Annotated in this window: 42 protein-coding genes, 1 tRNA gene and 3 pseudogenes (1 of these 46 running past the window's edge); 22 read left to right on the top strand and 24 right to left on the bottom strand. The window is 73.3% G+C overall.

Annotated elements, in window-relative coordinates; genetic code table 11:
* Positions 1-362: pseudogene (locus ABQ292_RS06040) on the top strand (hypothetical protein); the annotation flags it as partial.
* A gap of 61 nt (positions 363-423) precedes the next feature.
* Here ABQ292_RS06040 and ABQ292_RS06045 read toward each other — a convergent pair.
* The 4 genes from ABQ292_RS06045 to ABQ292_RS06060 all read right to left on the bottom strand — a co-directional run bounded on the left by ABQ292_RS06045 (position 424) and on the right by ABQ292_RS06060 (position 4,715).
* Positions 424-1,149 carry a phosphocholine cytidylyltransferase family protein gene (locus ABQ292_RS06045; RefSeq protein ID WP_369204273.1) on the bottom strand — a complete coding sequence of 242 codons (726 nt, stop codon included), beginning with the start codon at positions 1,147-1,149 and terminating at the stop codon, positions 424-426.
* Between the two features lie 79 nt (positions 1,150-1,228).
* Complete coding sequence (locus tag ABQ292_RS06050) at positions 1,229-2,359, bottom strand: CDP-glycerol glycerophosphotransferase family protein (RefSeq protein WP_369204275.1); 1,131 nt, start codon at positions 2,357-2,359, stop codon at positions 1,229-1,231.
* On the bottom strand, positions 2,356-3,153 hold the full coding sequence (locus ABQ292_RS06055; RefSeq protein WP_369204277.1) for an HAD family hydrolase: 798 nt from the start codon (positions 3,151-3,153) through the stop codon (positions 2,356-2,358). The genes ABQ292_RS06050 and ABQ292_RS06055 overlap by 4 nt, the downstream gene beginning before the upstream one ends.
* Positions 3,150-4,715, bottom strand: a complete 1,566-nt coding sequence (locus ABQ292_RS06060; protein ID WP_369204279.1) for a mannitol dehydrogenase family protein — start codon at positions 4,713-4,715, stop codon at positions 3,150-3,152. Before ABQ292_RS06060 ends, ABQ292_RS06055 begins: the two co-directional genes overlap by 4 nt.
* A 527-nt stretch (positions 4,716-5,242) precedes the next feature.
* Between ABQ292_RS06060 and ABQ292_RS06065 the strand changes: the two genes are divergently transcribed.
* Both ABQ292_RS06065 and ABQ292_RS06070 read left to right on the top strand, forming a co-directional pair.
* Positions 5,243-6,277 carry a M23 family metallopeptidase gene (locus tag ABQ292_RS06065; protein ID WP_369204281.1) on the top strand — a complete coding sequence of 345 codons (1,035 nt, stop codon included), beginning with the start codon at positions 5,243-5,245 and terminating at the stop codon, positions 6,275-6,277.
* 102 nt (positions 6,278-6,379) lie between these two features.
* Positions 6,380-6,452, top strand: a tRNA-Ala gene (locus ABQ292_RS06070).
* A gap of 206 nt (positions 6,453-6,658) precedes the next feature.
* Here the strand turns inward: ABQ292_RS06070 and ABQ292_RS06075 are convergent.
* The 3 genes and pseudogenes from ABQ292_RS06075 to ABQ292_RS06085 all read right to left on the bottom strand — a co-directional run.
* Positions 6,659-7,420 (bottom strand): annotated as a pseudogene (locus tag ABQ292_RS06075) (tyrosine-type recombinase/integrase); the annotation flags it as partial.
* 539 nt (positions 7,421-7,959) lie between these two features.
* Positions 7,960-8,775, bottom strand: a complete 816-nt coding sequence (locus ABQ292_RS06080) for an alpha/beta fold hydrolase (RefSeq protein ID WP_369204283.1) — start codon at positions 8,773-8,775, stop codon at positions 7,960-7,962.
* A gap of 1,537 nt (positions 8,776-10,312) precedes the next feature.
* Positions 10,313-11,569, bottom strand: a complete 1,257-nt coding sequence (locus tag ABQ292_RS06085) for an FAD-dependent oxidoreductase (protein WP_369204285.1) — start codon at positions 11,567-11,569, stop codon at positions 10,313-10,315.
* Positions 11,570-11,678: 109 nt separating this feature from the next.
* On the opposite strand from ABQ292_RS06085, the gene ABQ292_RS06090 reads away from it, so the two are divergent.
* Positions 11,679-14,384, top strand: a complete 2,706-nt coding sequence (locus ABQ292_RS06090; protein WP_369204287.1) for an ATP-binding protein — start codon at positions 11,679-11,681, stop codon at positions 14,382-14,384.
* Here ABQ292_RS06090 and ABQ292_RS06095 read toward each other — a convergent pair.
* Positions 14,329-14,745, bottom strand: coding sequence for a helix-turn-helix domain-containing protein (locus ABQ292_RS06095; RefSeq protein WP_369204289.1), 417 nt, complete (start codon positions 14,743-14,745; stop codon positions 14,329-14,331). The two genes, ABQ292_RS06090 and ABQ292_RS06095, sit on opposite strands and share 56 nt — an antisense overlap.
* A 584-nt stretch (positions 14,746-15,329) precedes the next feature.
* On the opposite strand from ABQ292_RS06095, the pseudogene ABQ292_RS06100 reads away from it, so the two are divergent.
* Positions 15,330-15,616 (top strand): annotated as a pseudogene (locus ABQ292_RS06100) (transposase); the annotation flags it as partial.
* Positions 15,617-15,650: 34 nt separating this feature from the next.
* Here the strand turns inward: ABQ292_RS06100 and ABQ292_RS06105 are convergent.
* Entirely contained in the window at positions 15,651-16,931 is a 1,281-nt protein-coding gene (locus ABQ292_RS06105) for a serine hydrolase domain-containing protein (RefSeq protein ID WP_369204291.1), read from the bottom strand.
* 1,553 nt (positions 16,932-18,484) lie between these two features.
* Between ABQ292_RS06105 and ABQ292_RS06110 the strand changes: the two genes are divergently transcribed.
* Both ABQ292_RS06110 and ABQ292_RS06115 read left to right on the top strand, forming a co-directional pair.
* Complete coding sequence (locus tag ABQ292_RS06110; RefSeq protein ID WP_369204293.1) at positions 18,485-19,582, top strand: TerC family protein; 1,098 nt, start codon at positions 18,485-18,487, stop codon at positions 19,580-19,582.
* A gap of 446 nt (positions 19,583-20,028) precedes the next feature.
* Positions 20,029-21,738 (top strand): NAD-dependent malic enzyme, encoded by a 1,710-nt coding sequence (locus ABQ292_RS06115; RefSeq protein ID WP_369204295.1) that lies wholly within the window; start codon positions 20,029-20,031, stop codon positions 21,736-21,738.
* 64 nt (positions 21,739-21,802) lie between these two features.
* Here the strand turns inward: ABQ292_RS06115 and lpdA are convergent, their stop codons facing one another.
* Genes lpdA through aceE form a run of 3 tightly spaced genes read right to left on the bottom strand, consistent with a single transcriptional unit; the run spans position 21,803 to position 27,950 of the window.
* Positions 21,803-23,851, bottom strand: a complete 2,049-nt coding sequence (lpdA, locus tag ABQ292_RS06120) for a dihydrolipoyl dehydrogenase (RefSeq protein ID WP_369204391.1) — start codon at positions 23,849-23,851, stop codon at positions 21,803-21,805.
* Positions 23,852-23,894: 43 nt separating this feature from the next.
* Positions 23,895-25,226, bottom strand: a complete 1,332-nt coding sequence (gene aceF / locus ABQ292_RS06125; protein ID WP_369204297.1) for a dihydrolipoyllysine-residue acetyltransferase — start codon at positions 25,224-25,226, stop codon at positions 23,895-23,897.
* Between the two features lie 27 nt (positions 25,227-25,253).
* On the bottom strand, positions 25,254-27,950 hold the full coding sequence (gene aceE, locus ABQ292_RS06130) for a pyruvate dehydrogenase (acetyl-transferring), homodimeric type (RefSeq protein ID WP_369204299.1): 2,697 nt from the start codon (positions 27,948-27,950) through the stop codon (positions 25,254-25,256).
* Between the two features lie 373 nt (positions 27,951-28,323).
* On the opposite strand from aceE, the gene ABQ292_RS06135 reads away from it, so the two are divergent.
* Complete coding sequence (locus ABQ292_RS06135) at positions 28,324-29,667, top strand: GntP family permease (protein ID WP_369204301.1); 1,344 nt, start codon at positions 28,324-28,326, stop codon at positions 29,665-29,667.
* Positions 29,668-30,114: 447 nt separating this feature from the next.
* On the opposite strand, the gene ABQ292_RS06140 is transcribed toward ABQ292_RS06135, so the two are convergent.
* Entirely contained in the window at positions 30,115-30,318 is a 204-nt protein-coding gene (locus ABQ292_RS06140; RefSeq protein WP_369204303.1) for a hypothetical protein, read from the bottom strand.
* Positions 30,319-31,532: 1,214 nt separating this feature from the next.
* Here ABQ292_RS06140 and ABQ292_RS06145 point away from each other — a divergent pair.
* A complete protein-coding gene (locus tag ABQ292_RS06145) occupies positions 31,533-33,182 on the top strand; it encodes a glycoside hydrolase family 26 protein (RefSeq protein WP_369204305.1) in 1,650 nt (549 codons plus the stop codon).
* A 98-nt stretch (positions 33,183-33,280) separates the two neighbouring features.
* On the opposite strand, the gene ABQ292_RS06150 is transcribed toward ABQ292_RS06145, so the two are convergent.
* Both ABQ292_RS06150 and ABQ292_RS06155 read right to left on the bottom strand, forming a co-directional pair.
* Complete coding sequence (locus ABQ292_RS06150) at positions 33,281-34,123, bottom strand: ABC transporter permease (protein ID WP_369204307.1); 843 nt, start codon at positions 34,121-34,123, stop codon at positions 33,281-33,283.
* On the bottom strand, positions 34,120-35,103 hold the full coding sequence (locus ABQ292_RS06155) for an ATP-binding cassette domain-containing protein (RefSeq protein WP_369204309.1): 984 nt from the start codon (positions 35,101-35,103) through the stop codon (positions 34,120-34,122). The genes ABQ292_RS06150 and ABQ292_RS06155 overlap by 4 nt, the downstream gene beginning before the upstream one ends.
* 244 nt (positions 35,104-35,347) lie before the next feature.
* On the opposite strand from ABQ292_RS06155, the gene ABQ292_RS06160 reads away from it, so the two are divergent.
* Positions 35,348-36,118, top strand: a complete 771-nt coding sequence (locus ABQ292_RS06160; protein ID WP_369204311.1) for an alpha/beta fold hydrolase — start codon at positions 35,348-35,350, stop codon at positions 36,116-36,118.
* Positions 36,119-36,148: 30 nt separating this feature from the next.
* Here the strand turns inward: ABQ292_RS06160 and ABQ292_RS06165 are convergent, their stop codons facing one another.
* The 5 genes from ABQ292_RS06165 to ABQ292_RS06185 form a co-directional block, all read right to left on the bottom strand.
* Positions 36,149-37,387: an FAD-dependent oxidoreductase gene (locus ABQ292_RS06165; RefSeq protein ID WP_369204313.1), complete on the bottom strand. Its 1,239-nt coding sequence runs from the start codon at positions 37,385-37,387 to the stop codon at positions 36,149-36,151.
* Between the two features lie 115 nt (positions 37,388-37,502).
* Positions 37,503-37,892, bottom strand: a complete 390-nt coding sequence (locus ABQ292_RS06170; protein ID WP_369204315.1) for a universal stress protein — start codon at positions 37,890-37,892, stop codon at positions 37,503-37,505.
* A complete protein-coding gene (locus tag ABQ292_RS06175; protein ID WP_369204317.1) occupies positions 37,889-39,418 on the bottom strand; it encodes a tripartite tricarboxylate transporter permease in 1,530 nt (509 codons plus the stop codon). Before ABQ292_RS06175 ends, ABQ292_RS06170 begins: the two co-directional genes overlap by 4 nt.
* 8 nt (positions 39,419-39,426) lie before the next feature.
* Positions 39,427-40,041, bottom strand: coding sequence for a tripartite tricarboxylate transporter TctB family protein (locus ABQ292_RS06180; protein ID WP_369204319.1), 615 nt, complete (start codon positions 40,039-40,041; stop codon positions 39,427-39,429).
* Positions 40,038-41,054 carry a Bug family tripartite tricarboxylate transporter substrate binding protein gene (locus ABQ292_RS06185; protein ID WP_369204321.1) on the bottom strand — a complete coding sequence of 339 codons (1,017 nt, stop codon included), beginning with the start codon at positions 41,052-41,054 and terminating at the stop codon, positions 40,038-40,040. Before ABQ292_RS06185 ends, ABQ292_RS06180 begins: the two co-directional genes overlap by 4 nt.
* A 141-nt stretch (positions 41,055-41,195) precedes the next feature.
* Here ABQ292_RS06185 and ABQ292_RS06190 point away from each other — a divergent pair, with 141 nt between their 5' ends.
* The 9 genes from ABQ292_RS06190 (at position 41,196) to ABQ292_RS06230 (ending at position 52,058) form a co-directional block, all read left to right on the top strand.
* The gene (locus tag ABQ292_RS06190) at positions 41,196-42,089 is read left to right on the top strand and encodes a LysR substrate-binding domain-containing protein (protein WP_369204323.1); all 894 of its coding nucleotides are present in this window, start codon (positions 41,196-41,198) and stop codon (positions 42,087-42,089) included.
* 130 nt (positions 42,090-42,219) lie between these two features.
* A complete protein-coding gene (kdgD, locus tag ABQ292_RS06195) occupies positions 42,220-43,134 on the top strand; it encodes a 5-dehydro-4-deoxyglucarate dehydratase (protein WP_369204325.1) in 915 nt (304 codons plus the stop codon).
* Between the two features lie 37 nt (positions 43,135-43,171).
* Entirely contained in the window at positions 43,172-44,506 is a 1,335-nt protein-coding gene (locus ABQ292_RS06200) for an enolase C-terminal domain-like protein (RefSeq protein ID WP_369204327.1), read from the top strand.
* Positions 44,507-44,523: 17 nt separating this feature from the next.
* Entirely contained in the window at positions 44,524-45,696 is a 1,173-nt protein-coding gene (locus ABQ292_RS06205) for an L-talarate/galactarate dehydratase (RefSeq protein WP_369204329.1), read from the top strand.
* Positions 45,697-45,727: 31 nt separating this feature from the next.
* On the top strand, positions 45,728-47,242 hold the full coding sequence (locus ABQ292_RS06210; RefSeq protein WP_369204331.1) for an aldehyde dehydrogenase (NADP(+)): 1,515 nt from the start codon (positions 45,728-45,730) through the stop codon (positions 47,240-47,242).
* On the top strand, positions 47,239-48,105 hold the full coding sequence (locus ABQ292_RS06215) for an ATP-grasp domain-containing protein (RefSeq protein ID WP_369204333.1): 867 nt from the start codon (positions 47,239-47,241) through the stop codon (positions 48,103-48,105). Before ABQ292_RS06210 ends, ABQ292_RS06215 begins: the two co-directional genes overlap by 4 nt.
* On the top strand, positions 48,102-49,022 hold the full coding sequence (locus ABQ292_RS06220) for an AEC family transporter (protein WP_369204335.1): 921 nt from the start codon (positions 48,102-48,104) through the stop codon (positions 49,020-49,022). Before ABQ292_RS06215 ends, ABQ292_RS06220 begins: the two co-directional genes overlap by 4 nt.
* Before the next feature lie 103 nt (positions 49,023-49,125).
* Positions 49,126-50,646, top strand: a complete 1,521-nt coding sequence (gene mqo / locus ABQ292_RS06225) for a malate dehydrogenase (quinone) (RefSeq protein ID WP_369204337.1) — start codon at positions 49,126-49,128, stop codon at positions 50,644-50,646.
* Positions 50,643-52,058, top strand: coding sequence for an FAD-binding oxidoreductase (locus tag ABQ292_RS06230; RefSeq protein ID WP_369204339.1), 1,416 nt, complete (start codon positions 50,643-50,645; stop codon positions 52,056-52,058). The genes mqo and ABQ292_RS06230 overlap by 4 nt, the downstream gene beginning before the upstream one ends.
* Before the next feature lie 35 nt (positions 52,059-52,093).
* On the opposite strand, the gene ABQ292_RS06235 is transcribed toward ABQ292_RS06230, so the two are convergent.
* A complete protein-coding gene (locus tag ABQ292_RS06235; protein ID WP_369204341.1) occupies positions 52,094-52,624 on the bottom strand; it encodes a DUF6653 family protein in 531 nt (176 codons plus the stop codon).
* Positions 52,625-52,806: 182 nt separating this feature from the next.
* On the opposite strand from ABQ292_RS06235, the gene ABQ292_RS06240 reads away from it, so the two are divergent.
* On the top strand, positions 52,807-54,354 hold the full coding sequence (locus tag ABQ292_RS06240) for a phospholipase D-like domain-containing protein (protein ID WP_369204343.1): 1,548 nt from the start codon (positions 52,807-52,809) through the stop codon (positions 54,352-54,354).
* Between the two features lie 9 nt (positions 54,355-54,363).
* Here ABQ292_RS06240 and ABQ292_RS06245 read toward each other — a convergent pair whose 3' ends face one another.
* Positions 54,364-55,248 carry an NAD-dependent epimerase/dehydratase family protein gene (locus ABQ292_RS06245; protein WP_369204345.1) on the bottom strand — a complete coding sequence of 295 codons (885 nt, stop codon included), beginning with the start codon at positions 55,246-55,248 and terminating at the stop codon, positions 54,364-54,366.
* Positions 55,249-55,389: 141 nt separating this feature from the next.
* Here ABQ292_RS06245 and ABQ292_RS06250 point away from each other — a divergent pair, with 141 nt between their 5' ends.
* Both ABQ292_RS06250 and ABQ292_RS06255 read left to right on the top strand, forming a co-directional pair.
* Positions 55,390-55,932, top strand: coding sequence for a class I SAM-dependent methyltransferase (locus tag ABQ292_RS06250; RefSeq protein ID WP_369204347.1), 543 nt, complete (start codon positions 55,390-55,392; stop codon positions 55,930-55,932).
* Between the two features lie 37 nt (positions 55,933-55,969).
* Complete coding sequence (locus tag ABQ292_RS06255) at positions 55,970-57,145, top strand: acyl-CoA dehydrogenase family protein (RefSeq protein ID WP_369204349.1); 1,176 nt, start codon at positions 55,970-55,972, stop codon at positions 57,143-57,145.
* Here ABQ292_RS06255 and ABQ292_RS06260 read toward each other — a convergent pair.
* Both ABQ292_RS06260 and ABQ292_RS06265 read right to left on the bottom strand, forming a co-directional pair.
* On the bottom strand, positions 57,129-57,320 hold the full coding sequence (locus tag ABQ292_RS06260) for a hypothetical protein (protein WP_369204351.1): 192 nt from the start codon (positions 57,318-57,320) through the stop codon (positions 57,129-57,131). The genes ABQ292_RS06255 and ABQ292_RS06260 overlap by 17 nt on opposite strands.
* Positions 57,321-57,471: 151 nt before the next feature.
* On the bottom strand, positions 57,472-57,671 hold the 3' portion of the coding sequence (locus ABQ292_RS06265; RefSeq protein WP_369204353.1) for a DUF3618 domain-containing protein. The gene runs 502 nt beyond the window's last position; 200 of the gene's 702 nt are visible here — the last part of the coding sequence; its start codon lies beyond the right edge, outside the window; its stop codon occupies positions 57,472-57,474.

Genomic DNA, 57,671 nt, shown 5'->3' on the forward strand with positions numbered 1-57,671 from the left:
CGGTGACGGTGTCCTCGCACGCCGCGGCGGTGGTCTCGGCCCTGCTGCCGGCGGTCACCGCCGCGCTGGTCGCGGTGCTGGGGGCGGTGGCCGCCCACCGCGGCCGCGGCGTGATGGCCGGGCTGTGCGCCGTCGTCCTGGGGTGGCTGCTGCTGGTGCAGGGCCTGCCCGACGTCGACGTGCTGTGGAGCGCGAACGTGGTGAGCAACGGCCCGGACGTGCTCGCCCGGGTCGCGGTCGCCGTCCTGGTGGCCGGCGGCACCGGGCTGGTCGCCGCCGGGCTGGCCGCCGCACGCCGGTTCCGCGACCCCGAGCGCACCGGGGCCGACCGGCCGGCGCCGGAGCCCCAGCCGGTCGGCTGAGGCCCCCTGCAGGGGCACGCCGCGAGCTCGCGAGTGGCGGGGGGCGGGGGGGGTCCTTCCCCTAGTCGCTACTGCTGAGCACCGGGTGCAGGTGCAGGCGCGCGCTGGACAGCAGCGCGTTGGCCCGGTCGAGGTCGGCCTCGAAGTCGACCTCCACGGCGGTGTGCCGGGAGATGTCCAGCGGCCGGAACCGCAGACCGGCCTCCGCGATCGCCGTCTCCATGCCGCGCTCGAAGTAGTCCTGGTCGCCGACGGCGTCCAGGTGCTCGACGAGGGTGGCCTTGTCCGCCGAGGAGACGTAGTTGATGCCCACGGCCTCACCGAGCCCGCCGGTCACCGTCTTCGACAGCCCGGCGATGAAGCCGTCGGCGTCGAGGGTGTACTTGACCTCCTCGTCGGCCACGGTGGAGGTGTCGACGCACACGAAGCTCTCGTCGGCGAGGATCGCCGGCAGCACGGACTCCAGCACCCCGGCGTCGAAGACCACGTCGCCGTTGAGCCACAGCGCGCCGCCCTCGCGCGTCGTCCGCAGCCCGCGCAGCAGGCTCTTGGACGTGTTGGTCCGCGCGAAGTGCGGGTTGTAGGCGAAGCGCAGGTCCGGCGCGGCCTGCATCAGCAGCTCGCACTGGAAGCCGACGACGGCGGTGACGTCGACGCCCGGGCCGAGCACCTGCTCGAGCGTGTCGAGCTGGCGGTGCAGGATGCTGCGCCCGTCCAGCAGCGGGGTCAGCGGCTTGGGCAGCGGCCGGCCCAGGCGGGTGCCCATCCCGGCGGCCAGGACGACCACCTGGACGGGGACCGGTCGCGGGCGGGCGCCTGGCCGTGCAGAGAGTGTCCGGCCGCGTGCTCCGGCGGTCCGCGCGATGTCAGCGATGCGCACTGTGGTCCCCTCCTCGGGTGGTCGGTGTCGCACCGGCGGAGGCTCCGCCGGGCGGGAAGAACAGGTCGAGGACGCGCTCGGTGGCGTGCCCGTCCTCGAGGGCGGTGAAGGTCTCCCGGAACCGCGCGTAGCGCTCGGCGTGCGCGGCGGTGACCCCCTCCAGGTCGGCGATGGCGTCGACGAGCTCGCGGCTGGTCGACAGCAGCGGCCCCGGCGCCACCTCCTCCAGGTCGAAGTAGAAACCGCGCAGCTCGTCGCGGTACTCCGCCAGGTCGTAGGTGAAGAACAGCAGCGGCTTGCCGGTGATCGCGAAGTCGAACATCGTCGACGAGTAGTCGGTGACCAGGAGGTCGGCCGCCAGGTACAGGTCGCGGATGTCCGGGTAGGCGGACACGTCGCGCACCGGCATGCCCTCGATCGGCTCGAGCCGGTCGGAGACCATGTTGTGCAGCCGCAGCAGCAGCACGTGGTCCCCGCCCAGCCGGGCGCTGAAGTCGGCGAGGTCGACCGGGAACTCGAAGTCCTTCTCGCCGGTGCCCTCGAAGACCAGGTCGTCGCGCCAGGTGGGCGTGTAGAGGACGACGCGGGTGCCCTCGCCGATGCCCAGCCGGGCCCGCACCTGCGCGCGCACCTCGTCGCGCCGCGGGCTGGAGAGCAGGTCGTTGCGGGGGTAGCCGGTCTCGTGGACCGGGCCGCGGTAGCCGAACGCCTGGCGGAACCGGGCGGTGCTGTACGGGTTGGGCGAGAGCATCGCGTCCCACCGGGCGATGTCGTGCTCGAGGTAGGCCAGCCGGCCCTCGGGCGCCCACAGGACGTCGTTGTGGATCCGCTTGAGCGGCGTGCCGTGCCAGGTCTGCAGGTAGAACGCGCCGGGCCGCTTCTCCCAGTCCAGCGGCACGTGGTCGTTGGAGACGACGACGTCGGCGGCCTCCAGCGCGGCGATGCTCTCCGGGCTGCCGAAGGGGATGGTCTCGACGCCGGTCGGGAAGGCGTCCGCGGCGACGCTCGAGGTCAGCCAGGTGTGGGTGACGTCGTCGCCGCGGGCCACGAGCGCCTCGTGGACCGCGCGGGGGCTGTCGGAGAACAGCCCGCGGAAGCTGCTGTAGACGATCCTCATCGGGCTCCTCCCGGAGTGGCGGGCAGGTCCCGGCCGGCGAGGACGGGCAGCAGCAGGTCGGCGAGCTCCTGCCAGGACGTGACGACGGCCAGCACGCCGGCTCCGCGCAGCGCGGCCTCCCGGTCGGCGCGCTCGGCCGGCTGGACGAAGAGCAGGTTGCCCACCGTAGGGCAGCCGGCCCGCACCGCCGACAGGGCACCGGGCACGGAGTCCTCGACCGCCAGGCCGGCCGCCGGGGCGATGCCGAGCTGCGCGCAGGCGTGCAGGTACACGGCCGGGTCGGGCTTGCTGGTGGGCGTCGGGAGGGAGTCCTCCGCGCTGAAGCGGGCCGCCGGCGGGATCAGCTCGTCGAGTCCGGTGGCGGTGAAGCACGCGGCCAGCCGGCCCAGCGCGCTGGAGCTCACCGCGGCCAGCCGCAGGTGCGCCGCCAGCGCGGTCAGGGCGGCCGTCGTCGGCTCGTGCGGGCGCAGGTGCTCCCCGAGGTGGGCCGTGACCGCACGGCGCTCCTCGTCCACCCACGGCTCGACGTCGACCTCGGGCCGGCCCGCCTCGGCGGCCAGCCGCCGCGACGTCGTCCGGAAGTTCATGCCGGTGGTGGCCAGGCGCAGCTCCTCCGGGGTGAACCGGCGGTCGTCGCCGAGCTCGCCGAGGAAGCGGTTGGTGACCTCCGAGGAGGCGACGAAGGCCGGCTCCTCGGAGGGGAAGAGGTTGCCGTCGGCGTCGCAGAGCAGGGCGGTGAGGCCGGCGACGACGTCCCGGGGGAGGGCCGCTGCAGCCGTGCGGGGGGCACTCACCGGGCGGCCGCCGGGGGAGCGGCGGCGGTGGCGGAGGCGAGGGTCGCCCGCACGCCGTCCCGCTGGAGCCGGCGCAGCACGGCGGCGAGCTCCTCGGCGAAGCCGGGCACGCGGCCGAGGTCGCCGAACACCGGCTCGTCGGCCAGCAGCGGCCGCGGGTCGCTGCCACCGGCGCGCGCCAGGGCCTGCAGGTGCGGGCCGCGGTCGTCCTCCACCGGCAGCGGGTGGCCGGCGTCGTCGGTCCGCTGCAGCCAGCGCACCCACCCGGCGACGGCGAGGGTGAGCAGCGCGTGTGGGCGGCCCTGGGCCAGCGCCTCGCGCAGCGAGGGCAGCAGGTGGTGCGGCAGCTTCGTCGAGCCACGGCGGCAGAGCCGGGAGAGCCGGTCGGCGATGGCCGGGTTGGCGAAGCGCTGCAGCAGCACCGCCTTGTACTCGGCGAGGTCGATGCCCTCCGGGCACGGGATCAGCGGGGTGACCTCGTCGTCCATGAGGGCGGTGACGTACCGGGCGAAGACCGGGTCGGCCATCAGCTCGTCGATGCGCTGGTACCCGGCGAGCACTCCGAGGTAGCCCAGCGCCGAGTGGCTGGCGTTGAGCAGCCGGGTCTTCATCAGCTCGTGCTCGGTCACGTCGCGGACGAACCGGACGCCGACCCGGTCCAGCGGCGGCCGGCCGTTGCAGAAGACGTCCTCGATCACCCACTGGGAGAACGGCTCGGTGATCACCGGCCAGCGGTCGTCGATGCCGTGCCGGGCGGCCACGGTGGCGCGCTCCTCCGGCGTGGTCTGCGGCGTGATCCGGTCGACCATGCTGCTCGGGAAGGCCACCCGGTCGGTGATCCAGCGGGCGAGCACCTCGTCGCGCAGGGCGGCGAACCCGACGACGGCGGCGCGGGTGGCGTCGCCGTTGCGGTGCAGGTTGTCGCAGGACAGGACCGTGAACGGCGCGGTGCCCGCCCGCCGGCGGAGGTCGAGCGCCTCGACGAGGAGGCCGAAGACGGTGCGCGGGGCGCCAGGGTGCGCGAGGTCGTGCGCGACGTCGTCGTCGGGGGTGAAGTCGCCGGTGACGGGGTCGAGCAGGTAGCCCGCGCCGGTGATGGTCATCGTCACCACGCGGGTGCGCGGGTCGGCGAGCCGGTCGAGGACGGCGGCGGGCGCGTCGGGTGCGAACAGGTAGTCGGTGAGGACGCCGACCACGCGGGCGCGCTCGCCGTCGGGGCTGCGCTCGACGACGGTGTACAGGTTGTCCTGCGGCGCGAGCGCCTCCTGCATCAGGCGGGCCCGCAGGCCGACGCCGACGACGCCCCACTGGTCGGAGATCCGCCGCTCGGCGACCTCGTCGAAGTAGGTGAGCTGGTGGGCGCGCGAGAAGCCGCCCACGCTCAGGTGCACCACGGCCGGCACGAGTGCCGAGCGGTCGTAGGTGGGGACGGTGAGCCGGGCCCCGTGCTGCTCGAGCGTCGCGGCGGTCAGCGGCCGGATGCGGACGACGGGCACCGTCGGTACCGCAGCGGCCGTGCCGGCCCGCGGGTCCTCCCGCGGGGGGCGCTCGGGCTGTGCCATCGAGGCATCCGGTCCTTCCTGCTCGGGCCCTGCTCGGGCCGTGTTCGCGCCGGTGCGGCCTGGGCTCGCCGCACCCACGGCTGGGGGCGCGCCCGGAGGCCGCACCGGGATGATCATGGACCACGCCGGTGTCGTCGTGCGCACGTGGCAGGTGCGACGGCCGGTGTTCCGGCGACGTCCCCGGCGGGTCGTCCGCGGCGGACCGACGGCGATCCGTTCCCGCGGCCGTCCAGGCCCTGCGGTGGCGCTCGTCGGACCGGCGCGCGCTGTTTCACGCCGGGGGCGCGGATATGCCCCGTCCGCGGTCGCGGCAAACCCCTCTCGGCGTGGCGTGAGGAACGCCACAAGGTGTGTCCGTCCTCGACACGCCGCACAGATGGTCACGAAGCCGTCACGGGATGCTTGGATGCGTGCGACCGAATCGGGGCTCGCCTGGGCCCGCTTCCCACGAGACGGGCAGATGCATGGGCGTGCACCGGAGTGACGCGGACCTGTTGGTCCGCCCCGCGAGCGGATCGCACAGGGCGGTGCCCGGTCCCCGGACCGGCGCCCACCGCCGCGTCGACGCCCGCCAGGTCTCCCCGCTGCGCGGCTTCCCCCCGGTCCGCCCCGACGTCGCCGGCCCGTCCGTCGTCCTCCCCACCCCGCGGGCGGCTCGCGACGACTTCCGTGTCCCGGCTCCGGTCGCCGTTGCGTCCCCGGTCGCCGTCGCCGCCCTGGCGACCGCGGTCCTGCCGGCGGCGGGGGAGACGGGCGAGGTCCCGGTCGACGAGGTGCGGGTCGACGAGGCGTGGGTCGACGACGTCGAGGTCCCCCGGATCGCGGTGGCCGACGGCCCCGCCGAGGTCGGCACGGGCGCCCCGCGCGCCGCCCGCCGGGGACGTGCCCGGGACCGCCGTCCACCCCTGCTGCTCGCCGCGCTCGTCGCCGGGGCCATCGGCGCCGGCGCGTTCGGCCTGCCGGGGACCCCGGACGCTGCGGCCGGGCCCACCCCGGTGCTGGCCCAGGACCAGTTGCTCACCGGTGACGAGGCCGTCGAGGTCATGCCGATGGCCTCCATCACCGAGGCCGAGGCGCAGGCACGCCTGCAGGAGGTGGCCGCGTCTCGCGCCGAGCGGGCGGCCGCGGAGGCCGCCGCCGCCGAGGCCGCCGCGGAGGCGGCGCGGCCGAAGACGGTGCTGCCCGTCGACGGCGCGCGGTTCACCAGCGGTTTCGGCAGCCGGTGGGGGACCTTCCACTACGGCATCGACCTGGCCGCGCCCATGCGGACGCCGGAGATGGCAGCGGCCGACGGCGTCGTGGTGCGCGCGGGTGCGGCCAGCGGCTTCGGCCTGGCCGTGTACGTCCTCCACGAGACCGGCGACGTGACCGTCTACGGCCACATGGACGAGATCCTGGTCGAGCCGGGGCAGTACGTGGAGGCCGACGAGACGATCGCGCTGCTGGGCAACCGGGGCCAGTCGACCGGTCCGCACCTGCACTTCGAGGTGCACGAGGGCGGCATGAACGGCCAGCGCATCGACCCGGTGGACTGGCTCGCCGAGCGCGGCGTCGAGGTCTGAGCACGGTCCCCGGCGGCGCGACGCGCGGCCACCCCCGCGACGGTGGCGCCCGGCCGGCGATGTACAGTTCTCCCTGGCTCGAGCGAGACCGAGCCGAGGTACGGGGCTGTGGCGCAGCTGGTAGCGCACCACACTGGCAGTGTGGGGGTCAGGGGTTCGAGTCCCCTCAGCTCCACCCCGATGACCAGGCCGTTCTCCCTCGGGAGAGCGGCCTGAGTCGTCTCTGGTTGCAGTTGTGGTTGCAGTTCGCCTCGTTCCACTTGGCAGCAGCAGGCTTCCCATACGGTCGGCCGCCTCGCGGGCCGGTGCAGGCATGACGTGGCTGTGGATGTCCATCGTCGTGCGCATCTGGCTGTGGCCGAGCAGCTCCATGACGACGCGCGGGTGGACGTTCTCGCTGAGCAGCAGGGTGGCGGCGGTGTGGCGCCCGTCGTGCAGGCGGACGTGGCGGACGTCCGCCTTGCGGAGCAGGCGCGTCCACTCCTCGTAGTCGGCCTTCTTGTCGATCGGCCGGCCGTCGGGCTGGGCGAAGACGAGGTCCTCGTCGTGCCACTCCGAGCCGGCGAGCATCCGTTCGCCGTTCTGGGCGGCCTTGTGCCGGTGCAGCTCGGCGACCAACGGCAGCGGCAGGGCCGGGGTGCGGTGGCTGCGCTTGCTCTTGGGCTCCCCGTACACCAGGCCGCCACCCCGTACGCGGTGGAGGCTGCGCCGGACGGTGAGGATGTTGCCCAGCAGGTCCACGTCCTTCCACTGCAGCGCCAGCGCCTCCGACTGGCGCAGCCCGAGGGCCAGGGCGACGGTCCAGCGGGCGGAGTTGCGGACGTGCGCCGCCGCCTCCAGGACGGCGCGGGCCTCGCCGAGGTCCAGGGCGGTGGCGACGTCGCTCGGACGCTGCGCGGGTGGGTCGACGAGCGGGGCGACGTTGCGCGGGACGTGGCCGCGCTGGACGGCGACGGTGAGGGCCCGGGACAGGATCCGGTGGTGGCGCAGCACCGTGGCGGGGGAGTAGCCGGTGTCGAGCAGGGCCGTGTAGAGCTGGTTCAGGTGCTCAGGCCGCAGGCGGCCGAGGCGGTGCCGGCCGACGCCCGGGACCAGGTGCCTGCGGACGGCGGACTCGTAGCTCTCCAGCGTCCGCTGGCGCACCCGGCGCGGCGCGATGGTGGTGAGCCAGTGCTCGAGCCACCAGGCGACGGTCGGGGTGGACGTCTCGCCGACCGTTCCAGTGTCGCGCCTGCGCTCGAGCTCGCGGACCTTGGCAACGACGACGCCGCGGGTCCTGCTGCTGACGTGCCGGCGGTCGAGCCTGCCGTCCAGCCTGAAGCCGACGGAGACGTAGCCGTGCCAGCGACCGTCGGCGCCCTTGTAGATCGTCGACTCGCCTATGGGCGTAGTGATGGGACGCTTTCACCGTCGCCTCACTGATCGCTACCTGACCGCTGAGGCCGAGGGGATCAAGGCCAGAAGCGAAGGACGGGTGTGAAGTCCGGCCATGCGCGGGTCAGCCGCGGTAGCGGGAGACCGCCCCTGAGGGCGGCCTCAGGGGCAGCTGAGCCGACGCGTCGACGTGGGTGTGGTGACCGCGGTGGCGGCGCTGATCTCATCTGGGCGGTGACGGGAGGCCACGAGGTAGCGGTCGCTTCCGCCGCGCTGAACGCGTCCCGCCGCAGTCTCGGGGGCGATGGTCAGCTGACGCGATGGCGGGCGAGGAAGGGCACGAGCACCCCGAGCAGCGCATCGAGGTGGGTCAGTGCGACGTCGTGCCCGGCACCTGCGATCACCACCTGGTCGGCCTGCGGCAGCCACGCGCGGATCAGGTCGCCGACCCCGTCGAAGAAGGGGCCGTGGTCGCTTCCGGCGACGTGCAGCACCGGACAGCGCACCCGGGTGGCAGTGGAGGCGTCGAACGGCCAGGCGAGCAGCGCCGGGATGTCGACGTCGAGGAAGGTCCGGCTGTCGCGCAACACCTGCGCCGAGCTGCCCGGGATGACGCCGTCGAGCCGGCCGCGCCAATCGGGCCCCATCGTGCGCGTGAGGAAGCGGTCGACGGCGACCTCGGCTCCCCGCGCCTGCCGGTCGCCCAGGAGGTCGGCGTTGGCGGCCCGGAACATGGCATCCCCGGAGCCGTGCACCGGTGGCGGTTCGACCAGCGTGAGCGTGCGGATCAGGTCGGGGTGGTCCACGGCCATCTGGATGGCCACCGCGGCGCTGTAGGAGACACCGAGGACGTGCACCCTCTGGAAGCCGAGCGCCGCCAGCAGTCGTGCGCAGTCACCCGCGTCCTGTGCCACGGAACCGGGTGGCGTGGCCGGGCTGCTGCCGGCATAGCCGCGCCGGTGGTAGTGAACGACCCGGAACCGCCCCTGCAGCCGCTCGGCCAGCGGCAGGAGCTCGTCCGCCGTCAGCGCGGTGGGCACGAGGGCGACGGGGTCGCCAGAGCCGAGGATCACCGTCTCCAGGTCGCCGCCGTCGATCGCGACCCGCGCCATCGACTCCCTCATGGCGGCGATGGTGGAAGGCCCACGGGGCCGCAGTCCAGGCATCGGGCACGCGGGAGCAGGCAGATCGGCGAGTCACCGCTTGCATCTGATGGCGAACGGCGCGAGCAGCCCCGAGGTCGGTCACGAAGCGCGGACGACGTGTGACATGTCCTCCGTGCTGCCGAACTGACTGCCACGAGGAGCTGACGCTGGAGATGGGCTCGTTGTCGGCCGTGTCTTCAACAACCTCGCGCATGGTTAGCGGCGGGCCGTCGTGCATCTGTTCAGGGCCTCTTCGATCACGCGTCGGTGCCAGACGGGAGAGCTCTGGGCGGACGGTGAGGCTGGTCAGGTCGCCGTGCTCGTTCCTGGCTGGGGACCAGGCTGGCGACCGCGGGCAGGATCGATTCCAGATGTTCGCGTCGGCCGAGGTGTCGGGACAGGGCCCGCCAGTTCTTGAGATGGCTGATGCTGTGCTCGAAGCGGATCCTCGGGGACGCGTGAGTTCGGTGGTCCAGTGCGCCGCGGCGAGGGCGTCGAGGGCAAGTAGGTCCCGCTACGCCGCGCGGGCGTGACGCGGCGGTGACGGAGGCGGGTTCACCCTTTGAACGTCGCCGAAACAGGTCACCATCAGGAGAGCGGAATGCCGACGAGCCAAAACTTACACAACGGTGATCAATGGTTCAACATCCATCTTTAGAAGGATGGCAACCTCCATCTTGAGGCCAATGGAAGGAGTGGCAGAGGCGTTACTCGGATGGTGATCGCCGATGACTCCGGTGAGGTTGCAGTCGGCGGCCACGGTCAGACGGCAGGCCTACAGCTCAAGGGTGTTGGACGAAACCATGATCTTTCTGGGGGTTGGTGCAGGAAGCAGCTGCGGTCCTCGGTGGGTCGGCCGAGATGTCGGGCCAGGGTCTGTAGCCGTTCCTCCGGTGGTCCGGGGATCTCGAGGCCGTCGGTCAAGGCGACCTCCAGTTCCCCTCCGGCCACCGGTCAGCGGCTGACCTACCCCACTTCTCGGCTGTCCAGCTGGATCATCCGCGTCGCCTTCGCGGCGGCCGGCGGCCGGCGGCAGGTCATCGGGCTGGTGAGCGCTGTGCCAGCCTCACGAGGACGCCAGGATCAAACGTCTTCGCTGGTCGGATGCCTGACGCGGCTGGGCTGCACCCGCATCGGCTCGCCCGGGATTATCGGGCAGCGAGCAGCAGAAGCGCTGTGCAGAGCCGCGAACCGCAGTTGGCGTATGAGCGGAAGCGGGTGAGTCATCGGGCGAGTTCTCGCGCCTCGGATCCGCGTGGACACCGCCCTTGCCGCCACACCCTCCGCTGACGACGCCCATCTGCGCAGTGTCTTCGCCAAACTCGGTATCAGCTCGCGGACCCAGCTCGCGCTGCAGATCGACCACACATTTCGGTCGACGACCGAAGGAACGCCCAGGCTCACATAGCCGGCACCGGAGCACGGACACCCTGCCCCTCGTCGGCACGGGGTCGTGTCGGCGCGCGGATCATCGACGCTCCACACGAAGCGCGCCCGTCGGAGCCGCCGGGCGCGGTCACCACCACAGCGGTCCCCAGCGACGTGCGTCCGCCTGCACTCGGGACCACGGGATGTCCTCGCTCTTGGCGCGGCCGATGGGGTTGATGCCCCAGCGCATGGTCAGGTTGGCCCGCAGGGTGTGCAACCGGTTCTCGAAGAGCATCTTCTCGCTGATCCAGGAGATCGCGTCCAGCTCCGGTTTCCACGCCGCGGTGTAGCTCTGCGCCGCCCCGGACAGGCCGGTGGCGCCAGGTTCGGCAGTGCCGATGCACCTGTCCAATGCGACGGCCGCCTCCATGGCGGCGTTGACACCCTGGCCGATGGGTGGGAAGGGGCCGGCTGCGTCACCCAGCAGCACGGCTCGCCCGCCGTCCAGCCGGGAACACGTGAGTTTCTGGCCGATGTGGTAGCAGGTCCGGTCGGCGAACGCCGTGACCGCCGCGTCACTGGCGAGGTCGAGCACGCGCGGACAGTGCTGCTGCAGGTAGGCCCGGGCCGCCGAGGCCGAGGAGAACGAGAGCGGCCGGCGGGTGCCGATCCCGCAGAACCAGCGCGGCCTGTCGGATTCATCGTCGCCGGGGATCGCGCCGGCGACGCAGAACGGCCGGGTCGCCAGGGCCTGGAGGTAGGTTTCGTCGAGCTGGTCGACGAGCCGATCGAGCGCGATCATCGTGAGGTAGTTGGGCAGCGACTTCCGCGCCACGGTGAACCCGGGAACGCGCTGCTGCACGGCGTCGCGGACCACGGAGCCGGCGCCGTCCGCGCCGACGACGAGGTCGAACTGCCGGGTCATCGGTTCCCCGCCCGGCGGCGTGTACGACACGGCTCCGGTCAGCACGTCGACCTCGCTGACACGGCAGCCGTACTCCACGTGGACCGCGTCCTTGTGGCGGTCGCTGATCACCGCGGCGAGCGCCCGGAGGATGTCGCCACGGGCGCCGGTCCATCCCGGGCCCGGCCAGTCCTCGACCACCCGGCCCCCGTACTGGATGCCCCGGAACGGGAGCAGCCGGTCGTCGAAGTGTCCGGTGGCGTCGATGTGTCGCAGGGCCCGCAGGCCGTGCCCGGTGATGTCGATGGTGTACGAGCGGTCCGGGTTGAAGCGCGGGGCCAGCTCGGGGTGCGCGTCCCGCTCGAAGACCGTGGTGGCGATCCCGCGCCGGGCGAGCGCGATGGCCGCCACCAGCCCGGCCGGGCCGCCTCCGATGATGGCGATGCCCTTCGGCTCGTCGTGCTGTCGGGCCCAGGACTCTTCGGCGGTGTGGTTCGACATGGCCGGCTCCCCTCGTCGGCGTCGGATGTGTGCCGATGACCAGGCTGGCGGGCGCGGAACCGCGATCGCATCGATGACCTCCCCAGTCGTGCGGGACTAACCTGACCGGGTGCTGCTCGGCCGCCGGTCGGAGCGCATCCGCCTCGACGGCGTGCTCGCGGATGCGCGGGCATCGCGCAGCCAGGTGCTCGTGCTCCGCGGCGACCCCGGGGTCGGAAAGTCCGCGCTGCTCTCGTGGGCGGCGGAGCGAGCGGGGTCTGCTCGTTGCCTGCGGGCGGCCGGCGTGCAGTCCGAGCTGGAACTGCCGTTCGCGGTGCTGCAGCAGCTGCTCGCTCCCGTGACCGACCGGCTCGACGCGCTGCCCCTCGTGCAGGCCGATGCCCTGCGCGGGGCGCTCGGCCTGGGGCCGGGGCGCGGCAGCGACCGGTTCCTCGTCGGCGTCGGCCTGCTGTCGCTGCTCGGCGAGGTCGCGGCGGACTCCGGGGCGGTCTGCCTGGTGGACGACGCGCAGTGGGCGGATTCGGCCTCGGTGGAGGCGCTGGTCTTCGCGGCCCGGCGGCTCGAGGCCGAAGGTGCCGGACTGATCCTCGCCACCCGCGCCACCGGCCGGGATGCGTTCGTCGCCGCAGGCCTGCCGGAGCTGGTGCTCAATGGCCTCGACCCGGAGGCCGCGGCCGCCTTGATCGCTGAGCGGGCACCCACGGCGACCGAGGACGTCCGCCGGCGGCTGGTCGCCGGCACCGGCGGGAACCCGCTGGCGCTCGTCGAGGTGCCCAGCGTGATGAGCGCGGCGCAGCTGACCGGGCTGGAGCCGTTGCCCGACCCGCTGCCCGTCGGCGGCGGCGTTGAGCGAGTGTTCGCGGCGCTGGTGGCGCGGCTGCCGGGGATCACCCGCCGGCTCCTGCTCCTGGCGGCCGCCGACGACACGGGCCGGCTCGGCGTGGTCAGCCGAGCGGCCGCGGCGGAGGGCCTCGAGCTGGCCGCGTTCGGTCCCGCGGAGGCCAGCGGTCTCGTCCGGATTGTCGGCGAACGGGTGGAGTTCCGACATCCTCTGGTGCGGTCGGCTGTGTACCAGGACGCCGGCTTCACCGACCGCCGGGCGGCGCACCACTGCCTGGCGGCCGTCCTCGATGGCGCGGAGGACCTCGACCGCCGGGCCTGGCACCTCGCGGCCGGAGCGGTGAGCCCCGACGACGCCGTCGCCGATCTCCTGGAGGCGTCGGCCGAACGGGCGCGCACCCGGTCCGGTCCCGCCGCCGCCGCGGCGGCTCTCTCCCGATCTGCGACGCTGACCGGGCGGTCCGACATCCGCGGCCTGCGGCTGGTGGCTGCGGCCGAGGCGAGCTGGAACGCCGGTCACCCGACGCGCGCGGTGCAGTTGCTGGACGACGCGGAACCCTTCCTCCGGGCGCCCGAGCAGCGCGCAGGACTGTCTGGCCTGCGTGGCCTCATCGAGCTGAGCGGGGGATCGCCGGAGACCGCCTATCCGCTCCTCGTCACCGCGGCGCTGGAAGCTCCGGACCGGTCGTCCGCCCTAGCCCGACTCGCGCTCGCCGGCGAGGCGGCCTCGCTCGCCGGGGGCCAACGGGCCGTCGAGCTCGGCCGCCTGGTCCAGCAGGTGGTGCCTGGAGACGCCGGCGAGGACGGACCGGTCGTGGATCTGCTGTTGGGGACGGCGGAGGTCGCGGCCGGGGACTGGACGGCCGGCGCCGCCCGGCTGCGCCGGGTGACGAGTGCCGCCCGGCGGACCGAGGACCCCCTGGTGCTGCTGCGGGCCGGGCAGGCGGGGCTGCTCCTCGGTGATGAGGTGGCCGCCCGGCGCTGCTACCTGGGAGCGGAGGCGGTCCTCCGCCGCACCGGGGCCCTCGGGCTTCTGGCCACGACGCTCAACCGGCTCGCCTTCTCCTACGCCCAATCGGGGCTGCTCGGCGATGCCGAGCGAACCTGTCAGGAGGGCGTGCGGCTCGCCCGCGAGCTCGGCCAGCAGTCGGCCACGGCCGACGTCGTGCTCGCCCTGGTCGCCGCCTGGCGGGGAGACGAGGAGACCTGCCGACGGCACGCCGTGGGCGCCGTTGAGGAGGCCGAAGCGCGTCGACTGGGCGCCGTCCGGGCCGGCGCTGGCTGGGCGCTCGGGTTGCTCGAGCTCGGTCTCGGTCGCCCGGACCAGGCGCTCGCGAGACTGGGTCCTGTGGTGGCCGGGCGAGGACTGAGTCATGCGGCAGTGGCGCTCTGGGCGACTCCCGACCTGGTCGAGGCCGCGGCGCGGGCCGGCCGTCCCGAGGACGGGCGCGACGCGCTGCAGCGGTTCGGGGGCTGGGCCCGACGGGCCGGGACGCCCTGGGGGATCGCGCTCGCCCACCGGGGCGCCGCGCAACTTGCCGGAGGGGACCTGGCCAGCTTCGAGGAGGCGCTGGACTCGCACGAGGCGGCCACCCGGCCGCTCGACGAGGCGCGCACCCGGCTGGCCTACGGCGAGACGCTCCGGCGGTTGCGTCGCCGGGTGGACGCGCGGCTCGCGCTGCGGCCGGCCGCGGAAGCCTTCGACCGGGCGGGCGCGCTGCCGTGGGCGGAACGGGCGCGCGCGGAGCTCCGCGCCACGGGGGAGACCTTCGGCCGCCGTGCGGTCACGGAGTGGGACCGACTCACGCCGCAGGAGCTGGAGATCGCGCGGCTGGCCGCGGGCGGTTCGTCGAACCCCGAGATCGCCACCCGGCTGTTCCTGTCCCGGAAAACCGTGGAGTTCCACCTGCACAAGGTCTTCACCAAGCTCGGCGTCGGCGGCCGGACCGAGCTTGCCCGGATCGCGCAGGACTAGGGAGGTCCTGGGTGCGACTGGCGCCCAGGTGGGCGATCATGTCGACCAGGGTGCGCAGCGGAACTCCACCTTCGATGGTGCAGCCGCGCTCGGCCAGCAGCGGGCGCACCTCTCCGATCGCCCGGGTGATCGTCGAGCGCGACACCCCGAACCAGCAGGCCAAGACGTCATGGGTGACGCCGTGACGCAGATGCACGAGGGTGGCCAGCAGTCGGTCGACGAACACCAGCCGGCACCGGGCGGCGGCCCCGACCGCCCGCCGGCGTGGCCGATCGGCCAGCCGTGCGTCCTGACGCGCCTGCCAGCGCGGTCCCAGCTCGGCGACCAACTCAGCCAGCACTTCCCGGGAGAGTCCGGTCACCCGGCGATCGGCGACAGCGGCGGCACGGGGCAGTGTCCTCGACACACCACCACCCTGCTCCGCCCGTCCGCGCGAGTCGCCCCGCAACCATCCACGAGGTCGTCAGAGACACTCGGGGCCGCGGCGGCAGGAGTGGCTCGGCCTGGCGTGGTCGCAGTTGTGGTTGCAGTTGGCGGCGTTCGCGTCAGTGCGTCGACGTCCGCCGTTGTGCGAACGAGCACGTCGATCGACTTACGGAACGACGGCGAACCGCCGCGAACGCGATCATGACGGCCTGGCAGTGTGGGGGTCAGGGGTTCGAGTCCCCTCAGCTCCACCCCGATGACCAGGCCGTTCTCCCTCGGGAGAGCGGCCTGAGTCGTCCCTGGTCGCAGTTGGCCCTGCCTCACCTGTGAGCAGCAGGATGCCCATGCGGTCGGCTGCCTCGCGGGCCGGTGCCGGCATGACGTGGCTGTGGATGTCCGTGGTCGTGCGCATCTGACTGTGGCCGAGCAGCTCCATGACCACCCGCGGGTGGACGTTCTCGCTGAGCGGCACGGTCGCGGCGGTGTGCCGACCGTGGTGCAGCCGGACGTGGCGGACGCCTGGCCCTGGACCAGTCAGCCCTGCTCGAGGTGCTGGCTGCACGGACGGCCGCTGAGGTCGATGACCGGAGAGGCTCGGCAGCGGCGACGATCCATCTGGCGTCGATCGAGGCGGAGCTCACCGCCGTCATCGGCGCCGCGCCGCACGAGCGCACCGAGACCCGCACCGCCCAGCCCAACGGCTCCCGCCCGCGGGTGCTCGCGACGACGCCGGGGATCTGGAGCTGCGGATCCCCGAGCTGCGCTCCGGGTCGTCCTCCCCCCTTGCGCGGTCGGCACGACCGCGGACGATGGCGAACCCCGCGCAGATGTGACCGGGGATCATGCGCCTTCGGTGACGGGGACCGGTTGCGGGCGGATCATCCCGTTCGTGAGCAGCGTGTCGTACACCGCCTTCATCAGGGTGGCGCTCTGGTCATCGGCGGTGGCGCTGTTCAGCCCGATGGCGATGATCAGCCCCGTGTCCGGGAAGTAGGCGTGCAGGGCGCGGAAGCCCAGGGTCTCGCCCTCGTAGAACCAGAACGTCCCGAGTTCCGGGTCCGTGAGCTGGGCGATCCCCAGTCCGAATCCTTGGGGATCGGTCGCCGATGTGCTCGCGATGGGCTGGCCGGTCGTGATCGAGACCAGGCTCTCCAGCTCGGCCTGCTGCTGGGGTGGCAGCAGGTGGCCGCTGTAGAGCGCGCGTTCCCAGCGGGTCATGTCGCTCGTCGTGCTGAGGATGCCGCCGGCGGCGCGCGCCCAGGACAGCGTGTGCCGGCTGACGTCCTGGCCGAGCAGCTGGGGGAGCGGGAACTCGTCGTTGGAGAAGTAGCCGGCGGGTTCGCGGCTGGTCACCGAGGCGGGGTAGACGTCGGGGCGGTAATGCAGGTCGCACAGGCCCAGCGGCTCGATGATGCGGCGGTACAGCTGGTCCTGATAACTCGTCCCGGTCACCCGCTCGATGATCATCTCGGCGAGGACGTAGTTGGTGTTCGAGTAGCTGTAGCCCGTCGTGGCCGGAGCGTCGAGTACGTAGCCGACCAGCCGCTCCGGTGAGAAGTAGGTGTGCGGGTCGGCGGCGTAGTCGGCGTACCAGGCCGGCTGGTCGTCGTAGGTCGCGATGCCGCTGGTCATGTTCAGCAGGCGCCGGATCGTCACGTCCTCCCACTGCGGATACTGCGGCAGCCACGTGCCCAGGGTGTCGTCGATGGACAGGCGGTGCTCTGCCTCCAGTTGCAGCAGCAGCACGGAGGTGAACGCCTTGGTGTTGCTACCGATCTGCCAGACGCTGTCCGGTCGCACCGGCACGGAGCCGCCGAGCGTCGTCGTTCCGGCGCTGACGTCGATGGTCGAGTGCCGATCGGGCAGGTTCACGCTCAACCCGGCGGCCGAGACGTGCTCCGCCACCCCGCGCTCCTGCAGATGGGCCTCCAGGTCAGCGCGCAGCTGCGCCTTCAGGTCGTCGTCTCCTGCACCCGCGGTCACCGGACCGGCCGGCGCGGCGAGCGCGTGGGCGTGCCCCGCGACAGGAGCCACCAGGCCCGCGAGGACCAGCAGCGCGGCGACGAGGGCGCGAGGCAGCCCGGCCAGGGTGGACACGAGTGGTGCGCGGTGTTCGGTCATCGCGGGCTCCGCCGGGAGAAGGGAGAGATGCTGGGCAGGGCTGCTCAGGGTGCCGCGGCCGGGGCACTGGTGGGGGCTTCCGGTGGGAGTACACGGGCGTGTGCGGCGCGTCCTCACACCACGACGGAGCGGAGCACCGAGCGCCATGTCTGCAGCCTCGGACGCAGCTCCTCATCCCGAGATCACGGTCACCTCCACCGCTGCATCCCGGGTCCTGCTCAGAACCGAGGCTGCCCTCGCCGATGTCCCTGAGGCCGCCTCCAGCGACAGCCGGAGGCGCCGAAGGGCTCGAGTCGGCACCAGGGCTTCATCGGCCGTGGCTCTACCTGGGTGGTCGCGGTCGTGGTTGCAGTTGGCGGCGTTCGCGCCAGTGCACCGCCGTCGGCCCTCGTGCGAACGGCCACGTCGAATGGCTCACCGAACGACAGCGACCGGTCACGAACGCGATCATGACGGCCTGGCAGTGTGGGGGTCAGGGGTTCGAGTCCCCTCAGCTCCACCCCGATGACCCCAGGCCGTTCCCCGTGTCGGGGAGCGGCCGGAGTCGTCTCTGGTGCCACCGTGGTGGCCACCGGAGCACATCCGGTGCCGGATCGGTCCCACAGCGTGTTACCCGTGCGTTCCGCGGCATCGCGGCCGAGGGGCGGCATGACGTGGCAGCAGGTGTCCGTCGCGGTTCGCAGCTGTGCGTGGCCGAGGAGGTCCGTGACGACCCGGGGATGGACGCCCTCCGACAGCACCAGGGTCGCTGCCGTGTGCCGCCCCACGCAGGAGGACCTTCCAGGGGTGCCAGTCCGACTTCCGCTCGGTCGGCCGGTGGCCTGTGCGAAGACCAGGTCGTTGTCCTCCCCGAGCGGACCGGCGACGATGCGCTCCTGGAGTTGACCGGCTCGGTGGGCGCGGAGGGCCGCGACGAGTTGCCCGGGTAGCGCCAGGGTGCGCCGGCTGCGCTCGGCCTTCGGCTCCTCGGGACCAGGTCCTGTCCGCCGACGCGGTGCGGTCCGCGCCGCACGCTGAGCGTGCCGTTCCCCAGGTCGACCGGCGCCGGGAGTGCACGAGTCGGCCGGCCGACGGCAGCGGCCCGAGCAGCAGCACGGCTACACGTGGCTGACCGCGGTGCTGTCGAGGCCGCCGGCGCGGTGGGGCGCATGAAGGGCGCCAACCACCTCGCCGCGCGGCACGCCCGGCTCACCGCCCGCCGCGGCAGGGCCCGCGCCCAGGCGTCGCGAGCCGGCGCTCACCCGCAAGGCCGGGACTCCGCGATCTGGACGGCCAGGTGAACCCCGGCGAGGTCCGCCATCCACCCGGGGAAGGACGTGATCGCGACTGACGGTCGACGTGGCCGACGAGGCAGCGGCGGTGCTGGTGCAGGTCCGCGCCGACCGGATCCCCTGCGCGGACCCGGCCCTGCCGGTCGCCGTTCGGTGTCACGGCCGGACTCGACCGCTCCGCACCGGTCGAGGGGGTCGGCGGAGCGGGCCCTCGGCCGAGCCCTGCCAGGGAAAGTGGAGCATGCTGCCCACGGGACCTGTCGTGCATCGAGAGGAGCCAGCGTGGACATCGGGCCGGCCACGTGGTGGCTGACGATCGGCGGCATCGCGCTCATCTTCGCCTTCGACTTCCTGGTCATGGGGCGCCGACCTCACGTCGTCACCATGAGAGAGGCAGCCGTCAGTGTCGCGGCGTACGTCGCCGTTGCCGCCCTCTTCGGGATTGGCATCTGGGTTCTGGCCGGCGGCCAGTACGGCATGGAGTACTTCGCCGGGTACATCACGGAACTGAGCCTGTCGGTCGACAACCTCTTCGTCTTCGTCGTGGTGATGTCCGCGTTCGCGGTGCCCCGGGAGAACCAGTTGCGGGTGCTCCAGCTCGGCATCATCGGCGCGCTCGTGCTGCGCTTCATCTTCATCCTCGTGGGCGCGGCCGCCCTTGCGCGCTTCGCCTGGCTCTTCTTCGTCTTCGGGGCGTTCCTGCTGTGGACCGCGTACAAGCTGGCCACCGAGCACGGCACCGAGACCGAGCCAGGGGAGAACAAGGTCCTCAAGTACGTCGAGAAGGTCCTGCCGACCACACAGGACTATCACGGCGGCCGCTTCACCGTGCAGGTCCAGGGCAAGCGGGTGTTCACGCCACTGGCCGTCGTCATGATCGCGATCTTCCTGACCGACATCATGTTCGCGATGGACTCGATCCCGGCCATCTTCGGGTTGACCCGCGAGACCTACATCGTGTTCACCGCGAACGCCTTCGCCCTGATGGGTCTGCGGCAGATGTTCTTCCTGCTCGACGGCCTGCTGGACCGGCTCATCTACCTGTCCTTGGGCCTGGCGGTGATCCTCGGATTCGTCGGCATCAAGCTCATCCTCCACGCGCTGCACGAGTACCACATCGGAGCGCTCCCCGAGATCAGCACGGTCACGTCGCTCCTGGTCATCGTGCTCACGCTGACCGTCACGGTTCTGGCCAGCCTGGCGAAGGTGCGTCGCCATCCCGAGGTCCTCGCCACGCACGACGTCTCCGGCCACCACCACCCGCAGGGGAAGGAGTTGCAAGAGCTGCGCGCCATCGGCCGGCACCCGCACCCGGAGCCCGCTCTCGCCGAGGGCGAGTCGACGGAGGGTGACCCGGAACGGCGATCCGGGTCACCCTGACGACGACGCGGTCGCCGGCCTCCGCGACCGGGCGGCGGGGCCGAGACCACAGGTCCTCCAGGGACGGTCGTGCCGAGGTCGTAGGTGCGCCGAGCGCGCAGAGGGTCCGGTCGACGTTCGCGCTGCACGTCGACAGCGGCTTCTCCCGGGTGTTCAGCGCACTGCTCGACCTCTCCACCGAGGGCAGCCTGAGGACCCTGACGACGGCGACCTCGCTCGGGGCCGTCGTCTCCCCGCCGCAGGTGCTGGGGCCGGCCTGGTGGCCCCGGCCGGGTGCGCTCAGGCAGGTCCGGTGGGCGGCTCGCGCGCCGATCGGGCGGCATGCCGGGCAGCTCCTTGCGGCGGAGCGGTCCCGCGGTCGGCGATGACCAGGCTGAGCAGACGGACCGATGGCACGTCGGTTGCCCACTAGGGTCCCCACCAGCACCGACCTGGTCGGAGGGGTCATGATGGAGCGTCCGTACGAGATCGTGCAGACCGGGACGGGTCCGGTGTACCGGATCCGCGCTCGCGGCACCCAGGTGATGCGTGAGCCGCTCGTCTTCCGCGGGACGGCGTTCACCCAGGAGGAGCGGGCCGCGCTGGGCCTGGTGGGGTTGCTCCCCCACGGCGTCACGACGATCGACTCGCAGACCAAGCGGGTGTACGCCCAGTACGTGCGAGCGCAGGACGACCTGGCCAAGAACGTGTACCTGACCTCCCTGCGCGACCGCAACGAGGTCCTCTTCTACCGGCTGCTCAGCGAGCACGTCGACGAGATGCTGCCGATCATCTACACCCCCACGATCGGCCAGGCGATCGAGCGCTACAGCCACGAGTACCGCCGTCCCCGCGGCGTGTTCCTGTCCATCGACCACCAGGACCAGATCGAGCAGTCGCTGGCGAACTTCGGTCGCGCCGCCGACGAGGTCGACCTCATCGTCGCGACCGACTCCGAGGGCATCCTCGGCATCGGCGACCAGGGCATCGGCGGGATCGAGATCGCCATCGGGAAGCTGACCGTGTACATCGCCGCGGCCGGCATCCATCCGCGGCGGGTCATCCCGGTCGTCCTCGACGTCGGCACGGACAACCACGCGCTGCTCACCGACCCCATGTACCTCGGCAACCGGCACGCGCGGGTCCGCGGCCAGCAGTACGACGAGTTCATCGACGCCTACGTCCGGACGGCGGGCCGGATGTTCCCGAACGCGCTGCTGCACTGGGAGGACTTCGGCGTCGACAACGCACGGCGCATCCTCGACCGCTACGCCGACGAGGTCTGCACGTTCAACGACGACATGCAGGGCACCGCTGCCGTGGCCCTGGCCGCCGCGGTGGCCGCCGTCCGCGCCGCCGGCTCCCGGATGCGCGATCAGCGGGTGGTCATCCACGGACCCGGTACCGCAGGCGTGGGCATCGCCGACTTCCTCCGCGAGGCGATGGCTCGTGACGGGCTGGGGATGGACGAGGCCGCACGGCGGATCTGGCTGGTCGGCCGCCGGGGTGTGCTCACCGACGACATGGGCGAGGAGCTGCGCGACTTCCAGGTGCCCTACGCCCGACCGGCGGGTGAGATGGCGTCGGATCCGGCAGGTGGCTCCGCCAGCCTGGCCGCGACGGTGGCGCAGGTGCACCCCACCGTGCTCATCGGGACGTCCACCCAGTCCGGTGCCTTCACCGAGGCGGTGGTCCGCGAGATGGCCGGGCACGTGGAGCGGCCCATCATCTTCCCGCTGTCCAACCCGACGGCGCGGATCGAGGCCCAGCCGGCCGACCTGCTGGCCTGGACCGACGGCCGTGCTCTGGTGTCGACCGGCAGCCCGTTCCCGCCGGTCGTCCACGACGGGGTGACCCACCACATCGCGCAGGCCAACAACGCGCTGGTGTTCCCCGGCCTGGGGCTGGGCGTCACCGTCGCCCGGGCGCGGCGGATCAGTCAGGGCATGATCCAGGCCTGTGCGGACGCCGTCGCCGGCCTGACCGACCTCAGCGTGCCGGGTGCGCCGCTGCTGCCGGCCGTCTCCGACCTGCGTCGGGTGTCGGCCGCCGTCGCCGTCGCCGTCGCCGTCGCCGCGGCCGACGAGGGGCTGGCGCAGGTGGAGCTGGACAACCCGGTCCAGCAGGTGCACGAGGCGATGTGGCAGCCGGTCTACCCGACGATCGAGGCGGTCTGATCACCGGAGCCCCATCGGGACGGCGCCTCCGAGCTGCGTCGCGACGAGGCTCGCGAGATGAGGGCTACTTCTTCCGCCTGGGCAGGTAGAGGTCGGTGAGGGTGCCCTCGAAGGCCTCCGCCGCCATCCCGACGGTCTCCGACAACGTCGGGTGCGCGTGGATGGTCAGCCCGATGTCGGCGGCGTCGGCACCCATCTCGATGGCCAGTCCCAGCTCGGCGATCAGTTCGCCGGCCGACGGGCCGACGACCCCGGCTCCGATCACCCGGTGGCTGGCCTCGTCGAACAGCAGCTTGGTGAACCCCTCGTCGCGGCCGATGGACAGCGCCCGGCCGCTGGCCGCCCACGGGAAGACGCCCTTGCCGTAGGCGATCCCCGCGGCCCTGGCCTCGTTCTCGGTGACGCCGACCCAGGCGACCTCGGGGTCGGTGTAGGCGACCGAGGGGATGACCCGTGCGTCGAAGTAGCTGTTCTGTCCGGCGGTGACCTCCGCGGCGACCTTGCCCTCGTGGGTGGCCTTGTGCGCGAGCATCGGCTGCCCGACGACGTCGCCGATCGCGAAGACGTGCGGGACGTTGGTGCGCATCTGCTTGTCGACCGGGACGAAGCCGCGCTCGTCGACGACCACCCCGGCCTTCTCCGCGCCGATGGCCGGGCCGTTGGGACGGCGGCCGACGGCCACGAGCATGCGGTCGAACGTCGCGGTCGTGGACGTGTCGCCCTCCAGCGTGGCGACCAGACCCTCCGGCCGTGCCTCGACGGCGGTCACCTTCGTCTTCAGGTGGACGCCGGCGTAGGCCTTCGCGATGTGCTCGTGCAGCGGCTGCACCAGGTCCTTGTCCGCGCCCGGGATGATCTGGTCCATCAGCTCGACGACCGTGACCTCGGCGCCGAGCTCGTGGTAGACGGTCGCCATCTCCAGGCCGATGATCCCGCCGCCGAGGACGAGCAGCCGCTGCGGCACGTCTGCCAGCTCGAGTGCGCCGGTCGAGTCCATGACCCGCGGGTCGTCGTGGGGGATGAACGGCAGCCGGACCGGCTCCGACCCGGCGGCGATGATCGCCTGCTCGAAGTCGACCGTGGTGGTGCCACCGTCGGCCAGCTCGACCTGCACCTGGTTGGGCGAGGTGAACCGGCCGGAGCCACGGATGGTGGTGACCTTGCGCTGCCTGGCCAGGCCGGTGAGCCCACCGGTGAGGCGGCCGACGACCGTGTCCTTCCAGCGACGCAGCGCGTCGACGTCGACCGACGGCTCCCCGAACGACAGCCCGTGCTCGGCCATCTCCCGGGTCTCGGCGATCACCTTGGCCGCGTGCAGCAGCGCCTTCGACGGGATGCAGCCGACGTTCAGGCACACCCCGCCCAGCGCCGGCCACCGGTCGACCAGGACGACCGCCTTGCCCAGGTCCGCGGCGCGGAACGCCGCGGTGTACCCGCCGGGGCCGGCGCCCAGGACGAGGACGTCGGCGCGGACGTCCCCGGGCCCGGTCGCGGTCGCCGGCGCGGGGGCGCCCGTCACCGCGGCGCTGGGTCCGGCCGGCGCCACGGCGGCCGCGTCCTCGGTCCGGAGGAAGAGCAGGATGCTGCCGGCGCGGACGCGATCGCCGACCTGCACCGTCACCTCCTCGACGGAGCCGGCCTGCGAGGCGGGGATCTCCATCACCGCCTTGTCCGACTCCAGGGTCACCACCGGGTCGTGCGGACCCACCCGGTCGCCCGGTCCGACGAGCACCTCGGTCACCGGCACGTCGGCGAAGTCACCGAGGTCGGGCACGGTCACCTCGACCCGGTCGTAGACGCCGGCGGCCGAGCCGTAGCCGGGGCGGTCCACCGGGGCGGGGACGGCGTCCTCGTGGGTCACCGGATGGGTGGGTGACGGGGCGCCGGCGCCGGTCCCGGCCAGGCGCAGCACCAGGTCACCGGTCGCCACCCGGCTGCCGACCCGGACCAGCACCTCCTCGACGGTCCCGGCGGCCGGCGCGGGGATGTCCATCGTCGCCTTGTCCGACTCGAGGGTCAGGACGGGGTCCTCGGCGGCGACCACGTCACCAGGAGCCACGTGCACCTCGATGACGGGAACGTCCGCGAAGTCGCCGATGTCGGGGATGCGCATGTCCACGGGAGGCTCCAGGGGCTGCGGGTCGGGTCGGGCGGGGCTAGAGCACGAGGCGGCGGACGTCCTCGAGCACGTGGCACAGGTACCGGGTGAAGCGGGCGGCGAGCGCGCCGTCGATCACGCGGTGGTCGTAGGAGAGCGACAGCGGCAGCACCAGCCGCGGCACGAACGTGGCGCCGTCCCACACCGGGGCGGTCTTCGACCGCACGACGCCCAGGATGGCCACCTCGGGGGCGTTGACCAGCGGGGTGAACGACGTCCCGCCGATGCCGCCGAGGCTGGAGATGGTGAAGCAGCCGCCCTGCAGGTCGGTGGCGGTCAGCTTGCCGTCCCGGGCCCGTGCGGACACGTCACCGAGCTCGCGGCTGAGTTCACGGATGCCCTTGCGGTCGACGTCGCGGAGAACCGGCACGACCAGGCCGTCGGGTGTGTCGACGGCGACCCCGATGTGGAAGTAGCGCTTGTAGACCAGCGCGTCCTTCTCCGGCGTCAGGCTGCTGTTGAACCGCGGGAACTCGCGCAGCGCGGACACCGACGCCTTGAGCAGGAACGACAGCAGGGTGACCCGGTAGCCCTCGGCCCGGGCCTCGGTGTCGAGTTCCTTGCGGTAGGTGTCGAGCTCGGTGATGTCCGCGTCGTCGTCGTGCGTGACGTGCGGGACGTTCAGCCAGGAGCGGTGCAGGTGCGGCCCGGACAGCCGCTGGATGCGGGAGAGCGGCTGCACCTCGACGGGGCCGAACTTGGAGAAGTCCTGCGGCGGGATCTCCGGGATGCCGCCGCCGGCCGCCGCGGCGGGAGCCGGCGCGCTGGGCGCCGGGCCGCGGACCTCCTGGAGCAGGTCGTCCTTGGTGACCCGGCCCTTCGGCCCGGAGCCGGCGATCCCGGTGAGGTCCACGCCGAGTTCGCGGGCCAGCCGGCGGACGCTGGGCCCGGCGTGGACGCCGGCGAAGTCCGGCGGCGCCGCCGTCGCCGTCACCGGGGCGCCGCCGGGTGCGGTCGGCGGGGTCGCGGCCTCGGCCGAGCGGCGCGCCGACTCCTCGACGGTCGACGCCGCGCTGGTGGACGCCTCGGTCGGCGGCTCGACCTGGTCGACGGTCGCCGCGGCGAGCTGTTCGGGCGGGGTCGCCCCGTCTCCCTGGTCGAGCAGCAGGATGGGTGTCCCGACGTTCACCAGGTCGCCGAGCGAGACGCGCAGCTCACGGACGGTGCCGGCCGCCGGCGACGGGACGTCCATCGTCGCCTTGTCGGACTCCAGCGTGATCAGCGGGTCCTCGGCCGCGACCGCGTCACCGGGCGAGACGTGGATCTCGATCACGGGGATGTCGGAGAAGTCACCGATGTCGGGGACCGTCACTTCGGCGGGTGAGGTCATGTCATGCCTTCCGGACGAGGGGAGCGGTCAGACCGTCCACGGTGGTGGCGCCTCGGGGTCGATGCCGTAGCGACGGATCGCGTCGGCGACCGTCGTGGCCGGGACGGCACCCTCGGCGGCGAGCGAGGCCAGCGCCGCCACGGTCACCGCACAGCGGTCGACCTCGAAGAACCGGCGCAGGTTGCGGCGGTAGTCCGAGCGCCCGTAGCCGTCGGTGCCCAGCACCCGGTAGCTGCCGGGCACGAAGGGGCGGATCTGGTCGGCGAAGGTCCGCATGTAGTCGCTGGCGGCCACCACCGGGCCCTGCCGGTCGGCCAGGCACCGCTCGACCCAGCTGCGGCGCGGCTGCTCGGTCGGGTGCAGCAGGTTCCACCGCTCCGCCTCGAGGCCGTCGCGCCGCAGCTCGGTGAAGCTGGGCGCGCTCCACACGTCGGCGTCCACCCCGAAGTCGGTGGCGAGCAGGTCGGCGGCGGCCAGGACCTCGCGCAGGATCGTGCCGCTGCCGAGCAGCTGCACCCGCGGCGGAGCGGCCTTGCGGCGGGACGGCGCGGCCGGCCCCTCCCGCAGCAGGTACAGCCCGCGCAGGATCCCCTCCCTGGACCCTTCCGGCATGCCGGGGTGCTCGTAGTTCTCGTTCATCAGGGTGACGTAGTAGAAGACGTCCTCCTGCTCGGCGTACATCCGGCGCAGACCGTCCTGGACGATCACCGCGACCTCGTAGTGGAAGGTCGGGTCGTAGGAGACGCAGTTGGGGATCGCCGAGGACAGCAGGTGGCTGTGGCCGTCCTCGTGCTGCAACCCCTCGCCGTTGAGCGTGGTGCGCCCGGCGGTGGCGCCGAGCAGGAAACCGCGCGCCCGGGAGTCCCCGGCTGCCCACGCCAGGTCCATGACCCGCTGGAAGCCGAACATCGAGTAGTAGATGTAGAAGGGGACCATCGGGGTGTCGCTGAGGCTGTAGGACGTCGCGGCGGCGATCCACGAGGACATCGCCCCGGCCTCGTTGATGCCCTCCTGGAGCATCTGGCCGTCCGGCGCCTCGCGGTAGTACATGAGCTGGTCGGCGTCCTCGGGCCGGTAGAGCTGGCCGACCTGGCTGAAGATGCCGTACTGCCGGAACATGCCCTCCATCCCGAACGTGCGTGACTCGTCCGGGACGATCGGGACGACCCGCTTGCCGATCGACTTGTCGCGCAGCAGCGTGTTGAGGACGCGGACGAAGGCCATGGTGGTGGAGATCTGCCGGCCCTCGGTCGGCACCAGCTGCGCTCCGAAGGCGTTGAGGTCGGGGACCTGCAGGCTCTCGGTGGAGCGGCGGCGGCGCACCGGCATGGAGCCGCCCAGCGCCGCCCGGCGCTCGCGCAGGTAGCGCATCTCCTCGCCGTCCGCGGGGAGGCGCAGGAAGGGGACCTCGTCGAGCTGCTCGTCCGAGATGGGGATGTCGAAGCGGTCGCGGAACCGGGCCAGCGCCGCGCCCCCGACCTTCTTCTGCTGGTGGGTGATGTTCTGGCCCTCGCCCGCCTCGCCCATCCCGTATCCCTTGACCGTCTTGGCCAGGATCACGGTCGGTCGACCCACGGTCTTCACCGCGGCGCTGTAGGCGGCGTAGACCTTGCTGGGGTCGTGGCCGGCCCGGGTCAGCGCCCAGATCTCGTCGTCGCTCATGTCGGCGACCAGCTCGAGCAGTTCGGGGTACTTGCCGAAGAAGTGCTCGCGGACGTAGGCGCCGTTCTTGGACTTGAAGTCCTGGTACTCCCCGTCGACGGCCTCCTCCATCCGCTTGAGCAGCAGGCCGGAGGTGTCGCGGGCGATCAGCGGATCCCAGCTGCTACCCCAGATGGTCTTGATGACGTTCCACCCGGCGCCGCGGAAGATGCCCTCGAGCTCCTGGATGATCTTGCCGTTGCCGCGCACCGGACCGTCGAGCCGCTGCAGGTTGCAGTTGATGACGAAGACGAGGTTGTCGAGCTTCTCCCGCGCAGCCAGCGCGATGGCGCCCAGCGACTCCGGCTCATCGGTCTCGCCGTCGCCGAGGAAGGCCCAGACCTTGCGCCCGGCGGTGTCGGCCACCCCGCGGCAGTGCAGGTACTTCAGGAACCGCGCCTGGTAGATCGCCATGATCGGGCCGAGCCCCATCGACACGGTCGGCAGCTGCCAGTAGTCCGGCATGAGCCACGGGTGCGGGTAGGACGGCAGGCCACCACCGCCGACCTCCTGACGGAACCCGAGCAGCTGCTCCTCGCTGAGCCTCTCCTCGAGGAACGAGCGGGCGTAGATGCCGGGCGCCGAGTGACCCTGGATGAAGAGCAGGTCGCCGCCGTGGGTGTCGGTCGGCGCGTGGAAGAAGTGCTGGAACCCGACGTCGTAGAGCGTCGCCGCCGACTGGAAGCTGGCGATGTGGCCCCCGAGCTCGGAGGACTCCTTGTTGGCCCGGAGCACGATGGCCATGGCGTTCCAGCGGATGAACGAGCGGATCCGGTGCTCGATGGCCCGGTCGCCCGGGTGCCGGTCCTCCTTCTCCACCGGGATGGTGTTCAGGTACGGCGTGGTGGCGCTGTACGGCACCGCCGCCCCCTTGCGGCGGGCCTCGGCGACCACCTGGTCGAGCAGGTGGAACGCCCGCTCCGCCCCCTCGAACGCCAGGACCGAGTCCAGAGCGTCGATCCACTCCCGGGTCTCGGCCGGGTCCAAGTCGCCGCTGACGTCTCGGCTGAGGTCCTCGCTCACGTCGTCCTCCTCCGTGGAGCCGCACCACTGCGGCAGCGGGCGATGCCGGGCATCCTGCCGCAGTTGCCGACGCCACGGGTATCGCCCGGGACCTGGGACGCAGCTCGAGCCAGGGACCGGAGCCCGAGGGGACCGGAGAGGCCTCGTGTCCGCAGCAGGAACCGATCACGCGCCGCCGTGTGACGAGGCCCCGCCCACCCCCCGGCAGAGGTTCCTCGACCAGTGCTGTGTCGGTGGCGCCTCTCGTCGGGTTCGCCGGCGCCGACCGTGCCGACTTGCCAGGCCAGCGGCGCCCGATCAGTGCCAAGGTGTGGGGTCGACGTGGCGACGGTGCCGGTGACCTCGCCACTCCCCGTACCGGGAGGAGCTGGTCATGGTCGTGCTTCACACCGCGATAGCCATCGCCGTCATCGTCGTGCTCATCATCAAGACCAAGGTCGACCCGGTGATCTCGCTGATCATCGGGTCGCTCTACCTGGGCCTCGCGACCGGTGTCGGCTTCACGGCGACGTTGACGGCGATCGCCACCGGCTTCGGCGAGATCATGGGCGAGGTCGGCCTGCTCATCGGCTTCGGCGTGCTCATCGGGGCGATGCTCCATGCGATCGGCGCCTTCCGGAAGATGGTGACGATGCTCGTCGACCGTGTCGGCGCGCACCGGCTCCCGTATGCGATGACGGCGGCGATGTCGACGATCTTCCCCTCGATCTACGTGGACGTGCAGGTCGTGCTGGCTTCTCCGGTGGCGCGCTCGACCGCGCCGTTCATCGGCCGGACCGGCTTGCCGCACATGTCCGGTGCGCTCGGGACCGGGATCTTCGCCGGCTACGTCTTCGTGATCCCGGGACTGGCGGCGGTCTCCATCGCGGGCCTGCTCGAGATCCCACTCGGCACCTGGCTGATCTACGGTTTCGTGCTGGGGCCGCTGACCGCGATCGTGACGACGTTGATCTTCCGGTTGCTCCTGCGCGGTCGCTACTGGAACTTGGCCAGGGACGAACACGTCGACGAGGCGATGGTCGAGCAGGAGACCACTGAGCTGGTCAAGGACGACAGCGCGACGCCCCCGCTGCTCGTCTGCCTGCTGCCCATCCTGGTGCCGCTGGTGATGATCGCGTTCGGCGCCTTCGCGGAGTTGTTCGAGTTCTCCAACGACTTCATCGCCTTCCTCGGCGACGCCAACTTCGCGCTCTTCGTCGGCCTGATCGGTGCCTACGTGCTCTGCCGGCGCACCCTGGGCTCGGAGGGCACGGATGCGGCGATGAGCGAGGGCTTCCACACCACCGGCGCGATCCTCCTCATCACCGGCATCGGCGGGTCCCTGGGTGCCGTCATCGGGGAGACCGGGCTCGACACGATCCTGGCTGGCCTCTTCACTGCCGAGGCAGGGGCACCGGTCATCCTCAGCATCCTGCTCGCCTGGCTCGTCGCGGCGGTGCTGCACCTGGCGATCGGATCGGTGTCGGTGGGGGCCATCACAGCCGCCGGGATCATCGGCCCGGTGCTCGGGTCGATCAACGTCTCGCCGATCGTCATCGGCCTCGCCATCGCCTCGGGCGCGATGTTCGCGCTCCAGGTCAACAGCAACTTCTTCTGGATGTTCAAGTCGCTGCTGGGACTGTCGACCCAGGGCACCTTCAAGACCCTGACGATGGTCACCTCCATCGCCTCGGTCGTCTCGCTGCCGATGGTCATGGCGGTGGCGCTGATCGCGTAGGGCGGCGGTCAGCGGGTCGGCCAGCCGCAGCTGGGTGTGGGCGCCGACGATCAGCCAGGTCCAGCGGTCGGCCGCGGCCGAGCAGTAGGTCCTCGGGGTGCTCCATCCCAGGGGCTGCTGCAACAGCCGGATGGTGCGCCCTTCACCGAGTGGGTGCAGACCCGGCGACTCAGCCCCGCCACGCTGCTGACCTGCTACCGGGAGAACACCCGGCTGCACGTCGATCCCCACCTCGGTGCGCAGCCGATCGCCCGGCTCGCCTGCTCGGCCGTGGCCGCCCGCCTCGACGGCGCGCCAGGCGAGCGCGAACGTGAGGTCCTCGCGCTGCCGCTCGGCGGTCGGCTCGCGGTCGACTGCAGGGGACCGCGAGCGCCCTCACTGAACTGGACCCGGATACGGCAGGTGGTGAGGAAGCCCCAGGTCAGGAGCGGAGGGAGGCGGGCGTGTTCACCGGGACCTCTGCTGGCCCCGGGCGATGAGGACGAGGCCGCCCACGACGACCACGATGGGCATCCACGACGGCAGCCCGAGCGGTCCGAGCAGCAGGCCCACGACGGAGAGCAGGAGCTGGAAGCCGAGGTAGAGGCCCAGCGCCACCAGCACCCAGAAGATGGCGGGCTGCTCGGCCCGCAGTCGGCGCAGGTGGTCCATGGCGTCTCCTCGGTCGTGTCAGTGGGCGCGGGTCGCCGACGCAGCCTGTCCGTGGACGGCCGGCTCGAGCCACCGGGGCACATCGGCAACGCGTGGTCGGGACTCACGTCGACCGTGCACCGGAGAACGTCCCACGGTGAGGACGGCGTTCCCGCTCCTGTTCTCGCCAGGGGCCTGGTCGGGCGGCTCCTGCGTGGTGCCACGGTGGTGGCCGACCGTGCCGTTCACGATCGTCCGCAGGGATTCCTCGAGAGCCGCACCCGGCGTTGACCTGCGGCAATCGACAACGGCGGACGACCGCGGACCCCCACCAGCCGCCCTGGCAGTGTGGGGGTCAGGGGTACGAGTCCCCTCGGCTCCAGCCTGATGACCAGGGCGTTCCTCCTGGGGGAGAGCGCCCTGAGTCGTCCCCGGTCGTGGTGCGCACCTGCGAGCACCCCCAACAGCCCCATGACGACCCGCGGGTGCACGCCCTCGGTCAGCACCATCCCTGCGGTGTGCCGACCGTCGTGCAGTCGGACCGCTGACGCCGGTGGTCCTCCGGTCCGTACGACCGACCCCGTCGGTGCAGATCGTCTCGCCCCGAGGCCGATCGGACCGGGTCGACCGCGATCTCGCGCCGCGCAGCCCGACGCGCTGTGGGCGTGGACGGTCTCGAGGACGTCGACCCGAGTGCACCGCGGCCGGTGCGCCGCCGGCCCGGCGTGGGCTCACGGGTGGGCCGGGGCGATCGTGCGCCGTCGCGGAGACCCGGTACGACGCCGGCGTGGAGCAGTGAGGACCCCAACGTAGCGGCGCGGTAACGCACCGCAATTTTTGATGTGACTGTCCGGTTGCTCTCTGCTACGGTGTGTGCAACCGATCTCCCAGCCACGGTGATCGCACCGATCGCGCCGCACGTCGCCCCGAAGCCACCGCACCGGGTCAACGTGCCGCGGCGCGATCCCCCATGACGGTCGCCATCTGACTCCTCCGAGCCTCCGGCTCAGCAGCGACGACAGGAGATGCGTCTGGCGCGGTGATCGAGCGCCGGCACCAGGTCAGCCGTCTCGGCGGACTCGTGCGGGCAGCACTCGTGCGCGCTCGTCCCCGGCTCCCGCCTCCGAGATCTCTCTGCACGTCCGGCCGATCCACCACCGGGAACGGCCGAGGCCCCAAGCAGGTGGGCGCACGTCTCGATCCCTCCGCGTTCGCAACCGACCCGAAGGACTCTCATGATCCGTACTCGATGGTGGGCGGGGCTGATCGCCCTCTCTGCCGTCCTCGTGGTCCTCGCCGGGGTGCCCACCGCGTCGGCGGCGCCGGCCTCGGGCACCTACACCTCGTTCGCCTACACCGGCACCTGGAACTCGGGCTGGTCCGGCCGGGTCTCCTGGTACACCGGCTCGACCGCCACGGCGACGGTGAACGTCGGTACCGGTGGCGGGACGATCTCGATCCACGGCCACACCGGTCCCGACGCCGGCATCGCTGGTCTGAGCGTGGACGGCGGTACCCAGCAGAACGTCGACACCTACCGCACCACCACCGCCGACCGCACCTACTTCACCACCGCCAGCCTCCCGCAGGGCTGTCACACGGTGCGGGTGACGGTGACCGGCACGAAGAACGTCTCCTCCAGGGGGACATCGATCACGGTCCGGGAGGTGAGGACGAGCAACGGCGCCATCATCGCCCCCGGCGGGACCTGCAGTGGGACCACCCCGACTCCCACCCCGACCCCGACTCCCACGCCGGCCCCCACCCCCACGCCGACTCCCACGCCCACGCCGACTCCCACACCCACGCCGGCCCCCACTCCCACGCCGGCCCCCACACCCACGCCGGCCTCCACACCCACGCCGGCCTCCACACCCACGCCGACCCCCACACCCACTCCCGCTCCGACGCCCACTCCCACGCCCGCACCCGCCACCGGCGGGAGCGGCGCGGCCACGCTCGCCGGCCTGGCCCTCCCGGCCAACGGCTGGTTCTCCGGTTGCGCGGGCACGGGGTGCCTCGACGGGTCCTTCGGGACCTGGCGCGGAGCTCCGACGACGATGCTGTCGACCTGGCAGGACACCGTGGACGGTGGCGCGTGGAGCTGGGGTCCCGGGGCTGCAGACGTGAAGTACAAGGGCCTGCTCGACATCGCCACCGGCGGCCCGAACGACTGGACCGCGGCCTCCAACGGCACCCTCGACAACGCCTGGCGCGACTACCTCAGCCGCCTCCGGGCAGCCCGCACCATCGACGGGGTCCTGTACCCGACGATCCTGCGGCCCGCCCACGAGATGAACGGCAACTGGTACGGCTGGTCGGTGTCCTCCGCCGAGGTCCCGGCGTTCAAGGCCACCATGAGCCGCTGGGAGAACATCGCCGACACGGCGTTCCCAGAGGCCCTGTTCGCCATCTCGTTCAACGGGGAGACCACGACGTCGGGCCTCGACGCCGCGAACGTGTTCGAGGCGTCCGTGTACGACCTGATCGGCGTGGACCGGTACAACCAGTACCCCTACATCGGGACCAGTCGCAGCGGCACCACGGTCACCTGGGCTGACGGCTCGATGCGCGGCTCGGACCTGGACCCGATCGGCATCGAGCGGTGGCGGCGTTTCGCCGAGACCCGGGGACTGCCGGTCTACCTCCCCGAGTACGCCAACAACGGCGATGCCCAGGGTGGGGCGCACTCCGGGGACGACCCGTACTGGGTGGACAACTTCTTCTCGTGGGTGGACGCACACGCCGGGAAGGGCCGGGGGCAGGTGTTCGCCGAGTCCTGGTTCAACATCAACAAGGAGCACAACGGCTGGCACCTGACCGGGACCGGGGTGGAGCAGCCCCGGGTGGCCACGGCCTACGCCAACTCGTTCCCCCACTCCTGACCCGCCGACGTCCCGTCCCCACCTCCGGGTGGGGACGGGGCCCGACCCCGTCTCGCCGATGCGATCCGCGCTCGTGTCGGCCCGGTCTGCGCCCCGGATCAGTCGCGCGAGCGGCGACGGAACGCGGCGACGGCGAGCGGCGCGAAGACGGCCGCGAGCAGCAGCGACCAGGCGATCGACACCATCACCGGGTGCTGCAGGGGCCACGCGGCGTCCGCCGGGGCCGGCAGGCCGTTGCCCCATAGCTCGCGGCACGCCTGGGTCAGGGCCGAGACCGGGTTCCACTCCGCGATCGCGCGCAGCCAGGCCGGCATGCTCTCCGGCGGCGCGAACGTGTTGGCCACGAACGTCAGCGGGAACATGACCGTGAACATGAAGCCCTGCACGGCCTCGACCGTCCGCATCAGCGAGCCGACCCAGATGCCCAGCCAGATCAGCGCGAACCCGAAGAGCAGCAGCAGCAGGAAGGCCAGCACGGCGTCCACGACGCCGTTGCGGATCCGCCAGCCGATCAGCAGCCCGGTCACGCCCATGACGGCGATGCCGATGCTGGAGTGGATCAGGCTGGAGATGCTCCGTCCGACCAGCACCGACGACCGGGGGATGGGCAGGGACTTGAACCGGTCGACGATCCCCTTCTGCAGGTCGCTGGTCAGCCCCATGGCGACGATGGCGGAGGAGAACACCATCGTCTGGACCATGATCCCGGGGAGCAGGAACTCCTTGTAGTCGGCGCCGCGCACGGCGATCGCGCCGCCGAACACGTAGGCGAAGAGCAGCACGAACATCACCGACTGCACGGTGACGTCCATGAGCATCTCGGGCATCCGCCGGATGTGCACCAGGTTGCGCCACACGATGGTCGCCGACGCCCGCAGCAGCGACGGCGGAGCGATGGCCGGCCGGGCGGCCGGTGGCCGGGTGGTCTGGACGGCGGTCACTGGACGACTCCCTCGTCGGTCGGGTCCGGGGTCGCGTCGGACTCGGCGCGGTGCCCGGTCAGGTGCAGGAACACGTCGTCCAGGCTGGGCCGGGCCAGTCCGAGGTCGTCGAGTTCGATGCCGCTGCGCTCGAAGACGGCGGCGATCCGGGTCATGTCGCCGAGTCCGCCGGCCTGCGCCGTCAGCCGCCGGCTGCCCCGCTCCACGTGCACCTCGGGGGAGTGCGCACGCATCAGCCCGGCGGCCTCGTCGAGGTCGACCGCGTGGGTCAGGGTCACCACGACGCTGGCCTGCCCGGCCTGGTCCTTGAGCTGCGTCGGCGTCCCGGCGGCGATGACCCGGCCCTTGTCGACCACCACGATCTCGTCCGCGAGGTGGTCGGCCTCCTCCAGGTACTGCGTCGTCAGCACCAGCGTGGTCCCCTCCCGGACGAGCTCCCGGAGCACCTCCCACAGCCCCGACCGGCTCTGCGGGTCCAGACCGGTGGTGGGCTCGTCGAGGAACAGGATCGGCGGTGCCGCCAGGAGGCTCACCGCGAGGTCGAGGCGGCGGCGCATGCCGCCGGAGTAGGACTTCGCCGGCCGGTCGGCGGCCTCGACGAGGTCGAAGCGGGTGAGCAGGTCCTCGGTCGCCTCGCGGACGTAGCTCCTGGCGAGCCCGTAGAGGCTGCCGATCAGCCGGAGGTTCTCGCGGCCGGTGAGGATCTCGTCGACCGTCGCCGCCTGGCCGGTGAGGCCCATGCTGCGACGGACCTCGTTCGGCTGCTCGCGGATGTCGTAACCGGCCACGCGGCCGGTCCCGCTCGTCGGCACGCTCAGCGTGGTGAGCATCCGCACCAGGGTGGTCTTCCCCGCGCCGTTGGGCCCGAGCAGGCCGAGCACCGAGCCGGTGGGGACGACGAAGCTGACGCCGTCCACGGCGCGGTTGTCGCCGAAGTGCTTGACCAGGTCGACGGCCTCGACGGCCGGGGTGACGCTCATGCCGTCCCCCCGGGCTCGGGTGCCGCCGGTCGTACCGCGGTGTGTGCTGGCAGGGGCATGCGAGCCAGGATGCAACCTCAAGCGGACTTGAGGACAAGGGTTTTCCACGTCGCCGTCCGGGCCGGACGTGCGCCCGGGGGCTGCCTCGTGGCGGCCGACGCGGCAGGCCGATGAGTCCCGGGCCGCCGGGCGGTCGGAGCTGCGACGCACCCTCGCACGAGGGACCGGACCGAGGAGCCCCGCCATGACCGCCACCACCGTCGGGTACGCCGACGTCAACGGCCTGCACCTCTACCACGAGGTGCACGGCGATCGAGGTACGCCGCTGGTGCTGCTGCACGGCGGCATGCTCACCATCGACCTGAGCTTCGCGGGGCTCATCCCGGATCTGGCGCAGCGCCACCGCGTCGTCGCCGTCGAGCTGCAGGGGCACGGGCGCACCGCCGACATCGACCGCCCGATCACGCCGGCCAACTCGGCCGGCGACGTCGTGGCGCTGCTCGATCACCTCGGCATTGACCGGGCGCACGTCCTGGGGCACAGCATGGGCGGTGCCGTGGCGCTCGAGCTCGCCGTCTCCCACCCGGACCGCGTCCTGTCCGTGGTGCCCTGCTCGGCCAGTGTGCGACCCGACGGCATGCACGAGGACTTCCTCGACCCGGAGAGGATGGCGACCTCCACCCGCATGCCCACGGAGCAGGACCTCGCCGACTTCACGGAGGCCTACCGGCGGCTGTCGCCCCACCCGGAGCACTTCGCGGGGTTCCTCGCGTCCCTGTCCGCCTCGCAGGCCGATCTCGTGGGCTGGTCGGACGAGGAGCTGGCCGGCATCACCGCCCCGGTGCTCCTGGTGCAGGGGGACCACGACTTCACCACCGTCGAGCACGCCGCTCTCATGCTGCGGCTCATCCCGGGGTCACAGCTGGCCGTCCTGCCCGGGACGACGCACATGCAGGTGACCCGGCGCGCGGACCTGCTGCTCCCCGTCCTGGCGGCGTTCCTGGGCGACCGCTGACCGCTCGGCCCGGCCTCCCGCCGGCGCGCGTCAGGAGCGCGCCGGGGCGCGGCGGGCGAAGTCGGGCGCGTGCTCGGGCCGCAGCCCCACGCCGATCAGGTACGCGGGGAGGACGGACAGCTGGGGGAGCCGGTGCACCAGCGCGAGCACCGGCGCGGGCGGGCCCGGTCTCCGTCCCTCGACGAGCGGGCCCACGAGGGCGCGGTGCAGCATCCGCTGCAGGCCCTGCACGAGCACCGTCGGCAGGAGGCGGCGGGCACGGACCGCGGCCAGGTCCTTCGCGGTCACCGTGCCGTTCCGCAGCGGCCCGGCGAGCAGGGTCGCCGCGGCCACGGCGTCCTGGACGGCGAGGTTGATGCCCACGCCCCCGACCGGCGACATGGCGTGCGCCGCGTCGCCGATGCACAGCAGCCCGTCGACGTGCCAGTGCAGGAGCCGGTCCACGCGCACGTCGAGGTGCTTGACGTCGTCCATCGAGGCCAGCGCGTCCACCCGGTCCCGGAACTCGGGGATCAGCTCGGCGACGTCCTGCCGGAACGCCTCGATGCCGCGGGCGCGCAGCTCGGGGTCAGCGCCCTTGCGGCCGATGTAGGCCACCTGCAGGAACGTCTCGCGCGGGATGACCACGGCGAAGCGGCCCGGCGCCGCCCGCGGGGCGAGCGCGGCCGGGCGGTCGCTCGGCAGGCGGGGGACCCGGAACCACCAGGCGTCGATGGGGACGGGGAACGCCTTCGGCTGCAGCCCCGCCTGCCGGCGCGCGACCGAGCCGCGGCCGTCGCAGGCCACGGTGAGGTCCGCCCGGATCTCGCCGGTGGCGCCGTCCGCGGTGCGGTAGCGCACCCCGACGACCCGGCCGCCCTCGCGCAGCAGGTCGGTCATCTCGGTCCGCATCCGCAGCGAGTACGACGGCTCCCGCCGTCCGGCGTCGGCGAGCAGGTCGAGCAGGTCCCACTGCGGCACCATCGCGATGTAGGGGTGCCGCACCCTCAGCCGGCGGAAGTCCCCGATCGTCACGGTGCCGCCGTCGCCGGTCGGGAAGACCACCTGCTCGAGCTTCGTCTGCGGCAGCCGGGCGAACTCGTCGGCGAGGCCGAGCTCGTCGATCAGCTGCAGCGTCGAGGGGTGCACGGTGTCGCCGCGGAAGTCGCGGAGGAAGTCGGCGTGCTTCTCCAGCACGGTCACCTCGACGCCGGCGCGGGCCAGCAGCAGGCCCAGCACCATCCCGGCCGGGCCACCCCCGACCACCAGGCACGTCGTGCGCTCGCCCATCGCCGGCCTCCCTCTGGACGCCCCGTGCCGACGCAGTCTCCCGCGCGGGCCGGGCGGGCACCACCACCTCGCGCGTCCGCCCGGCCGGGGCCGGCCCGGGTGGCGGGCACGGGGCTCAGGGCTTGACGGCGAGCACCGGGCGGTCGGCGTCGAGCAGGATCCGCTGGGCGGTGCTGCCCATGAGCAGCTTGCCGACCGGCGAGCGCTTGCGCAGTCCGATGACGATCACCGAGGCGTCGACCGCGCCGGCGATGCGGACGACCTCGTCGGCGAGGTCACCGGCGTGTGCCTCCTGGCGCACCTCGACGTCGACGCCGGCGGCCGACGCGCGGGCGTGGAGGGCGCGGACGGTGTCCTCACCGGCGAGCGCCGTGCTGACCGGAGCACCCTCGCGCGGGGTGTTGAGGAGGACCAGCCGCGCGTTGCGGCGCGCGGCCTCCTCGACGGCCGCGGCGAAGGCGGCGTCGCCCTCGGGCGTGGGGACGTAGGCGACGAGGACGGTCACACGAGCTCCTTGTTCTCCGGGGACCGGGCGGACCGGCGGGCGTTGCCCCGCCGGCGGGGGAGGGCGGCCCGGATCAGCGGGAGCAGCGCCACGAGGAGGAACAGGACGAGCAGCGTCCCGGAGATGGGGCGGGTGAAGAAGCCGGTCGGGTCGCCGCTGAACAGCAGCAGCGAGCGCCGCAGGGAGTCCTCGAGCAGGGAGCCGAGCACGAAGGCGAGGACCAGGGGGCCCGGGTCGAAGCCCAGCTTCTTCATCAGGTAGCCCAGGGCACCGAACACGATCACCAACGCGATGTCGAAGACGTCGTAGTTGACCGTGTAGACCCCGATCAGCGTGATCAGCACGGTGATCGGCGCGAGGATCGTGGAGCGCACCCGCAGGATCTTCACGAACAGACCCACCAGCGGGATGCTCATGATCAGCAGCAGGATGTTGCCGACGTACATCGAGTTGACGACGCCCCAGAACAGCTCGGGCTCCTGGTCGACCAGCTGCGGGCCGGGGCTCACGCCCTGGATGAGCAGCGCGCCGTAGATGACCGCCATCGTGGCGTTGGCCGGGATGCCCAGGGTGAGCAGCGGGATGAAGGACGACGTGGCGGCCGCGTTGTTGGCCGACTCCGGCGCGGCGACGCCCTCGACGGCACCTCGGCCGAAGCGCTCCGGCGTCTTCGACCGGCGCTTCTCCAGCGCGTAGGAGGCCAGCGAGCCGAGGGTGGCTCCACCGCCGGGCAGGATGCCGAGGAAGAAGCCGAGGACCGAGCCGCGCCCGATGGCCCCGGAGGACTCCCGGAGGTCCTTCCTCGACGGCCAGACGTTGGCCACCGTCGCCGGCGCGTGCACGGCCCGGTGCCGTTCCTCCAGGTTGTAGAGGATCTCGCCGAGGCCGAACAGGCCCATCGCGATGGGCACGAAGTCCAGGCCGTCGGCGAGCGAGAGGTTGTCGAAGGTGAACCGCTCGGCGCCGGTGAACCCGTCGCGGCCGACCGTGGCCAGCAGCAGGCCGACGCAGGCGGCGATGACGGCCTTGAGCCGGTCGCCGCTGCTGACCGTGGCCACCAGCAGGATGCCGAGCAGGGCGAGGGCCGTGTACTCCGGCGGTCCGAAGTCGAGGGCGAAGCCGGCCACGAGCGGAGCGACGAAGGAGAGCGCGACGATCGAGACGGTGCCGCCGATGAAGGAGCCGACCGCGGCGATGCCCAGCGCGGTGCCGGCCCGGCCGTTGCGGGCCAGCGCGTGGCCGTCGAAGACGGTGACGACCGAGGAGGCCTCGCCGGGCAGCCGCAGCAGGACCGAGGTGATCGTGCCGCCGTACTGGGCGCCGTAGAAGATGCCGGCGAGCATGATGATCGCGGTCACCGGCTCGATGCCGATGGTGATCGGCAGCAGGATCGCGATGGTGGCCGCCGGTCCCAGGCCGGGCAGCACGCCGACCAGCATGCCGACGACGACACCGATCAGGCAGTAGAGCAGGTTGGTCGGCTCGAGCACGACGCCGAAGCCGTCGAGCACCGGGGCGAGGTCCACGGCGTCTCCTAGAACAGGTGCGGGATGGGGACCGAGAGGGCGGCCACGAAGACGAGGTAGAAGGCGACCACCATGGCCAGGCTCGTGACGACCGAGGTGCGCCAGCTCTCGTGCCCGAGGAAGCGGAGCCAGACGAAGGCGAGCAGCGCCGCGGGGATCTCGAAGCCGATGACCGAGATGAGCGCGACGAAGACGACCATGGTCGCCAGGCCGGCGAGCACCAGCCAGCTGGTGCGGCTGAACCGCTCGGCGTCGGTGGTGCGCCGGGCGGTCGCCACGAGCGCCAGGCCGAGGACGACGACCACGACGCTGAGGACGAGCGGCCAGGTGCCCGCCTCGGGGCTGCGGGCGCTGCCGGCGTCGAGGGCCAGCGAGCCGACGACCGCGGCGACCCCGAGGGCGACGACCGCGACGGCGACGACCAGGTTCCCCAGCAGCCCGGCGGCCGGCGGGCGGCCCTCGTGCTCCTCGGCCTCCACCTGGTGGATGGCCTCCTCGAGGTCGAACTCCTCGGCGGCGGGTTCCACCGGCGGCACCCCGGGGCGGGCCTGGGGGGTGGCCCCGGCGGCCGTGGAGCCGCCGGGGCCACCCGGGACGTGCGCCCCGCCCGCGGGAGAGGTCACGCGTCCCCGCCGAGGTCGATCCCGTACTGCTCGACGACGCTGCGGTACTGCTCGAGGTTCGAGGTCCACGTCTCGCGGACCTCCTCGCCGTCGATCTCGTTCGGGGTGAGCTGGTTGTCCTCGTTGAACTGCTGGTAGGCCTCGGACTCGAACGCCGTCTGGAACGACGCCTGCAGGGTCTCGAGGACGTCGTCGGGCGTGTCCTTCGGGGCGAAGACCGCGCGGGACTGCTGGACCGGCGCGTCGTAGCCCGCCTCGACGGCGGTCGGGGTGTCGGGCAGGTAGCTGACCCGCTCCTCGGCGAAGGTCACGATCGGGGTCAGCTCGCCGGCCTCGATCTGCTCGATGGCCTCGCCCAGCTGGATGGAGCCGACGTCGACCTGGCCGCCGAGCACCGCGGTCAGCGTGGGGGAGCCGCCGTCGAAGGGCACGGCGGTGGCCTCGATGCCGGCCTGGGCGAAGAGCAGCTCCTGGGAGAGCTGGCTGCCGGTGCCGACGCCCGTGGTCCCGAAGGTGACCGGGCGCCCGGCGTTGGCGAGGTCCTCGACCGTCGTGAAGCCGGAGGACGGCGCGGTCACCAGCACGTAGTCGTCCTGGCTGAGGCCGGTGACGATCTCGTAGTCGGCGATGTCGGGCGCCTCGCCCTCGGCGACGGCCAGCGGCGTGATGTAGGCCAGGGTGCCGTTGTAGACCATCAGGGTGTGGCCGTCGGGCTCCGCGCCGGCCAGCTCCTGGGCGGCGAGCGCGCCGTTGGCGCCGGGCCGGTTCTCCACGGTGACCGGGACGCCGAGGTCGTCGGAGACCTCGTCGGCCAGCGCGCGGGCGATGAGGTCGGTGCTGCCGCCGGGGTCCTGGCCGACGAGCACGGTGACGGGGTCGTCGCCCGGGAACTCGCCCTCGGCGGACCCGCCGCCCCCGCCGCCGACGTTGCCCCCGCAGGCTGCCAGCGACAGGGTCAGGGCGAGGCCGGTGCCGGCCGTCGCCCACCGGCGCGCGCGGATGTCAGTGGTCATGAGAGTTCTCCTCGGGGTGCAGCCGGGGCCGGGCCGCGGGCAGTGTGAGTGGCGTCACGGACGCCGTGTCGTCGGCGAGCGTAAGAAGCCCTGCTCATGCCTGTCCAAATCCATTGAGGCATCGATTGATACCTTGCCGGCATGGCCTTCACGCTGGAGCAACTCCGCGGTTTCGTGGCCGTCGCCGATGAGCTGCACTTCGGCCGTGCGGCCGCTCGGCTGAGCATGACCCAACCGCCGTTGAGCCGGCAGATCCAGAAGCTCGAGCGGGTCGTCGGCGCCCAGCTGCTCGAGCGGGACAACCGCCGCGTCACCCTGACCGCCGCCGGTCAGGTCTTCCTCGTCGAGGCGCGCCGGCTGCTCGGTCTGGCGGACTCCGCACCCGAGCTCGCCCGGCGGGTGTCCTCCGGGGCCAGTGGCGTGGTGCGCATCGGCTTCACCGCCGCCTCGACCTACGGGGTGCTCGGCGAGCTGCTCAACGACCTGGCGCAGGAGCTGCCCGACGTCGACGTCGACCTCGCCGAGATGGTCACCCGCGAGCAGGTGGCGGGGCTGCTCAACGAGGAGATCGACCTGGGCCTGGGCCGGCCGCCCTTCGACGAGGAGGCCTTCGGGCACCGCCTGCTGCACCGCGAGGCGCTGCTCGTCGCCGCGCCGGTGGGGCACCGGCTGCTCGAGCTGGGCCGGCCGGTGACGGCCGCGGACCTGGCACCGGTCCCCGTCGTCATGCACTCGCCGACCACGGCGAAGTACTTCTACGACCTGGTGGCCGGTGTCGTGCCGATCGCCGCGGAGAACACGGTGCACACCGTGAGTCAGGTGCTCACCATGCTGTGGCTGGTCGCGGCCGGGCGCGGGGTGGCGTTCGTCCCGGCGTCCGCCGCCCGGATGGCCATCGAGGGTGTGGCGTTCGTGCGGCTGGAGACGCCTGTGCCCGAGCCGGTCGAGCTGCACCTGCTCTGGGCCAAGGACTCGAAGAACCCCGCGCTGTGGCGGGCGCTCACGGTGCTGGAGCAGCGGGCCGGGCGACTCTGATACCCCAGGTGCATCGTCCGATGCGCAAACGCGATTGGACGGGCATCGGATGGCGTTCCTACGGTGGCCGCGACCACAGCCCGCGCCGCCGGACGACCCGGCGCGGACCCGTCGGACCCAAGGACACCCCGTGACGCTGCTGCCCCCCGACGCCCTCGCCGACCGGCTGAAGTCCGGCCTGCTCTCCTTCCCGGTGACCCACTTCGACGCCGAGCTGCAGTTCGACGAGACGCGGTACCGCGAGCACCTGGCGTGGCAGGCGGGCTTCGACGTCGCCGGCCTGTTCGCCGCCGGCGGCACGGGCGAGGGCTTCTCGCTGACCTCGGCGGAGATCGACCGGGTCGTCCGCGTGGCCGTCGACGAGGTGGCCGACCGGGTCCCGGTCGTCGCCCCGGCCACCGGCGGGACCGCCGTCGCCGTCGCCCAGGCACAGGCCGCGCAGGCCGCCGGCGCCTCGGGGCTGCTGCTCTTCCCGCCCTACCTCACCGAGGCCAGCCAGCGGGGCCTGGCCGACCACGTCAGCGCCGTCTGCCGGGCCACCGACCTGGGGGTGATCGTCTACAGCCGGGCCAACGCGGTGCTCACCGACACCACCGTCGCCGAGGTCGCCGACCGCAACCCCAACCTGATCGGCCTCAAGGACGGTGTCGGCGACATCGAGCAGATGACCCGCACGTACGCCCGTGTCGGGGACCGGCTGATCTACGTCGGCGGGCTCCCCACGGCCGAGACCTTCGCGCTGCCGCTGCTCCAGCTGGGCGTGAGCACCTACTCCTCGGCGCTGTACAACTTCCTGCCCGAGTTCGCGCTGCGGTTCTACGCAGCCGTGCGCGCCCAGGACCGCGCCGCCGTCTACCAGATGCTCAACGACTTCGTGATCCCCTACCTGGACATCCGCGACCGGGCCCGGGGCTACGCGGTCTCCATCGTGAAGGCCGGCCTCACCGCGGTCGGGCGGAACGGCGGCCCGGTCCGCCCGCCGCTGTCGAACCTGACCGAGGCCGAGCTCGCCGAGCTCACCGCCCTGGTCGACAAGGTCTCCTGACCCCGCTCCCGGACCCGAGAGGACGGCGAGGACTCCCATGCCGACCGGTCGCACGCCCACCGTCGCCGGTGTCGAGGTGGTGCCCGTCGCCGGGCACGACAGCATGCTGCTCAACCTCAGCGGCGCGCACGGCCCCTTCTTCACCCGCAACATCGCGATCGTCACCGACAGCGAGGGACGGACCGGCGTCGGTGAGGTGCCCGGCGGCGAGGCGATCCGCCGCACCATCGCCGACGCCGGTGCACTGCTGACCGGTCAGCCGGTGGCGCGGTACGGGACGCTGCTGCGCCAGGTGGCGGCCACCTTCGCCGACCGCGACGCCGGAGGCCGCGGCCTGCAGACCTTCGACCTGCGGACGACGATCCACGCGGTCACCGCGCTGGAGTCGGCGCTGCTCGACCTCCTCGGGCAGCACCTCGGCGTCCCGGTGGCCGAGCTCCTGGGGGAGGGGCAGCAGCGCGACAGCGTGCCGATGCTGGGCTACCTCTTCTACGTGGGCGACCCGCGGGCCACCGACCTGCCCTACCTGGTCGAGGACGACCCGGCCGACGACTGGCAGCGGCTGCGCCGGGAGCCGGCGATGACCCCCGAGGCGGTGGTCGCACTGGCCGAGGCCGCGCAGGCCCGGTACGGGTTCAGCGACTTCAAGCTCAAGGGCGGCGTGCTCGCCGGCGAGCAGGAGGTCGCCGCCGTCCGCGCGCTGGCGCAGCGGTTCCCCGACGCCCGCGTCACCCTCGACCCCAACGGCGGCTGGCTGCTGGCCGAGGCGGTCGAGCTCTGCCACGACCTGCACGGGGTGCTGGCCTACGCCGAGGACCCGGTGGGCGCCGAGGGCGTCTACTCCGGCCGGGAGACCATGGCCGAGTTCCGCCGGGCCACCGGGCTCCCCACGGCGACCAACATGATCGCCACCGACTGGCGGCAGATGGCGCACGCCATCCGGTCCAACGCCGTCGACATCCCGCTGGCCGACCCGCACTTCTGGACCATGCGCGGCTCGGTCCGGGTCGCCCAGCTGTGCGCCGACTTCGGGCTGACCTGGGGCTCGCACTCGAACAACCACTTCGACGTCTCACTGGCGATGTTCACCCAGGTCGGCGCGGCCGCGCCCGGGCAGGTCACCGCACTGGACACGCACTGGATCTGGCAGGACGGGCAGGCGCTGACCCGCGAACCGCTGCAGATCCGCGACGGCGCGATCGTGGTCCCCACGACTCCGGGTCTCGGTGTGGAGCTCGACCGGGACGCCCTCGCCGCCGCGCACGAGCTGTACCTCGAGCACGGCCTCGGCGCGCGCGACGACGCCGTCGCGATGCAGTACCTCGTCCCCGGCTGGGCGTTCGACCCCAAGCGCCCGTGCCTCGTCCGCTGATCCTCCCGAGGAGAGACATGACCACCACGGTCCCCACCGCGCCCCCGGCCAGCGCGCCGGCGGTGCTCGACCGGATCGAGTCCGTGACCCTGTCCTCGGTCACGCTGCCCCTGCCCAACCCGATCAGCGACGCCAAGGTCTTCACCGGCCGGCAGCGCCCGATGACCGAGGTCGCCTTCCTCTTCGCCGAGATCGCCACCGAGGGCGGCCACGAGGGCGTCGGGTTCAGCTACTCCAAGCGGGCCGGCGGCCCGGCGCAGTTCGCGCACGCCCGCGAGGTCGCACCCGACCTGATCGGTGAGGACCCCAGCGACATCGGCCGGCTGTGGACCAAGCTGGTCTGGGCCGGCGCCTCCGTGGGTCGCAGCGGCGCCTCGACGCAGGCCATCGCCGCGATCGACGTCGCGCTGTGGGACCTCAAGGCCAGGCGCGCCGGCCTGCCGCTGGCCAAGCTGCTCGGCGCGCACCGCGACTCGGTGCGCTGCTACAACACCTCCGGCGGCTTCCTGCACGAGTCGATCGACCAGGTGCGCGACAACGCCACCCGCACCCTCGAGCAGGGCATCGGCGGCATCAAGATCAAGGTCGGGCTGCCCGACTCGGCGGAGGACCTGCGCCGGGTGCGCGCCGTCCGCGAGCACCTCGGCGACGGCGTCCCGCTCATGGTCGACGCCAACCAGCAGTGGGACCGGCCGACCGCCATGCGGGTCAGCCGGCGGCTGGAGGAGTTCGACCTCGTGTGGATCGAGGAGCCGCTCGACGCCTACGACGCCGAGGGCCACGCCGAGCTCGCCCGGTCGCTGGACACCGCCGTCGCCACCGGTGAGATGCTGACCAGCGTCGCCGAGCACGCCGAGCTGATCCGGCACGGCGCGGTCGACGTCATCCAGCCCGACGCCCCCCGCATCGGCGGCATCACCCAGTTCCTCACGCTCGCCACCCTCGCCGACGTCGCCAACCTGCAGCTGGCCCCGCACTTCGCGATGGAGATCCACGCCCACCTGGCGGCGGCCTACCCGCGCGAGCCGTGGGTGGAGCACTTCGACTGGCTGTACCCGCTGTTCGAGGAGCGCCTGGAGACCCGCGACGGGCGCATGTACATCTCCGACCGTCCGGGGCTGGGCATCACCCTGAGCGAGCAGGCCCGCGCCTGGACGGTCGACCGCGTCACCGTCGGCGCGACCCGCTGACCCCCCCCGCACCACAGCACAGGAGGCACCCGTGTCCGACGTCGTCAGCACCGATCCCCGCACCGGCGAGGCCGTCGAGGTCGTCGCCCAGGAGACGACCACCGCGGAGGTCGACCGGCTCTGCGCCGCCGCGCTCGCCGCCGCCCCTGGTCTGGACGCCCTCGGCCGCGCCGGGCGGGCGGCGCTGCTGCGGGCCCTCGCCGACGCCCTGGAGGCCCGGCGGGACGACGTCGTCGCCGTCGCCGACCGCGAGACGGCGCTCGGCCCGACGCGGCTGAACGGCGAGCTCACCCGCACCTGCTACCAGCTGCGGCTGTTCGCCGAGGTGCTCGACGAGGGCAGCTACGTCGAGGCCGCGATCGACCACGCCGGCGACACCCCGATGGGCCCCCGGCCCGACCTGCGCCGGATGCTGATCCCGCTCGGCCCGGTCGCGGTCTTCGGCGCGAGCAACTTCCCTCTGGCCTTCTCCGTGCCCGGCGGCGACACCGCCTCCGCGCTCGCGGCCGGCTGCCCCGTCGTCGTCAAGGCGCACGGCTCGCACCCGGCGACCTCGCAGCTGGTGTTCGACGTCCTGGACGCCGCGACCCGCAAGGCCGGGGCGCCCGACGGCACGCTGGGCATCGTGCACGGCCTGCAGGCCGGCGCCGACCTGGTGGCCCACCCCGCCATCCGCGCCGTCGGCTTCACCGGCTCGGTGAACGGCGGCCGCGCACTGCTGGAGATCATCGAGCGGCGCCCCGACCCGGTGCCGTTCTTCGGCGAGCTCTCCAGCCTCAACCCGGTGGTCGTCACCCCGCAGGCGGCCGCCGAGCGCGGTACGACGATCGGCACCGAGCTGGTCGGCTCCTTCACCCTCGGCGGCGGCCAGTTCTGCACCAAGCCCGGGCTGGCGTTCGTGCCGGCCGGGCCGGAGGGGGACGCCGTCGTCGACGCCATGGCCGAGGCCGTGCGCGGTGCCGGCGCCCCCGTGCTGCTCAACGAGGGCATCGCCGCCTCCTACGGCCGCATCTCCGACGGCCTGGCGGGGGCGCCGGGCGTCGAGGTGCTCGCCCGCGGCGCCGAGCCCGACGGCGCCGGCTTCGCCGCGGCCCCGCTGCTGCTGGGGACGACGGCCGGCGACCTGCCGGAGCAGGTGACCGAGGAGTGCTTCGGGCCGGTCTCGGTCGTGGCCCGCTACGACGGCGAGGCCGAGCTGTTCGCGGCGCTGGGGGAGATGCCGTCGTCCCTGACGGCCACCGTGCTGCGCGGCGCGGGGGAGACCGAGCTGCCGCTGGCGGTCTCCGAGCAGCTGCGCACGCGGGCCGGCCGGCTGGTCTACGACGCCTACCCCACCGGCGTGGCCGTCTCCTGGGCCCAGCACCACGGTGGCCCGTGGCCGTCGACGAACTCGCAGCACACCTCGGTGGGGACGACGGCGGTCCGCCGGTTCCTGCGGCCGGTCACCTGGCAGGGGGCGCCGCAGGAGGTGCTCCCGCCGGAGCTGACCGACGGCTTCCGCGGCATCCCGCGGCGCGTCGACGGGGTGCTGAGGCTGCCGGAGTGAGTGCGCGGGTCGCCCTGGTCAGCTCCGAGCGCGGCCTGCGCGTCGACCCCGACCTCCCGCTCGCCGCCCCGGCGCTGCGGGAGGCCGGGCTCGCCGTCGACCTCGTCCGCTGGGACGACCCCGCGGTGGACTGGGCCCGCTTCGACCTCGCCGTCGTCCGGTCCTGCTGGGACTACGCCTGGCGCCGGGCGGAGTTCCTGGCGTGGGCGGAGGCGGTCCCGCGGCTGCGCAACCCGGCGCCGGTGCTGCGCTGGAACACCGACAAGGCCCACCTGCGCGACCTGGAGCGCTGCGGGCTCCCGGTGGTGCCCACCGTCTGGGACCCCACCACGGCCGGCGAGCTGCCCGACGCGGGGGAGTGGGTGGTCAAGCCGTCGGTGTCGGCCGGCTCGCGGGACACCGCGCGGTGGTCCGACGCCGGGGACGCCCTGGCGCACGCCGGCGAGCTGACGTCCGCGGGCCGCACGGCGATGGTCCAGCCGTACCTGTCCCGCGTCGACGACGCCGGTGAGACGGCGCTGCTGTTCATCGGCGGCCGCTTCTCCCACGCCGTGCGCAAGGGGCCGCTGCTGGCCCGCGGCGAGGGCGTCCGCCAGGACCGGGACAGCCGTGGGGACCTGCGGCCGGCCGAGGCGACACCGGAGCAGCGGGAGGTGGCGCAGGCGGTGTGCGACGCCGTCCCGTCGCTGGTGCCGGGCGCCGCCCCGCTGCTGTACGCGCGGATCGACCTCGTCGCCGACACCGACGGGCGACCGGTGCTGCTCGAGCTGGAGCTCACCGAGCCGAGCCTGTTCCTCCCGCAGGCGCCACCGGAGGCCCTGACCCGGCTCGCCCGGGCGGTCGGGGACGCGATCGCCGCGTGAACGGGGTGATGGGTGGCTTCGCCGCCCTCACCGCGGTCATCGCCGTCGGCTGGCTCGTGGGCCGCTCCGGCACCCTGGGCGAGGGCGCCGGGGCGGTGCTCTCGAAGCTCTCCTACGTGGTGGCGACGCCGGCGCTGCTGCTGCTCACCCTCGCCGACGCCGACCCCGGCGTGCTGGTGTCGCCCGCACTGGTCGCGACCGCGGGCAGCGCGGTGCTCTGTGCGCTGCTCTTCGCAGCACTGGCGCGGTGGCGCTGGCGGCTGAGGCCGGCCGAGCTGACCGCCGGGGGGCTGGCCGCCTCGTACGTGAACGCCGGCAACCTCGGCGTCCCGATCTCGGTGTACGTGCTGGGCGACGCCTCGTTCGTCGCGCCCGTCCTGCTGTTCCAGGTGCTCGTGCTGGCGCCGCTCGGGCTGGCCGTCCTCGCCGGCTCGCGCACGCGGGCGCGGTCCCGCTGGCGGGTGCTCGCCCAGCCGCTCACCACGCCGGTCGTGATCGGCTGCGGCCTGGGCGTGCTGCTGGCCGCGACCGGGGTGCGGCTGCCGGCGGTGGTGCTGGAGCCGATCGAGCTCACCGCCGGGCTGGCCGTGCCCGCCGCGCTGCTCGCCTACGGCATGAGCCTGCACGGCGCGCCCCGGCCGGCGTCCGGGGAGGCGGCGGGCCGGGTGTGGCTCGCGGTGGCGCTCAAGACGCTCGCGCAGCCGGCGCTGGCCCACGCCCTCGGCCGCTGGGTGGCCAGCCTGGACGGGGTGGCGCTGCTGGCGGTGACGGTGACCTCCGCGCTGCCGACGGCGCAGAACGTCTTCGTCTACGCCTCCACCTACGACCGCGGCACGCTGCTCGTCCGGGACGTCGTCCTGCTGAGCACGGTCCTCTCGGTGCCGGTGCTCCTCGGCATCGCCCTGCTGCTCGGCTGAGTGCCATGCCCACCGGGCATCGCGTCATGCCACGGTGGTCTTGGACAGGCATCGCAGCGGCTCCCTAGCGTGGCCCACGGTCGCCGACGAGGGAGGAGCCGCGGTGGAGGGGAGCCCGGTCGAGGAGTGGGACGTCGTCCTCGTCGGGGGCGGGGTCATGAGCGCCACCCTCGGGGTGCTCCTGGCCGAGGTCCAGCCGGATTGGCGGATCGCCGTCCTGGAGCGACTCGACGCGGCCGGGCTGGAGAGCTCCTCGGCGCAGAACAACGCCGGCACCGGCCACGCCGGGCTCTGCGAGTTCAACTACACGCCCCGGCGGCCCGACGGCGGTGTGGACGCCTCCGGCGCGGTGCGGATCGGTGAGCAGTTCGCGTCCTCGCTGCTGTTCTGGGCCCGGCTGGTGGAACGCGGCGAGCTGGGGCCACCGGAGGCCTTCGTCCGGTCCGTGCCGCACCTGGGCCTGGGCCGGGGTGCCGACGGCGTCGCGTGGCTGCGGGCCCGCTGGGAGGCGCTGCGGGGGCACCCGCTGTTCACCGACCTGGAGTTCAGCGAGGACCCCGCCGTCCTGGCCGCCTGGCTGCCGCTGCTGTTCGCGGGCCGCGCCGGGGACGAACCGCTGGCGGCCACCCGGGCGGCGCAGGGCACCGACGTCGACTTCGGCGTGCTGACCCGGCAGCTGCTGGCCGCTCTCCAGCGGCGCGGTGGGGACGTGCGGACGCGGCAGGAGGTGACGTCGCTGCGCCGGCGAGGGCGGCACTGGCACCTCGAGGTGCGCGACCTCGGTACCCGGCGGCGCCGGCGGCTGCGGACGCCGTACGTCTTCGTCGGTGCGGGCGGCGGGACGCTGCCCCTGCTGCAGGCGGCGAGGGTCCCGGAGGTGCGGCGGTACGGGGCCTTCCCGATCAGCGGCCGGTTCCTGCGCACCGACCGGCCCCAACTCGTGGCGGCGCACCGGGGCAAGGTCTACGGCCACGCGGAGCCGGGCGCGCCGTCCATCTCCGTCCCGCACCTGGACCTCCGGGTGGTCGACGGCCGGGAGTCGCTGCTGTTCGGCCCGTTCGCCGCCTTCTCCCCGCGCTTCCTCGTCCACGGCCGGCCCACCGACCTGCTGCGCTCGGTGCGCGCGGGCAACCTGCCGGTCCTGCTGGCCTCCGTGAGGGACAACCGGTCGCTGGTCGGCTACCTGGTCCGGCAGGTGACCTCCTCCCGGGAGGCGCGGATGGCGGCGCTGCGGCGCTTCGTGCCCTCGGCGCGGGCGGAGGACTGGACGCTGGTGACCGCGGGCCAGCGGGTGCAGGTCCTCAAGCGGACGGGCGGCCGCGGGACGGTGGTCGGCTTCGGCACCGAGGTCCTCACGTCCGCGGGCGGGTCACTCGCTGCGCTGCTCGGCGCCTCGCCCGGCGCCTCGACCGCCGTCGCCACGGCGCTCGACGTCCTCGCGGCGAGCTCCCCGCAACGGATGGCGGAGTGGGCCCCGCGGCTGGCGGCGCTCGCACCGTCGGCCGCGTCCGTCCGGGCGCCGGACCCCGACCGGCTGGCGGAGGCGGTGGCGGGGGCGCGGCGGGTCCTCGGACTGACGCCGGTGGTCGCCGCCGCGCCCGACCAGGGAGTGGGTGCCCCGTGACCGTGGACCTGGCCGTCCGGCTGCGCGACGTCGTCGGCCCGGCCGGGGTGGTCGACGACCCCGCCGGGATGAGCGGCTACCTGACCGACTGGCGCCACGCGTACTCGGGGACCGCCGCGGCCGTCGTCCGGCCGGGCAGCACCGCCGAGGTCGCCGCCGTGGTGGCGCTGTGCCGTGGGTCGGGCGTCGCCGTGGTGCCGCAGGGCGGGAACACGGGGCTGTGCGGGGGCGCCGTCCCGGACTCCTCCGGGCGTCAGGTGGTGCTCTCCCTGACGCGCATGCGCCGGATCCGGGACCTCGACGCTGCGAACCAGACCGTGACCGTGGAGGCCGGGGCCGTCCTCCGGTCGGTGCAGGAGGCCGCCGCGGCCGCGGGGCAGCTCTTCCCGCTGTCGCTGGGGGCCGAGGGCAGCTGCACGGTCGGCGGCAACCTGGCCACCAACGCGGGCGGGACCGGCGTGCTGCGGTACGGCACGATGCGCGACCTCACCCTGGGACTGGAGGTGGTCCTCCCGGACGGGCGGGTCTGGAACGGCCTGCGCGGCCTGCGCAAGGACAACACCGGCTACGACCTCAAGCAGCTGTTCATCGGCGCGGAGGGCACGCTGGGCGTGATCACCGCCGCCGTGCTCAAGCTCTACCCGGCGGTGCGCAGCCGGACGACGGCGTGGGTGGCCCTGCCGGACCCGCGGTCGGCGGTCGACCTCCTCGGCGTCCTCCGCGCGCACGCCGGCGACCGGCTGACCGGTTTCGAGCTGATGTCCCGGCAGAGCGTGGACTTCGTCCTGCGTCACGTGCCCGGCGCGCGTGACCCGATCGCAGGAGTCCACCCCTGGTACGCGCTGGTCGAGCTGAGCGACACCCTGGACGACGCCGGCCTCGACGCGGTGGTCGAGTCGGGCCTGGCCGAGGCGTTCGAACGGGGCGCCGCGGTGGACGCCGTGGTCGCGGCCGGCGCCGCCCAGGCCGCCGCGCTGTGGGCGCTGCGCGAGGGCGTCTCCGAGGCGCAGAACCGGGAGGGTCCCAGTCTCAAGCACGACGTCACGGTGCCGGTCAGCCGGATCCCCGAGTTCCTCGAGCGGACCCGCCGGGCGCTGGCCGACGCCGTCCCCGGCATCCGCGTGGTCACCTACGGCCACGTCGGGGACGGCAACCTGCACCACAACCTCAGCAAGCCGGTGGGCGGCGACGACGACGCGTTCCGCGCGCGGGCCCCGGAGCTGTCGCGCGTCGTCTACGACGTCACGCACGCGCTCGACGGCAGCATCAGCGCCGAGCACGGGCTGGGGCAGTCGAAGCGGGACGTCGTCGTCGACTACAAGGACGCGCTCGACCTCGACCTGATGCGGGGGATCAAGCAGCTGTTCGACGCGCCGGGACTGATGAACCCCGGCAAGGTGCTGCCGGACTGAGCCGCCGGGCGGTGGCGGTGCCGTGTCCCGGCCGGTCAGCGCTGCGGCGCGCCCACCGTGTGCAGGGGCACCGCGACGGTCGCGGACCCGGCGGGTGCGACGTCGTCGTAGAGGAGGGCCATCCGGTCGATGAACCAGACCTTCCCGGCCATCTGGACGGCGAGGCCGAACAGGACCATCCACCCGTCCCGGACCACGAGCCCCCGCACGATGAACGGCACGCCCAGTGCGCTGACGGCGCCGAGCACGTTCGGCGCGACCCGGTGCCGCGCGGGGACGGGGACCTCGTGCCGCCTCGCCCAGCAGGTCTCGCCCAGCACACCCCTGGACGCCCAGTGGTCCAGCGACCGCGGTGGCGGGAAGGCCCGGGGGTTGACCACGGCCCACGCGCACACCGCGCCCACGGGGACGAGTGACCGCCACCCGATCCGGCTGCGGCTCCAGATCGCGGCGACCAGCAGCGGCGGGATGGGGATGCGCGTGTAGACGCTCCACGGGTTGGCGTGACGCTGCCAGGCGTCCCCCTCGAGCCCGAACGCCCTGGCGATCCTGGTGTCCAGCGCCATGTCGATGCTCCCTCGCGTGCCCGGCCCCCGCGACGTGTCACCAGGGTCGCGAACACCGGGGTGGCGGCACAACACCCCTGGCAGACGTCCTCGCGGAGACGAGGGGGAGGAGCCACCACTCCTTCGGGTGCTCGGTCGGGGCGTCCGTCCGCGGTGCTCGCGCAGGTCGGCACACTCTCGGGGTGATCGAGAGCGCCGACGCCGCCGGGACGACCTCCCGCGTCCCCACCGTCCCGGCGCTCCGGCAGCCGCCCGTCCCGGCCCCCACCGACGACAGCCTGCTCGTCCCGGGGGAGACCTGCTGGCGGATCGAGCGCGCCGAGCGGCACGCCGTCTTCGTCGACGCCGCCGACTACTTCGCCGCCCTCAAGCGCGCCGTCCTGCGGGCCGAGCGGCGGGTGCTGTTCATCGGCTGGGACTTCGACCCGCGCATCCGCATGGACCCGCGCGCCGGCGGCCGCGCCCGCGACGACCGCCTGGGCCGCGTCCTGCAGCGGGCGGTCGAGACGAACCCGCGGCTGGAGATCGGCGTCCTGCAGTGGGACCTCGGCATGGTCGCCGCCCTCGGCCGGGGGCTGACGCCGATCGTGCTGCTCGACCGCCGCACCCCCGACCGGCTGCGCATGACCGTCGACACCCACCACCCGCTCGGCGGCGCGCACCACCAGAAGATCGTCGTCATCGACGACTGCCTGGCCTTCGCCGGCGGCATCGACGTCACCACCGACCGGTGGGACACCTCCGAGCACCTCGACCGCCACCCGATGCGGCACCGGCCGCACTCCACCCGGCCGCGCGGTCCGTGGCACGACGTCACGAGCCTGGTGTCCGGGCCGGCCGCCCGCGTGATCGGGGACCTGGCCCGCGAACGCTGGGAGAGCGGCACCGGCCAGCGCCTGGAGCCGGTGACCGACGTCGAGGCGTGCTGGCCCGACGGGGTCGAGCCGCTGCTCACCGACGTCGACGTCGCCGTCTCGCGCACCCGGCCCGCCTACCGCGGCGCGGAACTGGTGCACGAGATCGAGCTGCTGTGGCTGGCCGCGATCGCCGCTGCCCGGCGCACCGTCTACATCGAGACGCAGTACTTCGCCAACCGCCGCATCGCCGAGGCGATCGCCGAGCGGCTGGGGGAGGAGGACGGGCCGGACTTCGTCGTCCTCAACCCCGAGACCGCCGACGGCTGGCTCGAGGAGAAGGCCATGGGCACCGCCCGGGCCAAGCTGCTCGACCACGTCCGGCGCGCCGACCGGTACGACCGCTTTCGGCTGTTCGTGCCGGTCACCGACGGCCGCCGGCCGGTCTACGTGCACGCGAAGGTCCTGTGCGTCGACGACCGGCTGCTGCGGATCGGCTCGTCCAACCTCAACAACCGGTCGATGGGCCTGGACACCGAGTGCGACCTGTCGATCGAGGCCCGGACCGGCGACGACCGGGAGGCGGAGGTGTCGGCCGCCGTCCTGGGCCTGCGGCACCGGCTGCTCGGCGAGCACCTCGGGGTCGCACCCGAGGAGGTCGCGGCGACCGTCGAGCGCTGCGGCGGGTCGCTGGTGCGCGCCGTCGACTCCCTGCTGCGGCTGACCGGCCGTTCGCTGGTGCCCTTCGAGCCGCCCCGCCTCGACCCGCTCGAGCGCTTCCTCGCCGACACCGAGCTGCTCGACGCCGAGCACACGCCCAACCGCTGGCGTCGCGTGCAGCGGGCCTTCGCCGCCCGTCGCCGCCGCCGCGGCTGACCGGCCGGGTCAGGCCGCGCGCAGGCCCTCGCGCACCGAGCGGTACCGCGGCGACCACCCGGTCGCCTCCCGGAAGCGGCCGTTGGCCACCCTCTGCGAGCGCACCAGCGACTCGGCCTGCCCACCCGCCAGCCGCGCCGCGCGCCCGGGCAGCGCCAGCCACGGCCGGACGCCGACCGCGGCCCCCAGCGCGGCGGCGTACGCGGAGCGGGTCACGGGCTCGTCGTCGACGACGTTGTACGTCCCCGCCGGCGCCTCGAGGGCCGCGACGACCGCGGCGGCCGCATCGGCGAGGTGGAGCGAGGACAGGAAGTCCTGCGGCGCTCCGGCCACGAAGGCGACGTGCCTGCGGGCCAGGCCCAGCATGAGATCGGTGTGCGTCGAGCCGGGGCCGTAGAACAGCCCGAAGCGGAGGACGACGCCGTCGCCGTGCGTGCGCGCACTGGCCTCGGCGGCCAGGTTGACCTCGGCCAGGGGGAAGGGGTCGGGGACGACGTCCTCGTCGATCCACTCGGCGCCGCGTGAGGGGTACAGGAAGGTGATGGACTCCTGGACGAGCCGGGGCACACCCGCCTGACGGGCGGCCGCCGCGACCGCCGCCGAGCCCTCGCGGCGCACCCGCTCGTTGGCGCGCCAGGCCGACGCGCGCAGGAAGGTCCGCGGCGACGGGATGGCGGTGGCCAGGTTGGCGACCGCGTCGTGGCCGGCGAGGGCGTCGGCGAGCGCCGCCCGGTCGAACAGGGACACCGCACTCGGGGTCGCTCCCCGCGCGGTCAGCGCGGCGGCCTTCCCCGGCGTGCGGGCCAGTGCGGTCACCTGCACGCCCGCTGCGACCAGTGCGGGGACCACGTGCCCGCCGATCGCCCCCGTCGCCCCCGTGACGAACACCCGCACCGTCGGCCCTCCTCGGATCGAGTGGAGCCCATCGTGGCAGCCGGTGACCGTGACGGTGGAGCGCATCCCCCGGACCGAGCGCCCCCACGGTCGATGCGCCACCGCGCGGCGCCGGGCCGGTTCCGCGGGTAGGGGGTGGGCATGGGCACCACGAGCTCCGCCTCCGACCGGCTCGCCTGGGTCGCCGGCGTGGTGGCGGCCGCCCCGGGGGAGCGGGTGCTCGAGGTCGGCTGCGGTCACGGCGTCCTGGTGACCCTGCTGGCCGCGGCGGTCGGCGACGGCGGACGGGTCGTCGTCGTCGACCGCTCCGCGCGCATGGTGGCCGCCGCGGCCCGGCGCAACCAGGCGGCCGTCGACGCCGGCCGGGTGCGGCTGGTCACCGCGCCGCTGGCCGCCGCCGACCTGGGGGACGAGCGCTTCGACGCCGTGGTCGCCTCGAACGTGCGGGCGTTCTGGACCCCGCCGGCTCCCGAGTGGGACGTGCTCGACCGGGTGCTCGCCGCCGGTGGGCGCGTCGTCGTCGCCTCCTCCCTCATGGACCCCGGTGCCGGGCCCCGGCTCGTGGCCGGGCTCGCGGACGTCGCCGGGTCGCGCGGGTTCGCGGTGTCGGCCACGACGTCGACGGCGACGACCCGGCCCTACGCGACGGCCGCGGTGGAGTTGCGCCGTCCCGCCGACGGGTAGAGCAGCGGGTGACACCCGACGACGGGAGGACCCCGCGATGATCGACGGACTGCTCGGCGACCTCTACGACTACGAGTCCCTGCTGAGCGGGGACGAGCGCAAGGAGCTGCTGGGCATCCGGCGCTTCCTGGACGAGGAGGTCCGGCCGCGGGTCAACGAGTCGTGGGAGTCGGCGACCTTCCCGATGGACCTCGTCCCGCGCTTCGCCGAGGAGGGCATGGTCGGGCGCAGCTACGACCTGGAGCACCGGCCGCGCGCCTCCCGGCTGTTCACCGGCTTCATCTCCCTCGAGGCCTCGCGGGTCGACCCGTCGATGGCGACCTTCCTCGGTGTGCACAACGGCCTGTCGATGGGGTCGATCGTGCTGCTCGGCTCGGACGAGCAGCGGGCGCGCTGGGTGCCCGACATGGTGGCCCTGCAGAAGATCGGCGCGTTCGCGCTGACCGAGCCGCACGGGGGCTCCGACGTCGCGCAGGGCCTGGAGACCACCTGCCGCCGCGACGGGGACGAGTGGGTGATCGACGGCGCCAAGCGCTGGATCGGCAACGGCACCTTCGCCGACGTCGTCATCGTGTTCGCCCGCGACGTCGCCGACGACCAGGTGAAGACCCTCGTCGTCGAGAAGGACACCCCCGGCTTCACCGCCACCAAGATGGAGGGCAAGTACGCCCTCCGGACCGTGCAGAACGCCGACATCGTCTTCGAGGACTGCCGGGTGCCGGCGGAGAACAAGCTGGCGGAGGGCAACTCGTTCCGGGACGTCAACCGGGTGCTCAAGCTGACCCGCGGCGGTGTGGCCTGGAACGCGGTCGGCTGCCAGATGGGCGCCTTCGAGGCGGCCATCGCCTACGCCAAGGAGCGGGTGCAGTTCGGCCGTCCCATCGCCGGGTTCCAGCTCATCCAGGACCTGCTCGCCCGCATGGCCGGCAACGTGACCGCCAGCCTCGGCATGGCGGTGCGGGTGTCGCAGCTGCAGGAGGACGGCGTCTTCCGCGACGAGCAGGCCGCGCTGGCCAAGGCCTTCGTCACCGGCCGCGCGCGGGAGACCGTCGCGCTCGCCCGCGAGCTGTTCGGCGGGAACGGGATCCTGCTGGAGAACGACGTGGTGCGGTACTTCGCCGACGCGGAGGCGCTGTACTCCTACGAGGGCACCCGCGAGATCAACAGCCTCATCGTGGGACGGGCGCTCACGGGGGTCAGTGCGTTCGTCTGACCCCGCGCGGGCCCGGCAGCGGCCCGGGCGCGTCCGGGCTGACGGCGACCGCGGCCTCGCCGTGGGTCGCCGGCGGCGGGTCGGCCACGAGCAGGAAGGCCAGCAGCCGCGCGGACAGCTCGCCGTCGGCGGCGGGGGGAGCCGGCCGGGCGGGGGGAACGTCGTCCCTGGTCACGGGGTGAGCCTGCCACCGGCCGGGCACCGGGCGCGCCTCACCCCGGTGCGGAGTCGCTCGTCCGGGGGAGACCCCGGACGCAGCGCGCCCCGCCGGGAGGATCCCGGCGGGGCGCGCTGCTCTGTCGTGCCGTGTCAGCTGTCGTGCCGTGTCAGCTGGACGAGGTCTGGCTCTGCACGGACTGGCGGGACTGCTGAGCCTGGCCCTGCACGTCCTGCGCGGCCGACTGCCCCTCCTGCTTGACCGTGGAGGCCGCGTCCTGCGCGGTGGACCGGACCTCCTCCACGGCCTGCTGCGCGGCCGGCTTGAGCTGCTCGCCGACCTCCTGCGCGACCTGCTTGGCCGGCTGGA

Origin of the sequence: Geodermatophilus maliterrae (genome assembly GCF_041018925.1) — a bacterium.
In the GTDB taxonomy this organism is placed as follows: Bacteria; Actinomycetota; Actinomycetes; order Mycobacteriales; family Geodermatophilaceae; genus Geodermatophilus; species Geodermatophilus maliterrae.

Bases quoted from the DNA above. Each gene is read 5' to 3' on its own strand.
- lpdA (WP_369204391.1), bottom strand. From the start codon at position 23,851: ATGCGCATCCCCGACATCGGCGACTTCGCGGACGTTCCCGTCATCGAG.
- ABQ292_RS06190 (WP_369204323.1), top strand. From the start codon at position 41,196: ATGGCCTTCACGCTGGAGCAACTCCGCGGTTTCGTGGCCGTCGCCGAT.
- ABQ292_RS06105 (WP_369204291.1), bottom strand. From the start codon at position 16,931: ATGACCGAACACCGCGCACCACTCGTGTCCACCCTGGCCGGGCTGCCT.
- ABQ292_RS06140 (WP_369204303.1), bottom strand. From the start codon at position 30,318: ATGGACCACCTGCGCCGACTGCGGGCCGAGCAGCCCGCCATCTTCTGG.
- ABQ292_RS06255 (WP_369204349.1), top strand. From the start codon at position 55,970: ATGATCGACGGACTGCTCGGCGACCTCTACGACTACGAGTCCCTGCTG.
- ABQ292_RS06250 (WP_369204347.1), top strand. From the start codon at position 55,390: ATGGGCACCACGAGCTCCGCCTCCGACCGGCTCGCCTGGGTCGCCGGC.
- ABQ292_RS06165 (WP_369204313.1), bottom strand. From the start codon at position 37,387: ATGGGCGAGCGCACGACGTGCCTGGTGGTCGGGGGTGGCCCGGCCGGG.
- ABQ292_RS06185 (WP_369204321.1), bottom strand. From the start codon at position 41,054: ATGACCACTGACATCCGCGCGCGCCGGTGGGCGACGGCCGGCACCGGC.
- ABQ292_RS06115 (WP_369204295.1), top strand. From the start codon at position 20,029: ATGATGGAGCGTCCGTACGAGATCGTGCAGACCGGGACGGGTCCGGTG.
- ABQ292_RS06145 (WP_369204305.1), top strand. From the start codon at position 31,533: ATGATCCGTACTCGATGGTGGGCGGGGCTGATCGCCCTCTCTGCCGTC.
- ABQ292_RS06060 (WP_369204279.1), bottom strand. From the start codon at position 4,715: ATGGCACAGCCCGAGCGCCCCCCGCGGGAGGACCCGCGGGCCGGCACG.
- ABQ292_RS06080 (WP_369204283.1), bottom strand. From the start codon at position 8,775: ATGAGGGAGTCGATGGCGCGGGTCGCGATCGACGGCGGCGACCTGGAG.
- ABQ292_RS06205 (WP_369204329.1), top strand. From the start codon at position 44,524: ATGACCACCACGGTCCCCACCGCGCCCCCGGCCAGCGCGCCGGCGGTG.
- ABQ292_RS06200 (WP_369204327.1), top strand. From the start codon at position 43,172: ATGCCGACCGGTCGCACGCCCACCGTCGCCGGTGTCGAGGTGGTGCCC.
- ABQ292_RS06085 (WP_369204285.1), bottom strand. From the start codon at position 11,569: ATGTCGAACCACACCGCCGAAGAGTCCTGGGCCCGACAGCACGACGAG.
- ABQ292_RS06135 (WP_369204301.1), top strand. From the start codon at position 28,324: ATGGTCGTGCTTCACACCGCGATAGCCATCGCCGTCATCGTCGTGCTC.
- ABQ292_RS06050 (WP_369204275.1), bottom strand. From the start codon at position 2,359: ATGAGGATCGTCTACAGCAGCTTCCGCGGGCTGTTCTCCGACAGCCCC.
- ABQ292_RS06160 (WP_369204311.1), top strand. From the start codon at position 35,348: ATGACCGCCACCACCGTCGGGTACGCCGACGTCAACGGCCTGCACCTC.
- aceF (WP_369204297.1), bottom strand. From the start codon at position 25,226: ATGACCTCACCCGCCGAAGTGACGGTCCCCGACATCGGTGACTTCTCC.
- ABQ292_RS06235 (WP_369204341.1), bottom strand. From the start codon at position 52,624: ATGGCGCTGGACACCAGGATCGCCAGGGCGTTCGGGCTCGAGGGGGAC.
- ABQ292_RS06155 (WP_369204309.1), bottom strand. From the start codon at position 35,103: ATGAGCGTCACCCCGGCCGTCGAGGCCGTCGACCTGGTCAAGCACTTC.